Source organism: Candidatus Magnetaquicoccus inordinatus (genome assembly GCF_004217665.1).
GTDB lineage: Bacteria > Pseudomonadota > Magnetococcia > Magnetococcales > Magnetaquicoccaceae > Magnetaquicoccus > Magnetaquicoccus inordinatus.
In genome coordinates, this window is sequence record NZ_RXIU01000541.1 from 1 (window position 1) to 47,284 (window position 47,284).

Genomic DNA, 47,284 nt, shown 5'->3' on the forward strand with positions numbered 1-47,284 from the left:
CTGACCCAACTGGCAGAATCACCGCGAAAACGTAAGCGACAAATGGCTGTATCGGGGAAAACATGTTAGCGCATATGGGCGGTTGTCCCAGAGCCGCTGGCATAGTTGACTGTGCGGTCGGTGCTGCCGGTTTCCAGGGTGATGGTGGGGGTTCCGCTGACGGTCACCGCTTCCGAAAAATTGACCGTCACATTGATCGACTGCCCGGCATAATAGGTGCCGTTGGCGGTGGTAGAGGTGACCGAGGAGACGCTGGGGGCGGTGGTATCGATAACGATGGCTTTGCTGTGGCCCAGAGAGTTGGCAGCAGCAACGGCAGCCAGGGTCAAGGTGGCATTGTTACCGGCGCTATCCTTGATGGTGCCGCCATTGAGGGCCAGGGAGTTGGTGGCGGTATAGTCGAGGTCGCTGCTGCTGTCGCCTGCCTGCACCGTATAGTTAAAGGTGAGGGTGTTGCTGCCAGAGCCGCTGGCATAGGTGGCGTTGCGATCGGTGCTGCCGGTTTCCAGTGTCAGATAGGGAGTACCTCCCGTGGTCACCACGGTAACCGCCTCGGCAAAGGTGACGGTGACGGCAATGACATCGCCTGCTTTATAGGAGCCATCAGCGCTGCTGGCGCTTACCGCAGAGACGCTGGGGGCGGTGGTATCGATGACGATGGCTTTGTTGTCGCCCAAAGAGTTGGCAGCAGCAACGGCAGCCAGGGTCAAGGTTGCATCGTTGCCAGCGGTATCCTTGATGGTTCCACCATTGAGGGCCAGGGAGGTGGTGGCGGTATAATCGAGATCACTGCTGCTATCCCCGGCCTGGACGGTATAGGTAAAAACCAAGGTGTTGCTGCCGGAGCCGCTGGCATAGGTGGCGTTGCGATCGGTACTGCCGGTCTCGAGAGTGATATAGGGGGTGCCTCCCGTGGTCACTACAGTGACCGCCTCCGAGAAGGTGACGGTCACATTGACCGTATCACCTGCCTTGTAGGAGCCGTTGCTGGTGGAGGCGCTGACTGTGGAGACAGTGGGGGCGGTGGTGTCGATGACGATGGCTTTGTTGCTGCCGAGTGAGTTGGCGGCACCGGGGGAGGCCAAGGTCAGGGTGGCATCGTTGCCGGCGCCATCCTTGATGGTGCCGCTGTTCAAGGCCAGGGCAGAGGTGGATGTATAGTCGAGATCACTGCTGCTATCGCCCGTCTGCACGGTATAGCTGAAAACCAGAGTAGTGCTGCCGGAGCCGCTGGCATAGGTGGCGTTGCGGTCGGTACTGCCGGTCTCCAGAGTGATGTAGGGGGTGCCGCCACTGCTGTCAACAGTGACCGCCTCGGAAAAGGTGACGGTAACATTGACCGTATCGCCTGCCTTGTAGGAGCCGTTGGCGCTGCTGGCACTGACCGAGGAGAGGGTGGGGGCAGTGGTGTCGATGATGATGGCTTTGTTGTGGCCCAGCGAGCTGGCAGCTCCGGGCGTGGGGAGTGTGAGCACGGCAGCGACGGCGGAGCCATTTTGCAGTGTGCCGCCATTGGCATTCAAAGAGGAGGTAGACACATAATCCAGGTCGCTGGTGTTGTCTCCGGCCTGCACGGTATAGGCAAAGGTGAGAGTGGTGGTGCCGGAACCGCTGGCATAGGTAGCGTTGCGGTCGGTGGTTCCGGTCTCCAGGGTAAGATAGGGAGTACCGGTTACGGTAATGGCTTCCGAGAAGGTAACAGTCGCATTGACCGTATCCCCGGCATTATAGGATCCGTCAGCAGTAGAGGCGCTGACCGCACTGACTGCAGGGGCCTGCAGGATGATAAAATTTATGTTGGCACCCAGAGAGTTGGCCTGTCCGGGCGTGGCCAGGGTCAGTGTGGCATTGTTACCGACGGCGTCTTTGATTGTCCCTCCGTTCAGAGCCAGAGCGGTCGTGCTGGAATAGTCCAGATCACTGCTGCTGTCTCCGCTCTGCACGGTATAGTTAAAAACCAGGGCTGTTGTCCCGGAACCACTGACATAGTTGATGCTGCGATCGGTGCTTCCCGTCTCCAGGGTGAGTTGTGGTGTGCCGGTGACGGTGACCGCTTCAGAAAAGTTGACCGTGATATTAATCGATTGCCCAGTATAATAGGTGCCATTGCTGCTTGTGGAGGTGACCGAAGAGACGGTCGGAGCACTGTGATCAAGGGTGATGCTCAAGGGGGTGCTGGGGGAGCTGGTCAGGCTGCCGGTGGCCGAACTGATTTGTGCATAGACATTATAGGTGCCGTCATTGACGCCATTGGTACTCAAGCCGCTGACACTCCAGGTGCCATTGCTGACCGTGGCGGTGGCGGTCGGATCGGTGCCGCTGTCAAAACTGCCATTGCCATTTTTATCGAGAAAAACCCGCACTGTGCTGCTGCTGTCACCGATGGTGGAGGTGCCGGTAAAGTTGAGTGAGGTTGCGTTGGTGCTGTTGTCGCCACTGTTTGCAGGTGTCGTCATGTCAGGAGCAGTACTGGGTGCTACTGGTGTAACCGATACCGTAATAGTCCGGGTGGTGGTGTCTGTGCCATCACTGACCTGTACCGTAAAGCTGTCACTTCCGGCATAGCCCGCTGTCGGGGTGTAGGTGATGGTGCCGCCTGGAGTAATATCGGTGCTGCCAGAGGAGGCTGTGGCATTGGCAAAGCTGAGGGTGCCATGGCTGGGAGCCGTGCTCTGGCTCCAGGTTTCAGTCTGGTTATTACTACTGTCTGAAACATGGAGCAAAGAGGTAATATCGGTGGCCGCAGCATTTTGGTTGACAGTCAGCGTGGTTGTTGTCCCGACAAAGGTGGGTGCGGTATTGGAGGAGGGAGCTTTTAGATCCAGAAGAGTCATTGATACAAAATCAGGAGGCAGATCATAATCATTAAAGGTGACAATGTGCACAGTAAATGACGCAATATCATTAAACACTGTCTGGTCAATATCCAATACCATAGCCGATTGAGAGCTGTAATTAACCTGAAACGATTGTGAAACTGGTGTGCTGTTAGAAGTTGCTGTGAAAGTAAGCGTACAAGGATCATCATTGTAAAAATTTAATGCAGAGAAGCTGTCTAGATCAAAAGTTATCAGATCAATTCCGTCAGCCGTCCAGGTAAAGGTGCCTTTATCTGTTGTATCACTCGAGCCGCCATTGATTCCCGAGGGGCTGGAACCTATTGTGGTTGAAGCGGTCAAACTAAAACCATCGACAGTATTTCCCCCTGTATTGTTGTTTTTATATGTTGTGTTAAAGTTTTGACTGGCTGCAGGAAGTGCCAATAGCTGCCCATACTGGTCGGTGGTTGCGCAAGTGATTGGCAAGGTTGCGGAAACGGTGCCTTGGCTCAATTCCAGAGTCCAGTCGCCACCCAGAAGTGGGGAGCCAGTACGGTTGACTGATGCGGCCACATCGGCTCCGGTGCTCTTTGCCAACTCTGAGACAAACAGTTGTCCCGCATTACCCTGGGCCACATCGCAGCCATAAATCAATATATCCCCGTCAGGCTGCAGCGCTTTGCCAATGGCAGTCAGTGCTGTTTGTATTTCAGGGTTGGAGAGCGCCATTTGATCAATGACGCGGTTGCCAAGATGCAGGAGAGCTTCTGAACCGTGGCTAAAGAGATGAATGTCATCATAGCCAGAGTGTGTGGTTGCCCATTGGGCCATTTGCGCCAAGCCATCCTGATGACCATTAATCTCTTCAATTTCCACACCTGGGCGGATACCGGCCTCCAGGATGCTATGGTTTGCTAGAGAGGTATCGATAAAGACAACCTCTTTTTTGCCATTATTGAGCGCTGGATCGGCTGTGCGCACTGGGACTGGAGCTGTGCTGCTCGGCGCTGGTTTGTCACTATTTTCTGTGGCAGCCTGATTGCTTTGCTGGGCGCTATCAGTAGAGTGGTCACCGTTTGCAAGATGCTCTGTCGCTTGTGCAGCGACGGCGGCATCAAACATGAGTCGTGGTTCCAGAGCATACAAGGATGAGGAGAGGTGTTTATGAACAGCTTCCTGAATAGGTAAGGGGGCCAAAATATGGCGATAAAGAGAGTTTGTGAAGCCACGCCACATCCGCATCCACATTTTCAAGAGCCTCCATCTATAAAATGTTTATTATACCAATCGTTACCTCCGTCAATCCCTGACCAATGCGTTTATTCCAAATAAATTTTTAACCTCTCATTACACTGCTATTGTCTGAATGGGGCATTCTACAGATATTTTTACATCGGTAAAGAGATATTTACCGCGTAATTTTATAGTGCAGAGGATCCGATCAGGCAACTTACATTTGCTAACATGGCTGAATATGGAGTCAGAAGGCGATCTGTTTATAGTATAACAGTATTGAGTGGAGTGAGATAAGTTGATGGTGGTTATAATGTCGATGAAGAGATATAGGTCATGTGGATAATCATCATTGCTTGCACAACATTGTTGAGTATTGAACAGTAAAGTGAAGGTGATAATTATATATTTGCCGATGATAATTTTATTCACAGGACAATATAGTGTGAATATAATAATTATATGTAATAAATTATTATCGCTATTATAAATATTGTTTGTTCTGGTTGTGGCTTGATTTGTTGCAGTATGTCTAGTATTAGACCAGCATTATTTATTGTAATAATATATGCGATATTGTCTTTATTTTTATCCGTTTTTTTGTATTATTTATTATTATGTTGCTAACAAAAGATTTTTAGTATATATTTTGGCGTATGGGAAAAATGATGGAAAGTAAGGAATGGCGATGGTGGAGCAACTTGCCGAACAGAGAAAAACCCGTTGGCATTGTCTGTTGGCTCAGTTGGTAGAGGAACCACTGACAACGGTTAATATCGCTGTGCAGACGGAAGTGGATGTCACCAGCGGATCCCCCAAGGCGGACATTATTTTGCTGCGCCGGGAGGGAAAAGACTGGACGGAGGAGCAGAAGGCATGGTTGGCGGATGGAATGCGCGATACCATTGCCAAGGATCTGCTGATTGAGTTTAAATTTACTGAGAGTCTGACAGACAGGATATGCCGACAGTTGCTGGTCTATGACCATCTTTACCGGGAGAAGCAGCAACTGCAGCGGGAGGAGTTGAGCAGCTTTCTTTTGCTCGCAAAAACACCGGAAAAGGATATACTGGAGCGGCATGGTTTTTCAGCGACCGACAAGGCTGGTGTCTATAGATCGCGGATTGCAATTTTCGATTCCATCTGTGTTATCCTGCTCAATGAGCTGTCGGTCGCAGCGCATAATGGCCTCTGGAAATGTTTTGCCAGCCGAAAACAGGAGTGGCAACAGGCGTTTGCATCTATCCAGCAACGAGGTTTGCCGACAACATCGGCTGAACACGAATATCTTTTCTTCGGCATCCAAAAGATGCGCATGGAGGGTATAATGGAAAATGTGGAACCCATCGGGTTGACTCCCGAATATGTCATGGATATGGGAAGGCGGGAATGGTTGGCCTCTATGATCAGAACCATGCCGCGAGAGGAGCTGCTCAAAATTCCAGAAGCGGCTGCCATTCGGCAAGAGGGATGGCAGAAAGGCGAAAAAAATGGCGAACGGAAAGGCGAACGGAAAGGCGAACAGAAAGGCGAACAGAAAGGTGAGGCCAAGCTTCTCATGCGTCTGTTGACGCGACGTTTTGGCGAGTTGTCAACTGCACTCCACGCTAAAATCACTGCGGCTGATATCAATGCTTTGGAAAAATGGGGGGAGCTGATTCTTGATGCCCGTACCCTTGAGGATGTATTCGGGCCTGATCTGCCGGATAACCATTGAATCGCCGCCAAGGTTTTGGCCAAGACCGGAGAAACAGCCCCGGCTTATGAATAGCGCATGGGTAGTGTTCCAGGCTCTTTCGCTTTTTGTCTCTCTGCTTGCCAGCTCTTGTCGTTCAATTGTAAGCGCCTTGCCCATGAGTTTGCTCGCGACGATTTAGGCACTGGCTCCACGAGCTGGCAGAGAATGGTGAGTCTGCCAGCTCGTGGAGCCTTCCCCTTTTTTGAATATACCAACCCTCTCAGCAATCACGAGGAGTGACGACGGGCCTGCAACCGTTCGGCGGCTGCCGTCAAGGCGATAGTGCGGGCCTGCCATCCTTGTCGGCCAGTCCAGGCCAGTTGCCGGGTCAAGCCACCTTTGCCTTCAGCCAATATTTTCCCCGTTTCGCCCTTGCCGGACAATAAGGGCTGCAGCATGGCCCAGAAGGCAGACTCTTCGCCACTGTCAGAACGGGGGCCATCCTTGGGGGTTGTACCCTCCTGTTTATCTTGGCTACCCGTATCTCCTTTTATATCTCCCTCTTTTTTGCCAATCTTGATGCGAAAGATGGAGACCGCCTCTTTGCCTTGGTTATCGTGTGCGACAACCTTGACCGAGATCTCAGCGTTGCTTCCGGGAGGAGGTGTTCCTTCAAATCGGCCACTGGCTGGATCAAAAGAGAGCCAGTTGGGCAGGCTGCCACCATCGGCCTGACTGGCGGAGAGGGAGACCTGGGCTTTGGCATCGCTATGCTTGAAGGCGTCGGCAGGTATAGAGATGCGAATGGAACCACTCTCGCCTACTGCCACATCCTGTATTCCGCGATTGAGAGACAATCCGCTATTTTCTCCAGCCGATGAGGAGACCACGACCGCAAACGCACCCGATGTAGAGGCGGTCAGATTGCTTGCATCACTGAAAACGGGAGCTGAAGCAGCTTTGCTGGAGAGCGCTGCCGGTGGGGGCGCTTGCGGGGGAGCAGGCGGTACCGGTGGCGGGGGAGCAACGGTACTGTTTTGATTGCTGCTCAACAACGATTTCTGCACGGATGAAGAGGGTGCACGGCTGGTTGAATTGTCCCCTTTGATCACGGTTGGTGTGGGATTGGGATTGGCAATGGTCACCAGCGGAGCAACCGAAGAGTCACCCATCGTGGGTAAAGCAGATGAGGGGTTGAAGGTTTGCACTGGCTGTTGGCCATTGCTGGATGAGGCTGGTGAGTTGCTCTTATCGCTGGGCGGTGGGGGTGGTGGTGGCGCCGGTTGTGGAGGAGGCAGGCGTTTGACCGTGAGCGTGAAGCTCTGTTCGCTGCTGTTGTCCACGCCGTTGCGTGCAGTTCCGCCGCTGTCTTGCAGTTTGACAGTGACTGTGGCGGTGCCATAATTGAGCTGTGATGGGGTATAGCGCAAGGTGCCATTGGCATCGATGGCTGGTTGTACGCTAAACATCTCATTATGGTTGTTGCTGACGATAAATTGCCAATTTTGCGCACTCTCATCCGAGGGACCGGCGTGGATGGCGGTAGCCCAGTTGGCAACAGTAATAGGATTCGGGGTCTGGATCACTACCTGATCGGCCCCTTTGACAAAGCTCGGTGCATCATTGACCGCATGCACGTTGATGGTAAAGGTTTGCGCCGTACTGGTATCGATGCCGCCGTGAGCTGTGCCGCCATCATCATGAATCTGTACTGTCACTGTGGCCACACCGTTGGCATTTGCTGCCGGAATATAGCTCAATTGGCCGCTGGCATCGATGCCAGGCTGCACGGAAAAGAGGCTGTTGTTGTCGTTGCTGACCAGAAAGCTCAAGTGTTGATTTGCCTCATCGGCAGCGCCTTTATCCAGAGCAGTGGCCCAGTTGGCGACTGTTTGTGTTCCTGCATCTTCGTTGACCTCCTGGTCGGCGCCCTTGCTGAAAGAGGGAAGATCATTGACCGGGAGCAACGTAACCGCACTATTGACCGCAACACTGCTCTGTGAACCAACGCCATCCGAGTTGGCATCCGTCACGCTCCATGCGACTGTTCTGGTGGTACTGAGCAGGCTTGGGCTGGCGCTGCTGTTGCCAAAGGTGACGCTGCGCAAGGCAGTTTGATAGTGTGCCAGGGTGGCTGTGCCGCTTAAGGTCAATACTCCTGTTGTGCTGTCAAAACTGCCAGAAATGCCATTTTGCGTGGCCACTGCCAAGCTGTCGCCACTGCTCAAACCGGCAGTAATGGTGACCGTTGCCGCGCTGATCTGGCTGTCATCGGCATCGCTGATGGTCAGGGTGCCATCAATTGCTGTGGCGCCATCCCCTTCAGTATAAGTCAACGTGCTCCCTGCAGTCATGACCGGTGCATCGGCTGTGGCGGTGAGATTCAGGGTTGAGGAGACCGTTGTACTGTTTTGGGGGCTGCTGTTGTCAGAGTTGGCATCGGTGACTTGCCAGTCGATGGTGCGACTGCTGCTGTTTGCCGTCGGATCATCGCTACTGCTGCTATAGGTGACGCTGCGCAAGGCAGTTTGATAGTTGGCTATGCTGGCCGTGCCACTCAGGGTCAACACGCCGCTGCTGCTGTTGAAACTGCCGGTGATGCCATTTTGGTTGTCAAAGCCCAATATGTCCCCGGTGCTCAATCCTGCGCTGATACAGACTGTCGCCCCCGCCAATTGGCTGTCATCGACATCGCTCAAGAGGATGGTGTTGTCGATGACCACTGCGGCACCATTTTCCGTATAACTTTGCGTACCACCAGCGCTTGCGACCGGTTGGTCGGCCAGAGCGGTCAGGGTGATGGTCGAGGTCACACCGGTACTGCTCTCTGCCCCGGCGCCATCGGAATTGCCATCAGTAACAATCCATGTGATGCTGCGGCTGCTGCTGGAGGCGGTGGGATCATCGCTGGAACTGCTGAAGAGGACGCTGCGCAAGGCTGTCTGATAATGGGCCAAAGAGGCTGTACCGCTCAGAGTCAAAATGCCAGTCGTGCTATCAAAGCTGCCGGAAATGCCATTCTGGCTGGTGAGTGCCAAGCTGTCTCCACTGCTCAAGCCAGAGGAGATGCGCACGCTTGCCCCGCTGATTTGGCTATCATCCACATCCGTTATGTTAATCGTATTGTCAATCGCTACCGCTACCCCATTTTCCGTATAGGCCAACGTTCCGCCTGCCGTCACTACCGGTTGGTCTGCAGCGGCGGTCAGGTTGAGGGTCGAGGTGACGCCAGTGCTGTTTTGGGCGCTGGTACTGTCGGAGTTGGCATCGGTAACCACCCAGGTTACCGTGCGACTGCTGGCACTTGCTGTCGGATCATCACTGCTGCTGGAGAAAGTCACACTGCGCAAGGCGGTTTGGTAGTGGGCCAATGAGGCCGTTCCGCTCAGAGTCAAGACGCCATTGCTGTTACTGGCAATGGAGATGCCGTTTTGCGCCGTAAAGCCCAGCGTATCGCCTGCGCTATAACCACTAGAGAGGGTCACTGTTGCTCCGCTCAATTGCGTATCATCGGCATCGCTGATGGTCAGTGTATTATCGATGACGGCGGCATTGCCATTTTCGGTATAACTCTGTGTGGCACCTGCGGTCATGATTGGCTGGTCGGCGCTGGCGGTGATAGTTACCGTAGAGGTGACTGCCGTGCTGCTGGCAGCGCTGGTGGCGCTGGCGTTGGCATCGGTTACCTCCCAACTGATGGTACGACTGCTGCTGCTGGCGGTCGGATCCTCGCTGGAGCTGCTGAAAGTGACGCTTCGGAGTGCTGTTTGATAGTTTGCCAAGGTGGCCGAGCCGCTCAGGGTCAGGATACCGGTGCTGCTGTTAAAACTGCCGGTGATCCCGTTTTGTGTGCTAAAGTCCAAGCTGTCTCCGCTGCTGAAACCAGAGCTGATGCGCACTGTAGCTCCGGCAATATGGGTATCATCGACATCGGAGAGGGTGATGCTGTTATCAATGACTGCTGGCGTGTCATTTTCGTTATAGCCAAGAGAGCCTCCAGCACTGAGCAGGGGATTGTCATTGACGGGATTGACAGTCAGGGTTTCCGTACCGTCACTGGCACTTTTTACGCCCCCTGCACCACTGTTACCACCATCATTAAAGGCGATGGTCACAGTGCGGGTGGGATTGGCGCCATAATTGGTTGGATTGTCATCGGTGGTCCAATAGACCACCTTTTGCGCAACCTCCTGCACAATGCTGGCTGTGGCATTGCTGTCAAAAGTAATCTGCAAATCGCCATTGCCGTTGCCGGTAATGTTGACCAGCGCGGCAAGGGCAACCTGGGTGCCGTTATAGGTGACAATGGAGCTGGTGGCATCATAGGCCACACTGCCCACGCTGGCGATTGACAGCCATTCACCGGAGAGATAGCTGTCCTGACTGACAGTCAGCACAGCGTTATTAAAATGGGTGGCATCCACATCGCTCACCGTAAAGCCGCCCAGCACAAAGCTGGAAAAGGATTGTTCGGTTGCTGCAAAATCGGCAAAGCCAGCGCTTACCGGGTTGTCGTTTTGGGCGGTGATGGTAATGGTCGAGGTGGCAGTATTGAGGAGGAGGGCGGCATCATTGGCTGCACTTGCTCCCTGCACGGTGAAGGAGGCGCTGGCGGTGCGGTCGCTGCTGGGCAGAAAATAGAGATTGGTGGTAGCCCCGGCAGCAGCAACAAAGCTGTTATTGGTGATAGAGGCGCTCATGGCTGCATCGCTGTAGAGGACTCCACCAGTAATGTTGCTGATTTTGAGATAGGTCAAGCTGCTGTCACCACGGGTGACGGTGATGGCAGCACTTAAGGTATCTTCATTGGTGGTGATGTCGGCAACGGCAGTGCCGACGGTGATACTGGCGTTGACTGTTGCACCGGCCAAACCGGCATCGGCATTGCTGCTGGAGGCTTGCAGGATAAAGGAGCCATTGCCGCCACCGGTGGGGGTAAACTTTAGTCCGGCATTGCCTTCGGCAAAGGTGATGAAGGTTCCGTCGGTAATGGCGGTGCTGCCATTATTTTTGAACAGGTTGCCGTTGCTGATACCGGTAATTTTCAAATAGCCGGTTTCGCTGCCATCGTTCAGGTTACGAGTGATGACCAGGCCGCTGCTGGTTTGCACACCAGGGGTAGTAAAGGCATCGGTGATGCTGGGTGTATCGGCAACTGGTGACAAGGTGATGGTGGAGGTGACAGTTGCGCCGCCCAGGTCGGCATTGCTGTTGCCTGTGGCGGCCTGCACGGTAAAGGCGCCATTACCGCCGGTGGTGCTGTTATGGTTGGCGGTGGGCCGAAAATAGAGATTGGTGGTTGCCCCTGCCGAGGCGATAAAGTCACCGTTGTTGATGGCGGTGCTATAGGAGGAGTCGCTGTAGAGGCTGCCTCCGCTAATGCTGGTAATTTTATAATAGCTGGTTTCGCTCCCATCCCCAGCGGCGCGGCTGATGGCGATGGCGCCGCTGTCTGTATCTTCATTGATGGTTGGACTGGCCACAGTGGGGGTATCGGCGATGGGCGTCAGGGTAATGGTCGAAGTGGCTGTTGAGCCCCCCAGATAAGAGCTGCCATTGCCGGTCGCCGCCTGCACAGTGAAGGAGCCATTGCCACCGGTAGTGCTGTTGCGGTTGCTGGTGGGACGAAAATAGAGATTGGTTGTCGCTCCGCCAGAGGCAATAAAATCGCCGTTGCTGATGGCACTGCTAAAGCTGGCATCGCTGTAGAGGGTACCACCACTGATGCCGCTGATTTGATAATAGGCCAGCTCATTGCCATCATTGCTGCTGCGAGTGATGGCGATGGCGCCACTGTCGCTATCCTCGTTGATGGTAGGAGTGGCGACAGAGGGGGTTTCCACGGTGGTATCGACCACAAGCGCTTTGCCATTGGCAAGAGAGCCGCTGCTGCCCGTGGCGGCCAAGGTCAAGGTGGCACTGTTGCCTGCCGCATCCTGGATGGTTCCCCCATTCAGAGCCAGGGCGCTGCTGCCGACATAATCAAGATCACTCGTGCTATCGCCGGCCTGCACCGTATACGTAAATACCAGTGCGCTTGTCCCGGAACCGCTGCTGTAGAGGGCGTTGCGGTCGCTGCTGCCGGTCTCCAGAGTGATATAAGGGGTACCACCGGTAGTGGCCACGGTGACAGCTTCGGAAAAATGGATGGTAACGTTGATTGTGTCGCCGCTTTTATAACGGCCATCGGCGCTTGTGGAGGTGACCGAGGAGACGGTGGGAGCGGTGGTATCGATGAGGATGGCTTTGTTGTTGCCCAAAGAGTTGGCCGTTCCAGGGGCAGCCAGAGTCAGGGTGGCATCGTTGCCGGCGCCATCCTTGATGGTGCCACCGTTCAAATTCAAAGCGCTGGTTGTGGTATAGTCCAAATCGCTCGAGCTATCCCCTGCCTGCACGGTATAGGTAAAGGTCAAAGTGGAGCTGCCGGAGCCACTGCCGTAGTTGACGGTGCGGTCGGTGCTACCGGTCTCCAGGGTGATCTGAGGTGTTCCGGTCACCGTTACCGCCTCGCTGAAGGTAACGGTAACATCGACAGTATCGCCCGCCTTATAGGAGCCGTTGGCGGTCGTGGCGCTGACCGCAGAGATGGTGGGGGCGCTGGTGTCGATAATGATGGCTTTGTTGTTGCTCAGAGAGTTGGCCGCCCCTGGTGTGGCCAGGGTCAGCACGGCATCGACTGCGGAGCCGTTTTGCAGAGTGCCACCATTGGCGTTCAAGGAGGTGGTGGCCACATAATCCAGGTCAGTTGTGCTATCCCCGGCCTGTACGCTATAGGCAAAGGTGAGAGTGGTGCTGCCGGAGCCGCTGCTGTAGGTGGCGTTACGATCGTTGGTGCCGGTTTCCAGGGTCAGATAAGGGGTGCCGGTAACGGTAATTGCTTCGGTAAAGGTGACGGTAACATTGATCGTATCACCCGCTTTATAGGAGCCGTCGGCGCTGCTGGCGCTGACTGAGCTGACAGAGGGGGCCAAAGCGACGATGATATTTTTGGCATTGCCCAAGGAGTTGGCGGCTCCAGGGGCGGCCAAAGTCAGGGTAGCATCATTGCCGGCGCTATCCTTGATGCTGCCGCTGTTCAAAGCCAGAGCGGTGCTGCTGCTATAATCGAGATCGCTGGTGATGTCGCCGCTCTGCACGGTATAGGTAAAGAGCAGGGCTGCGCTGCCGGAACCGCTGACATAGTTGACCGTGCGATCGGTGGAGCCGGTTTCCAGAGTAATTTGTGGTGTACCGGTCACAGTGACCGCTTCAGAAAAGTTGACCGTTACATTGATCGATTGCCCGGCATAATAGGTGCCGTTGGCGGTGCTGGAGGAGACCGAAGAGACTGTGGGAGCGGCGGTGTCGATGAGGATGGCTTTATTGTTGCCCAAGGAGTTGGCGGCTCCAGGGGTGGCCAAAGTCAGCGTGGCATTGTTGCCTGCCGCATCCTTGATTGTGCCACCGTTCAAAGCCAGGGCGGTGGTGGCGGTATAATCGAGGTCGCTCGTGCTATCCCCCGCCTGCACCGTATAGTGGAAGGTGAGGGTATCGCTGCCCGAGCCGCTGACAAAGCTGGCGTTGCGATCGGTGGTGCCGGTTTCCAGGGTGAGAGTGGGGGTGCCACCAGTTGTGACGACGCTCACCGCTTCAGAAAAGGTGACGGTAACGGCAATCACATCGCCAACTTTATAGGAGCCATCGGCGGTTGTAGCGCTGACCGAAGAGACGCTGGGGGCGGTGGTATCGATGACGATGGCTTTGTTGTCGCCCAAGGAGTTGGCGGCACCGGGGGAGGCCAAAGTCAGAGTGGCATCGTTGCCGACGGCATCCTTGATGGTGCCCCCGTTCACAGCCAGAGCGCTGGTTGTGGTATAGTCCAAATCGCTCGTGCTATCCCCCGCCTGCACAGTATAGGTAAAGGTCAGCGTGTTGCTACCCGTGCCGCTGGCATAGGTGGCGTTGCGATCGGTGGAGCCGGTCTCCAGAGTGATAGAGGGGGTACCTCCGGTTGTGCTGACGTTAACCGCCTCCGAGAAGGTGACGGTGACAGTGACGGTATCACCCGCTTTGTAGGAACCGTTGGCGCTGGATGCGCTGACCGAGGAGATGGTGGGAGCGGTGGTATCGATGAGGATGGCTTTGTTGTTGCCCAAAGAGTTGGCCGCTCCAGGGCTAGCCAGGGTCAGGGTGGCATCGTTACCGGCGCCATCCTTGATGGTACCGCTATTGAGGGCCAGGGCGGTGGTGGCGGTATAGTCCAAATCGCTCGTGTTATCGCCTGCCTGCACGGTATAGGTAAAGGTCAGAGTGGAGCTGCCGGAGCCACTGCTGTAGTTGACGGTGCGGTCGGTGCTTCCGGTCTCCAGGGTGATTTGAGGTGTTCCGGTTACTGTTACCGCCTCGCTGAAGGTGACGGTGACATCGACAGTATCGCCCGCCTTATAGGAACCATTGGCGGTTGTGGCGCTGACCGCAGAGATGGTGGGGGCGATGGTATCGATAATGATGGCTTTGTTGTTGCCCAGAGAGTTGGCTGCCCCTGGCGTGGCCAGGGTCAACGAGGCGTTGCTCCCAGAACCGTTTTGGATGGTGCCGCTGTTGGCACTCAGGGAGGTGGTGGCCACATAATCGAGGTCGGAGCTGTTATCACCGGCTTGCACGGTATAGCGAAAGGTCAGCGTTGTTCCGCCGCTACCGCTGACATAGTTGGCGTTGCGGTCGGTGCTGCCGGTCTCCAGGGTGATGTACGGTGTTCCGCTGCTGGTGTTGACGTTGACCGCTTCGCTGAAGGTGACGGTGACATCAATGGTATCACCGGCTTTGAAACTGCCATTGGCGGTCGAAGCAGTGACTGCAGTGACGGTTGGAACCTGGATAACGGCAATATTTTTATTGGCTGCCAACGAATTGGCGGCGCCAGGAGTGGCCAGGGTCAGGGTGGCGCTATTGCCGACCGCATCGCTGATGGTTCCTCCGTTCAAAGTCAGGGCGCTGGTGCTGGTATAATCGAGATCGGTCGTATTGTCTCCGCTTTGCACGGTGTAGGTAAAGAGCAGGGCTGTGCTGCCAGAACCGCTGACATAGTTGACTGTGCGATCGGTAGAGCCGGTCTCCAGGGTAATTTGAGGAGTGCCGGTTACGGTGACTGCTTCGGAAAAGTTGACCGTGATATTGATGCTCTCTCCGGTGCTATAACTGCCGTTGGCGGTGCTGGAGGAGACCGAAGAGACGGTAGGGGCAGTGGTATCGATGACGATGGCTTTGTTGTTACCCAAGGAGTTGGCTGCAGCGGGCGAGGCCAAAATCAGCGTGGCATCGTTGCCCGCGGCATCTTTGATGGTACCCCCATTGAGTGCCAAGGCGCTGGTGGCGGTATAATCCAGGTCGCTGCTGCTATCGCCAGCTTGCACGGTATAATTGAAGGTGAGGGTAGTGCTTCCTGAGCCGCTGGCATAGGTCGCGTTACGATCGGTGGTTCCGGTTTCCAGGGTCAGGTAAGGGGTGCCGCCGGTGGTAACCACAGTCACTGCTTCCGAGAAGGCGACGGTGACAGCAATCACATCGCCTGCCTTATAGGTGTTATTGTTGGTGGAAGAGGAGACAGAGGAGACGGTCGGTGCCACTCCATCAATTATGATAGCTTTATTCGCAGACAACGAGTTGGCAACTGACGGGGAAGCCAAAGTCAGTGTGGCGTTGTTACCGGCGGCATCTTTGATAGTACCATTATTGAGGTTCAGGGCGGTGGTGGCTGTATAATCCAGGTCGCTGCTGCTATCGCCAGCTTGGACGGTATAGTTGAAGGTGAGGGTATTGCTTCCTGAGCCGCTGGCATAGGTAGCGTTACGATCGGTGGTTCCGGTTTCCATGGTCAGGTAAGGGGTACCGCTGCTGGTATCCACAGTTACCGCTTCCGAGAAGGTGATGCTAACGGCGACAACATCTCCAGATTTGTAGCTGCCGTTGTTGCTGCTGGAAGAGACAGAGGAGACAGTGGGTGCTGTGCTATCCAAGGTGACACTGAGGGTGCTACTCAAGGCGCTGGTCAAGCTGCCAGTAGCCGAGGTGACCTGGGCATAGACATTATAAGTGCCATCGTTGACCCCGCTGGTGCTCAAGCCGCTGACGCTCCAGGAACCGTTGCTGACGGTGGCGGTGGCGGTGGGATCGGTGCCGCTGTCAAAGCTGCCATTGGCATTTTTATCGAGAAAGAGCAGCACCGTGCTACTGCTGTCGCTGCTGGCGGAGGTGCCGGTAAAGTTTAGCGAGGTGGCGTTGGTAGAATTATCGGTCGAGCTGCTGCCGTTGTCGGTTCCTGCCGTCAGGTCAGGCGTTCCAGGAGTGGTAGGGGTGATGGAGACGGTGATGGTGCGGGTGGCGCTGGCTGTACCATCGCTGACCTGCACGGTAAAGCTGTCGCTGCCGGCATAGCCCGCGGTCGGGGTATAGGTGATGGTGCCCCCGGGGGTGATGTCGGTACTGCCTGATGTGGCGGTGGCACTGGAAAAGCTGAGCGTGCCATGGCTGGGGGCAGCACTCTGGCTCCAGGTTTCGGTCTGGCTGCTGTCGCTGTCTGAGGCATGAAGTAACGATTTGATGTCGGTGGCAGTGGCGTTCTGGCTGATGCTCAGTGTCGTTGTCGCGCCAACAAAGGTGGGGGCGGTGTTGGTCGCAACATTGCGCGGATTGGTTACGGCAACGTCGTCTACCGCCAAGATTGTCCCAGCGTCAGTTGTTATTCTGAAGCCGTAGATGCCGTCAAAATCCGTGTTGCTGGCAACGGAGAGTTGATAAAAGGTAGCAGTTGCTGAAATAGTTTGCGTAACCGCTGTTCCGGTTGGTGTCCAACTGCTATTCAATGCTTGTACGGAATAAGTTCTGGGATATGTGGAAGAATCACCACTTCCCATCCACAGGCTGTCAAGGTCAAAAATTCCGCTATTCGCACGGAACTCCATATAAGCACCGCTTGCGGAGGTGAGTGCGACATTCCCATTGATACGGACGTAGCCCGTGGTTGCACTGGTTGAACCTGTTACACCTGATGGAGCCGATCCAATTCTGAAGCTGGTTCCAGTCGAATTTTTTGCATAAATATCGAACCCGGTTGATAAAATATTTGCAGATGAAATTATTTGTCCAGATGTCATTCCTGAAGTTGCTCCGGCGTGCCATGTAACAACCGAAGCATCAAATGTAACCGTACCTGTAGAGCCACCATTTACCAAGCCTAGCGTATTATCATAATTAATATTTTCATTATAAATAATATTATATATTTCTGTCGGTCCTGTGTTTGCTTCAAGTGTCCAGTTTCCGCCCCTGCTTTCTGATCCGGTTGTATCCACGGAGGCCGCAATATCCGCACCAGTTGCCATGGCCAAATGTTCGATAAATGTTTGTCCTTCTGTACCGGAGGCGACACCGCAGCCATAGACCAGAAGATCGCCGGATTCGATCAGAGCTTGACCGAGTATGGCCAACTTGGCCTGAACCTCAGTACTTTGCAGTGATGCGTTGGTCAGTACATCCTTTCCCAAGCGCAACATGGCCTTGGTTCCATGACTCAAAACATGAATCGCATCATATCCGCTATGTGTTTCCGCCCATTGCGCCAACTGTGCCAGACCGGAAGCACTACCATCAATCAGTATTACCTCCACTCCAGTCCGCACACCATTGACCAGGATTTGATAGTTATCCACCGAGGTATCAATAAAAATTACCTCTTTTTTGCCATTATTCAGTTTGGGATCAACATAGCGGGTTGCAACTGGAGTGAAGGTACGATCTGGGACCACCGTATCACTGGCCGTTGATTGGTTTGATAGCGTCTTGGCAGCTTCATGGGCAGGAGTGGCATCATGCGCAACCTCTGGTTGTGCATGTACTACCTTGATCACCGCATCTGCGGCAGCACCATCGAACATCATGCGGGGTTCGAGAGCCATCAACATCAATCTTGAGTGGTTGTTCCTGGCCATTGTGAAGATATCCTGACGGAATGGTTTGGTTTTGATCTTGCTCATGGCAATACTGACCTTCTAAAACATGGCGATTGATAAAGTTGACAAGAAACAGAAGTGTTCAACCGGGAGCTTCCAGAAAGTTTATGACAAGTAGAGCAACCGACCAACGCATCTGGATAATAGAATAAGTTAAGTATTCACAACCGTTTAGACACGATTTACTCCCAATTTGGATAGACAGAGAAGGAGGAAAAGATCTGATCTCTGCCTCCTTCTCTGTGCTAAAGAGTGGTTTGTTAGGGACGCTCAGGATAGGTGCCTGTCATGGCGATACAAAAATTCATGGCCAGATAGGGATTGAGCAGGGAAAAACGTTGGCCGCCTCCTGCCGCACCAATGGTGACAGTGCCACCGGTGATACCACCACCGCTCCCGCTGGTTTTTATACCACCCAGGGAAATGGGAGAGGTTGCACTTTTACTCCACATTTTCACTGGTTCCGTACCCTCTGTCGCGGCAGGCCCCAGAAAATTATGAGTACTGTCTGGCGTTGATAGGGCATCGTTGGCATCGTGTGACACATCGATAGTCACTTTCAGAGGGGTATCCGCCGAACCACCGGTTCCTTGAAATGTGGCGGGATGGTTGTGTGGTGGCAATTGATTGAGAGCCAGAGCAGTTGTTTCGGCTCCCCCCTTTTGAGCCACTTGATAAGGGGAAAGCCCTTGTTGTCCGATCCCGGCGCCGATGAGCATCCGACCGCGCAATTCGGGCAGATTGAATGCCGTCTTATCGTCGCCTCCGTACAGCGATCCAATCAGGGAATAAAGTACCTGATATTGGTTCAACGGCAGGGATTGGCCTGCGCAAAAGTTCCAACCCACTGGTGCAAATTTATAAGGAAAGGGCAAAATCATGCCAATGTACGGATCCATGGGGTTTCTCCTCTTCAGTAAAGTTAATTATAGTGTATGTTCTTTTGTTATTCAGTTCACATCTTGGCGCATTGCCTGTCTGTGTTCTGTCTGTGTGAGGTGTTCATCCAAGTGACGACCACCTGCTATCATGCGGGTTGCCACACCAGCAAATCGACCATGTTGTCGGACGCCGCCAGTTGAAACCCAAGCCGGGCATAAAACTGCTTGGCTATGCCATTGTGCTTGGCTACGCAAAGCGTCAACGGCACCTTGACCTGAGTAGCCGCCCGTTGCAAAGCCTGCATTATCCCCGTGCCCAAATTTTGGTGACGCACTTTCGGAATCAGGGAGATATCCATAATCCTAACCTCTTGTTCCCCAAAATGGACAATGACTCTGCCTATGCGATCCCCTAATTTTTCCACGATAAAAACAAAAGCATCGGGATTGTTTTCGCCATAGCTAACGGTTTGCCACTGCTGCTGCAGGCCGATCAAGTGTTCAATAAAGTCATCCTCGGCATCAATCAGACGCAGATCCTGGCGCGTTGAACGATACAGCACGGCCAAAAAGGGTTCATCATCTGGACGGGCCGGTCGCAAGCTCAAGCCATCCGGCAAGGAGTTGCTGTTCTGTAACATGCCTTCTCTCCTGCAGAAAATAACAACCTGATTAAGGCAGGGCCAGCAAAAGGTTGCTCTATTGACTTTGATCACTTATTAGTCTAAAGCAATCTTTGCTCCGCAGCAAGATTATTTTATGGTTGTTTACAAATAACTATCCATAATATTTCATGAAGAAAAGCAGATTGTTAAAAGTGACTATTACTCAATTCAAAACAATCTGATACCACTCGCGATCTTCTTCCTCGCTTTGCGGCACGATGTGCACGACATAAATATCAGCAACAGAAAACTCTCCCAATGAAAAAGTACACAGGCCATCCTGGAAAGGGGGAACATCCTTGCCGGATGAGAGCAGAATGGAAAAGGGAATACGTCGGTCCGGCTTGTGCCGACGCGGCATGGCACGCGGATTTTCCGCTACCTCTTCCACCACGATGGGAATCACCTGATCCGGTGTAGCATTGGGAATCAGGGTTCCACTCTGGTTGAGAAAAGGTGAAATATCTGCACTACATAATCTACTCAACATCGTTCTCTATCCTGTCTCATGGATGGATCAGTACGTAGACATCCTGCCAACCTTCTTGCGCAGCTTTGCTGCAAAACATGGCAAAGGTATCCCTTTTCTGACAGTGATCTCACAACTTTGCATCATTATTCAAGGAATAATGATGCGGATAACCGAACAGGGCAAAGTCAAGAATAGAATATCTGTTTGGATAACCATTTTACAGGCAAAACAACAGCCATCATGCAATATCACGCCACATCCTTGAGCAGGGTTATCTCTCCCTGTTCGTTGGCAGCAATCTTATAGGAGGGCAAATTTTCCTGCTCTTTTCCCTCCCCCTCTTGTACGAGCAAACAGCGACAGGCAGACACAAGCTCCTCTTTGACCTTCATGATTTCCATGATCTCTGTATCGCTCATCCCCTTGCGTATCATCCTGAGCACCTTCTCTGTATCAGCGCTTAATGCCGCTGCCCTTTGCTGACTGACCATGATTTCAGCCATCAGAGCCCGACTTAAAAAACTTTCATTGTTGATCAACCGCTCCACCAACTCAACAAGGGACTGCTTGTTGTTTTCATCTGACAATTGCTGACGCAAAGATTCCAGATCTTGAAAATACTCTTCAAGAAACAATGTTTTCTCCTCAGAAACAACCGGATGTTTTCCTTCAACCTCAACGACCATTGGCAGGAAGCGGTTGCGGAGCTGTTCGGTCAATTGCTCCAACAAACTGGCGAGTTCCGTGATTTTGCTTTTCAGAATGGCAATGTTGTTCTGGTATTCCTCTTTCTTGTGTCGCATTTCGGCAATTTCCACGCCGTTGAGAATTGTTTTCATAAAGCCAGCAACTATGGCCAAGGCGGCAGCGATCATACCCAAGATCTTGGCAATGTTCAGCAAAGTGGATGCGAAAGCAGCATAAGCTGGATTGGCGGTTGCCAAACTCAGCAGATAGGAACTACCCGCTGCCGCCAATATTAAACCACTTCCCATACCCACAATCTCGGCACTTCCCGAGGTGTAACGTTGAATGAGTGACAGAATTTTATGAAAACTGTTCCCTTCCCCCAAGTTGATCGCATAACTGATAGACAGTTTTTTGAGATGATCCTGTACGGCATCGATCACGCGATTTTGGTTGCTCTGCATACTGGTGCAAAAACTGATTGTCTGATTGATACCATCCAGGAGATGCTTTTGTTTGCTGTGCAACTTTTCCAGTTCATCTCTCCGGTTATGGGTAAACATCTCTTCCCAACTACAAAAATAGTCATCCAGGCCGGTAGCCACTGCCGAGGCAGCGGAACCGAGTGCGCTGCCCACTGCCTTGCCAACCTTTGTTACCCCTTCCACTGTATCAGAGGCGGCCGACTCCAGAGCGTCACCAACCGCATGGCCGACCTTGCCCGCTTCCTCGACCGTATCAACAGCAACTGAGCCAACCGCTTTGCCAAAATCACCTACTGCCTCTGCAATACCACTGAGAATCATCACCATACTCCCTGTCTGTATCTGCTATTGATCAAACCGAGACATGCAGCAGCTTGGTCAGCCCTGTTGCCGATAACTGCAGCACAGGGGTGTGAGCCACTTGCCCTGGATGCTCTTTGACATGTGTGGCCAACTGTGCAACCAGAGTGGCATCCAGTTCAAAAATCTCCATGACAGTTTGCTGGTCGCTACCCTTCTGCAAAGCCCTGGCGGCTTGCAGCAAAGCTGTCTGAAAACGGCGTAAAAGGCTGATTTGTTCGTAGGAAGAGCGGATAAGAATATCTCTTAAGTCAACCAGTGCACGGACAATGCGTGCACGGCGTTCTGCTTCTTGTGTTTGTACTGCTTCCTCAGTGCGCAACAAATTCTGAAACATATCCAATACATCCTCTTTGAGCAGTTGCAAGTCTACTTGTTTTTCACTCGCAGTAGGATCGTGAATGATGGGGAGCGGTTCTGTCTGTTCGTGCAACGGCACACAAAGATAGGAAACAGACTCAATCAGTAGTTGGGCATGTCCCTTAAGCTCTTCGATGGCCTGTTTGATATTTTCCCTCTCATCCTTGATTTTCTGTTGCAGATTACGAATTTGCGCTACTTCAATAGCATTCAAAATGGATTGCATCACCGACACCACGAGCGTGATAGCCATAGAGATTTTACTGAGCGTATTGGTTATGGAGGAGAGTGACAAATAGAGTGAGGGACGAAGCGAATTATGGGCTGTGCTGGCTATGTGCATGGCCATTTGATATTCCACAATGGCTGCATGGATTATACCGCGGATACCGCTGGCACCGCGAATTGCCGCCGTCGAAAGCATCGACAAGCGGACAGCAAAGGCCGATACAGTGATAACTTTATTGCCAATCGAAATCATTTTTTTGATTACCGACAGCACGTTTTTGACCTTTTTCAGATCAGAAGTCAAATGAATATCAGGAAGATTGTGCTCAAAGTGGAACACTTTTTTTAATTCCTGCTGGTTTTCTGCCTCCAGATTGCTGATTGTCTGCATAATATCGGCAAATTGCAGCACAACCTGCTGGACTGCAGCGAGTTCATCATGGCTGCGACGCATTGCGCTGTGCGCTTTTTCCAACGCCTCTTTTCTTCGACCGGTAACATACTCTTCCCAACCAGCGAATAAATCATCGATACCAGTAATCACATCCTCAACTGCCCCACCCATAGTCTGCTCCCTTGCAAAAATTGAGATTTTCAGCCATGCCAATGAAGAGGTTTTTGTTCTGTTCTTCCGAATCTTGACAATCGAAACTATTCACCACCCAAACAACTGCTGGTCCAGGGAGGGAACCTCCCTGGCGGAGCCTCTGGGGTTTTGCTTTTTGCTTTTGGCGCGCTTTTCACACTAAGCCGACGCGCCTTTTGCGCCAATTCGCACAGCATCCCCATGCGGGTAGAGCTGGCGAGTCATTGCAAACCGGGTAGACCTGGCAAGCCAGCGCGAACCTGACTGGTTACGACAATCAAAACTATGCAGCTTGCTCTCAGGTGGGTGTGGCAATAATTGTCATTTTCTTGTTCTGATCAATGGCAATTTTGTAGGCAATTGTTTCCAGTTTGCCGGGATGTGCTTGGTGAAAACGACGACATTCGTTAATCTCTTCCTGGCTGACCTCCGGGATAATGTCGCGAATATCAGTATCGTCCATGCCGCGATAGACCATTTTCAACACGCGGGTGACATTGTCGCTGGCTGAAACAATCTTATAGTTTTCATGAAAAATTCCAGCCATCAATGCTGCGTTGACAATATTATCGAGGTGCATCGCTGCCTCGACCATCTTCTGCATATCTTCTGTACTCTCCAGATTGGTCAAGCGCGTATTCAGATTACGAATCTTGTCGTAATAATCTTCGAGGGAATATTGCTGATTGTTGTAGGTGAAGGTATGTTTACCATTGGTTACCGGCACCAAATGATCATATTTTTCCTGCAGCTCTTTCAGCAAGCTTGCAAACAAAGTGCTCAGTTTTCCTGATTCCTGTTTTAGTTCGCTTATATTTTTCTCATATTCTTCTTTCTTATGGCGCATGTTGGCAATATCCACACCGTTGAGAATGGAAGTCACCAGAGCACCTACTGCTGCCAAAACAGTGGCATATTTGCCAAGAGTTTTACACAGTTCAAATGCTTTGGAAGCAAAATTGGCCCAAGATGCACTGGAAGCAACCCAACTGACCAGTTTGCTGACAGCACTCACAGTAAGCGCTATCGCTCCCAATGTTCCGACTACGCTGGAGGCGCCCAAAGTGATTTTACCAGACCAGGAGAGAATATCTTCCAAAGTGTTATGCTCAATATTAACAACATACCTTCCTTTTATGTTGTTAACGTAAGCTTGAACTGCTGCGCCAACTTTGTCATAATTGCCCTTCATGCTGGTAAAAAAGGGAATGACATGATTGATGTCGTCAATAATTTTTTTCTGCTTAACCAGAAGCTCCTCCAATTTTTCTCTTCTTTTATGGGTAAACAGCTCCTCCCAACCACAAAAATAGTCATCCATTCCGGTCAAAAAACCAGACCAGCCATCCTCTATGATGCCAACACCGCCATCGATTATACTAGTTGAAGACATATTCTGTTTCCTTTTGATGATGGAGCAAACAAAAATACAACGGTGAGTTGGTTCTTGCTACCTTCCAAGATGGGTTTTTGTTTGTAAAAGTGAACACAATCAAAAGATATTATATGAGAGTCTAAAAATAAACTTACATTTGATTACATGTGTAAATCAGTCGAACTGGCAAGTCAAGTTATTCTACGTAGGGGCAATGAGCTTCCTCTGTGTATCAATAGACAAACTTGATTTTTGTTACATATAGTATGCAAAAGTGCGTATAAGGGGCGGGTTTTCGGTATCCCATTACACACAGTTCGCCAGTTTTGTCTCCGTGGGGATGCTGTGCGGGTTGGCGCAAAAACACACGCCAATCCGCACAGCTTGCATCCATTAGGCGCTTAAGCCGACGCAAAAAGCGCGTCGGCTTAGTGTGAAAAGCGCGCCAAAAGCAAAAAACAAAACCCCAGAGGCTCCGTCTCTTGACCCGCAGTTGTTTTGGGTGGTGAATAGTTACGAATTTTGCACCTTTTTGCGCAAGCGACCCAGCAGCACATTGAGGCGCTTGCACTCCACAACCGACGCGCGCTCATTCAGCAGGCCGACCAGCTTGGTTCTGGCGATGGGCGTATCTCCCGTTTCCGCCAAATGGCGGAGCAGCGAAAATTCCCGACCAGTCACTGTAATATGGATCTTCTCCAAGCTCTTGTGACTGGGTTTGTGTCCATGCCTAAGATATGAGTCCATGTCGGCAGCCAATGGAACGGATTCGTAACGGGATCTCCCTTGTTTTCATTCATCTCAGTTTTTTGGAGCCCAATAGTTGCGTCGATGATCATACCAGTAATAACGCAGATATTTACCGGCCTCCACTACCACAGCAACCAACCGATCTTCTCCGACCGTGTTTGTTTTGTGTATAAGGATCGGGTCGCAGGTCACATCCTGGCCAAAATCAGGCAACTCTTCAAATACACGCTTCTGTCGTAAATCGGTAACAACAGCGCGAAAGCTTTTAATCTTCTGTCCAACCCGGGCAACCACATGGACTTCATCCTGGAAGCTGTGGATTTTTGGATTGTGACAGATTAATGGCTCTTTCTCATTGCGCGACGTGATGACTGTTTTTTCACCCCAGGAATCTTCCTCCCAGTCTCCATGAAAGTAGTGTTCAAATCCCTCTTCTGTCGGCACAATGATTTCCAGCGTACCACCTTTCCATAATTGATCGAAAATATGGTGAACCATGGCAATTTGTCCCCGCAAACGTCCGATCCGTGGAAATTTTTTGTCATCCGAGAAGTTGTTGAGATTGTGTGGATAGGTGTCACTGTAATCATTTGTTACGAATTCCGGACGTCCACCCACTGGGTTTTGGTTAAACCAACCCAGGATGAGTCTGGAAACTCCATTTTCAAACACCGGTACAGCAAAATGGCGCAATTTGCTCTTTGGGTGATAATTGGCAACAGCCACTTTGCCAATGATCCATGACCCCTCAGTTAAACTATTGTAAGTGAATTGCCGAACTGTGCAGGATGGGTTTTCTTTCCCGTCATCAATGGCAGCATGTGAACGGAAGATCTTTTTTTCCGTAGAAACCAGCACATCAAACCAATTCTCGAATCCGGGAAATCCATCTGACTGCTTATAATAGTTAAAAGCATGAACAGCAACTATATTAGTTTTTTCAGGCATCGTCTCCTCTAGAAAAACAGTGTATATATTGCCAGTTTTGCCATTCATATCTTTTGTTAAGTGTGTATAGCCTTTCCCGCCATCTGTGCTCAAAAAAAGCAATATATCTCTATCCGAGCCTTTGCGAAAATTGGCGGCTGCCATTTCTGCCAAGGGGGCAAAGGATTGATCAGTGACAATTCGTCTGCAGGCTTTTTCATCGCGCACTGTCACAGTAAAAACATGCTTTCCCTGCTGGATAAGAAACAGATCTTCTTGACTGTCAATACGCAACGGCAAGATCTGATGGACATAATCCTCTGCAGAGCAGGTCATTTTCCGTATCGGAGCAATCGACCAATCTGTCATGACAAACAACTCCTCCTCAATTTTTGTAAACTTGCCAAACCGGCATAAGGATCACGAATTTGTAATCTCAATGCGTCCCAAGTGCTGCAATGGCAGAATAAATTCATGAAAATCGATCATCAGCGGATTGTCTTTCCAGAGCTCACGCCACTGCATCATGATCCGATAGATGTTTTCTTGTTGTGTTTCCGATGCCAGTTGATAAATCGGAATAATCCGATTGACTTTACAGCAGCGCCAACTCGTAGCCGGTGCCAGAGAAGCAGTCCACTCGGCAACAGAATTGACACATCCGGGATCTCCACCAACAGCATTGAGTTGCGCACTCTTGCTTTGTGAGCCGCTACTCTCTTCACTGCCTTTTTTGACGGATCCGGAGAGTGCCATATCCCATGAAACCGATTTGAGTTTCAGTTGAAATTCCAACTGCATCTCTTCGCGCTTTTCATGCGATGTAATGGTAGTGCGATCCTCCAGAAACAGTTTGCCGCCAATCAAAAACTCTACCGGCAAATAGGCTCCCCATTTTTCAAAAAAGGCTCGCATACGGAAAAAAGCGTCATAAGATTGCGGAATACACCCTGTGACAGGCAGTTGCAGTGCTTGCTGTTGCTTCTGGCACGAGCTGATTTGCTTGTTGAGTTGTAGCAGATCGTTTGCACATTCCGCGTCAGAAGTGAGCTGAGATTTTTCCAGAGACTGTATTTTTTTGAGAGATTCGTTGATTTTGTCATGCAAGATACTGATCTTCTCTGCAGCTTCCTTTTTGACCTCATCACGTAGCCGTTGTATTTGCTCTCTTAAAACAGTCAACTCCTCTGCAGCCTGTTTGTTGCGTAATTGCTGATCAGCTTTGCGTTTGTTTATCTCATTTGTCAGACGCTGCAGCTCCTCAGCAAGCTCAGCCATCTTTTTGGCGTTGATGGTCTCAAGCTCTTCCTTGCTGGAAAAATAGTGCAGATCTTCCAAAAATTCGCCATCAAGTTGTGCACGGGCCTTGCTGAGCAGGCTGAGCTCCATTTTGGGTACAATTGTTTCTGATCGGCCATAGTAGTTTTTCATGCTGTCTGATTCACTGGTGGCATAGGCGGCGCTTATTTTCCCCCTTGCACCCCAAGCGAGGCCGTTGTAACCACCACTGAGCGAGCAGGCGATGCTCAGATCCTTGGCAAAAATGGCATAGTCATAGGTAAAAGTTTCGCTATTGATATAGCTTTTTTGTGCATCAAGCACGCTGACCAGATTTTCAGGTTGACCGCCGGGTTTGATCGGTTGACGAAAACTCCATTCGATTTGGCTGTTTTTCATCAATACTCCGTGAAAAACATTACAACTCTTGAGCAAGCTGCGTTTGCCGGCATCATCAAGCACACCATAAGAGTCCATTTTGGCGGATGCCTTGACACCCTTGCCGCGTATCGATTGGTTGCTGACCCAATCCTCTTCTGCTTTAGGGCGTTTTACCTCCAATCCTTTCGGTATGGCAGGCAGCTCATCTTCAGAAACGGTAATGCGATTTTTGCCAACCGCACGGATGATGGTAAGAGCAGCTCCTTCTTTTGGAGCATGTTCTTTACCATCTGGCAAAAGCTGTTTTACCGTTAAATCACTCTCATCTTCAGGAAATATGCGTTGATTGCCAGAGTCGAGAAAACGATCAGCACTATCCATAATGCCACGAGCGCTGAGGGTTTTACGCAGATCGGCAAGCAACATGCCAGGCTTGGCCTTCAAACGATGCGTTTCATTCGCCTTATCGGATTCACCTTTTTGCGCTTCGGAAACGATTTTAATCTGCAATGCCCAATCTTCTGTGCTTTCTGTGCTGGTTGCCTTTGTTTCCGCACTGTGCAGCGCTGCTGAATCGCTCAGTGCGGGATTGCTGGCAGGAAGCGCACCTGTATCATCCGTTTGTTGCAATACGGCGGCAAGGTTGTTCTGAGCGTTGGCTGCTGTTTGGGGATGGCCCGTCGGTAAAATATCTCCATCATGCAGTTGTGCCAATGAATGCTGATTGTCCAGCATTTGTTTTGCAGGAAGAATAAAAGGTGTGCTATCCTCAGCCATGGTCAACCCATTAATATTATAATTATTTATTGTTACGCTCCTGGCATAAAAACAGGAACGATGGGAGATGTTCTAACTACATTTCATCATGTGTTGCGCCTGTCCCCCAATCTTCTGTGCGCATGAAACCTTTCCATTGCCACAAGCAGTTCCATCAGACAGAGAGAGGGAACAAATTTCCACCAGCAACGACTTCCTCGACCAAAAATTCAGCCGTTCACGATGTTTTTCCGAATTCTTCAACATAATAAACCCTGCACATTGAGAAGACAACTTACATTTGCTTACATTGACTGGTGTAGTCAGTTATAATCAAAGATGACGGTTTGTGAGGGGAAGAGATGTTATTTGTTGCGAGGGCATGATGTGGTTCAGGTGATAATGCACTTGACTGTCATCAGGTAGCCGAGGGGATGGATGCTTTTTACGGGAAGTTCACAATGTAACGAATTTTGCACCTTTTTGCGCAAGCGACTCAGCAACACATTGAGGCGATTGCACTCCACAACCGACTCGCGCCCATCCAGCAGGCCGGCCAGCTTGGTTCTGGCGATGGGCGTATCTCCCGCTTCCACCAAATGGCGGAGCAACGAAAATTCCCGACCAGTCAACTGTAAATGGCTGCCGTCGGGGGCAACCAACAGGCAGCGCTCTCGCTCCAGTCGCCAGTTTCGGCTCTCTGCTCCATGCTCTGCGACTTTTTCCGGGAGGGGCAAGCGTCTGGCAACAGCATCGATATTGGCCGCCAACTCGCGCAGATCGATTGGTTTAAGCAGATAGGAGTCGGCACCACTCGACAAGCCATGCAGGCGGTCTGAAAGAGCGCTGCGGGCGGTCAGCATGATAATGCCCAGGTTGGGTCGGATTCTGCGCAGCTCTTCGGCTATCTGAAAACCATTGTAGCCAGGCAACTGCACATCCAGCACCACCACATCCACACTTTCACTGGTCAGACGGCTCAGCAACCGTTCACCACTCTCAACGCCAAAAACCGGATAGTTCATGGCAGAGAGAAATTCCACCATGCTGCAGCACAGATCCGCATCATCCTCGACAATGGCCACTTTTGGTACGGCAGGCACTGTTGTTACTCCCGATGGGGGGTGCGAGCAGGAAAGTGCACCGTGGCACAGGTGCCCTGGCCGGGTTGACTCGCAATAGCAAACTCTCCCTGATACAAATGGACTATCTGTTTGACCAGATAGAGACCGAGACCTGCACCGCTGGCATGTTGGGCATTGTGGCCACGAAAATAGCGGTTGGTCACCTGAGGCAGGTCGGCACTGGTGATGCCCATCCCTTGATCTTGTACCGACAAGGTCAACCACCCGTTCTGGTCGCGATGGGCCTTCAGGGTGATCTCTGTTCCTGGCGGAGAATATTTGCGGGCGTTATCCAACAGGTTGCTCAGGACCACCCGCAGCAGATGGGCATCCATCCACAGATTGCCCAGAGCTGCAGGTTTTTCCAAGAGGAGTCGATGACTCTGGAAACTGCTTGACTCGCCCGCCCAAAACATGTGCATAAAATCATCCAGCATCACCCCTTCATCCATCCGCAAGCCACTGACATGAAGATGTTCCAGACGGCTATCAGAGAGGCAGTTGTCCATAAAGGCAGTAACTCTCTGAACGCCCCTGTGGATTCGTTCCAGCAATTCATTGGCCTCGCAGAGGGTCGCGCAGCGCACTCCTAACAACTGTGTGGCAGAAGCCACGCTGGCCAACGGCGAGCGGATCTCGTGGGAAACCATGGACAAAAACTGTTTTTGGTCGGCAAGAAGCTGTTCTGCAAGCTCTTTGGCCTGTTTGTTGCGTTCCTGGGCCAGCACTCTTGCACTCACATCCACTCCGATCGAAATGGCTCCAATCGTTGGTTTTTCAACGGGATGGTGCAGGGTGTTATACCACTCACAGGTGATGATTGCCCCGGATTTGGTGCGGTTTTTGTTCAGGGAGTAGGTGATGGTCATCTCCCGCAGGGTGCGATCCATGACCTGGTGCACTGCATCCTGATCGGTCTCCGGCACCAGTAATGCGACCATCGGTTGTCCCAATGCCTCTTCCAGGCTCCATCCAAACAAACGGCTTGCGGCAGTATTCCAGCCGATGATCCGGTCGGAAGGATCGGTGACGATCAAGGCCATCGGTACGGCATCAAACAGATATTGCCAGCTTTTTTCACCCGCTTTCAATCTTTTGTTCAAGCGGATCAGGTGATAGGCAATGCCTGCCGCCAGCGCCAGGATGCTTCCCATGACAGCCAGGACCGAAAATATCCAGGTCAGGTCTACCGCTTTGGGCTCGGCGTTATAGAGAAAGCCTTCAAAATGGACCGGGAGCTTGAGCATGCCCAGTTCGCTATAGACCTCGGCGATATGCCGCCACCGCCCTTCATACATATGGCCGGGAGCCACCAGATCCACTCGCATCAGGGGGACCATCTGTTGCGCCTCATAGAGCAGATGATTCAGGTCATGTTGTTGGGGATAGCGTTTGTGGATCAGTTTGGCTACCTCTTCCAGATGGGTCATGGCATACTGCCAACCACGCAGGCTGGCCTCGCGAAAGGCACGCACCTGTTCCGGGTGATCACGAATCTGTTTTTCGGTGGTGAAGAGGTTGTCACCATAAAAGTCAATGCCGCCGTTGCGCGGGGAGTAGAGTACAAAGGGCAGACCGGCATCAGCCAAAGCAAAGGGTTCATCGGTGACATAGACGGTCATGGCATCCACTTCCCCACGAACCAGAGCGTCAACAGAAAAACCGTGTGCGACAGGATGATAAGAGTGATCTTTCAACCCTTCGCGACGAAGATAGGCAATCAGTTCGGCTGAACCAGGCTCAACCATGACCCGTTTTCCAGCCAGACCGTGCAGGCTCTGCACGCCGGAGTTGTGCAGGGTCAGCAGTGCCAGCGGTGAATGCTGGAAAATGGTGGCCAACACCACCACTGGTATCCCTTTTTGCCGCAACAACAGCAGATCGGTGGTGCCAACGCCAAACTCTGCTTGGCCATTGACGACCTTGCCGACACAATCATCTCCCGGTTCACAAGGCAGAATCTCTACTGCCAAGCCCTTTTCCTGGTAATATCCTTTCTCCTGGGCGACATAGTAGCCAGCAAACTGAAACTGGTGTGACCATTTGAGTTGTAGGCGGATTTTTTTGTCTTCGGCCCAGGCAGCGTTGTTGCCTGTCTGCAGCAGCAAAAGCAGAATGAGCGCAATGCCTAGGCAGTGGAAAAGAGAGCCACAGAGTGGTTTTGTTAACGTCGCGCACCAGGCAGGCTTTTTTGCCGATTGCCAAGGGGCCAATGGATGGTTCAAAAAGAGTGAACAGCTTTCCGGTTGTGTCGTTTTTGGAGTCTGTACCAGCTTATGCGGAGAAAGCTCTGTGCTTGTGTCAGTTGCATGAGGCAAGTCACTCAGAGCTGTTATAAGCCCAGTCCCTTTTGTGATCATTGTGTTCATGCGAGAGTTGCCTGCTTGACAATAACTAATAATGTCCGCTGCAAGCTGTGATGAGGTGTATCGATAAACAATATAATGTACGGATAGTTCATCAATTCACTATGTCTCCTACACCACCATCCTTGGTGTTGTTGACATAACTGAGCGGGGCGCTCCATCTCTGGCGATGCAAAACATGCTAAGTCTATGCGATAAGAGCCATTTGGTGAAAGTTTTTTTTCCTGATTTTCAAAAATTGTCCTGTTTTTTTCTGCACTACCTTATTAAATTTGCAAGAAAATTTTATATTGCAAGTTGATAAGAGTATCATGGCGGTTGATTTGGTACAGTACATACCACGAAATAATTTATTATTTATTTATATTTTGTGTTTGCTTGAATATGAAATACACAATATAATAATTTTTATCTTATCTTTTGACTGTTGATTTTTGAAAATATCTTTTAAGTAATAGCAATGACTTTCGAGTCGTTTATTGAAAAGGTGCATTTTAGACAATGCTATGATCCTAGATTCTCATAATGGATTGTTTCTCTCTCGTGGCTGCACCGGTTGTGGTGATGGGGCAGAAAAATCGGTGATGTGGGTGGGCAGGTATTGCATCTGTCTTGCCCCTTTTGGAGTGCGTGGCAACATTTTCCGCTTGCATCTTCTTCAAGTCACGCCATGATTATCAGTATCAGAAACAACTAAAATATGCAGCTCTCGCACAAGAGAGTCTCCCCATGGTTCATGGACGAGGCACACTTCCTTTGGTAGACTTTTTTGCATTAGCAAATCAACCATTTCGCTGGGACAGGTTATGAATCAACAAGCTCTTTCCGCTCTCGTCTGGTCCGTGGCTGACCTGTTGCGTGGGGATTACAAGCAGGCAGAGTATGGCCGGGTCATTCTGCCCATGACGGTGCTGCGTCGTTTGGATTGTGTTTTGGCATCCACCAAGGCTGCGGTATTGGCAGAATATGCCCAGAAGTTACAGATGGGTCTCAACCCGGAACCCTTCGTGCTGCGCAAGGCGGGTCAGAGTTTTTACAATATTTCGCCGATGGATATGACCCGCTTGAAGGGGGATGCGGACCATATCCGGGAGAATCTGTTCAGCTATCTCAATGGTTTTTCATCTGCGGTGCGGGATGTGTTCGAGCGATTTGAGTTTCATACCCAGGTGGAGCGTTTGGCCAAGGCTGGGTTGCTTTATCAGGTGGTGGAAAAGTTTTCCGGGTTTGCTTTGCACCCGGAATCGGTGAGCAACTATCAGATGGGATTGGTTTTCGAGGAGTTGATTCGCCGTTTTGCTGAGCTGTCCAACGAAACCGCCGGGGAGCATTTTACCCCGCGTGAGGTGATTCGCTTGATGGTCAATCTGCTCTTTATTGAGGATGACCCGGTGTTGGCCACTCCTGGGGTGGTACGGACCCTTTACGACCCCACGGCAGGTACAGGAGGGATGCTCTCCATTGCCGGTGAATATCTGGAGGAGCACAACCCCCAAGCCCGGTTGACGGTATTCGGGCAGGAGTTGAACCCGGAGTCCTATGCCATCTGCAAGGCGGATATGCTGATCAAAGGTCAGGATGTCTCCAATGTTGTTTTCGGCAATACTCTCTCCGAGGATGGCCACCCGCACAAGAGGTTTGATTATATGCTTTCCAATCCCCCGTTCGGGGTGGAGTGGAAAAAGGTGGAAAAAGAGGTCCGCAAGGAGCATGAGAGCCTGGGTTATAATGGTCGGTTTGGTCCCGGTTTGCCGCGTGTGTCGGATGGTTCCATGTTGTTTCTGCTGCATCTACTTTCCAAAATGCGTGCGGTGGCCGATGGCGGGAGCCGGTTTGCCATCGTGTTGAATGGTTCGCCGCTGTTTACCGGCGGGGCGGGTAGTGGCGAGAGTGAAATCCGCCGTTATGTACTGGAAAACGACTTGCTGGAAGCCATCATCGGTCTGCCCACCGACATGTTCTACAACACCGGGATTTCGACTTATCTCTGGATTGTCAGCAACCGCAAGCCCGCCCAGCGCAAGGGCAAGGTGCAGTTGATTGATGCCAGCGGCATGTGGCAGAAGATGCGCAAGAGCTTAGGGAGCAAGCGCAAAGAGCTGTCGGACGAACAGATTGAGGCCATCACCCGGCTGTTCGGTTCCTTCACCGAGGCCGAACAGGATGGCAAACCCATCAGCCGCATCTTTGCCAATAGCGATTTCGGCTATCGCACCATCACCGTAGAGCGACCGGAACGGGATGCGGCGGGTCAGATTGTACTGGGTCAGAAAGGCAAGCAAAAAGGCAAGCCGCAACCGGATGCCAAGTTGCGGGATACCGAGAACGTGCCTCTTTCCGAAGCGGTGGAGGTCTATTTCAAGCGGGAGGTGCTGCCCCACGCGCCCGATGCCTGGATTGATCATGAAAAAACCAAAATCGGCTATGAAATCTCTTTCAACCGCTATTTTTATGTGTTCCAGTCGCCCAGGTCTTTGGCAGAGATTGATGCTGATCTGAAAGAGGTGGTGGGAAGGATTCAGGGTATGCTGGAGGAGATTTTGTGATGTGTGGTTCAAAGAACGACATGGGGTCTGGTGAGAGTTTACTGTATCAAGATAAGAGGAATAGAATGAAAAATCAACCTGATGCTGGTTGTGTACACACTCTATGTAACTACTGGAATCTGCTTGTCAGTCTGATGATTGCATGCTATATTTTGGATAACAACACCCGCCAAGGCTATGCTCATCTGAGTACCCTCAAACCGGCGGGTTGCTTTTTTGGGGAATCCGGTTCTGGATTTCTTTCCCATGCGCTATGACAAACCTCACGCATCGTTTGCCCAGCAGATTGCACTGTTGCAATCCAGGGGTATGCTCATTGATGATCCATCCCATGCCGCCCATTCCCTTGCGCACTTGAACTATTACCGTCTGGTTGCCTATTGGTTGCCGTTTGAAGAGGATCATGCCACGCATCGATTTCGCCCTGGTACGCGATTTTCTGCAGTTTTGAACCTGTATGAGTTTGACCGCAAGCTGCGTTTGTTGGTACTGGATGCCATTGAGCGGGTGGAAGTGTCGTTACGGACACAATGGGCCTACTACCTGTCCAGGGAGCATGGTTCACATGCCTATATGCACCCGTCATTGTTTGTCAACAGTGAGGTATTCCAAGAGAATCTAAATCATCTGAGGAAGAGCGTCGGGGAGTCGCACGCCGCTTTTGTCAAACACTACCGGGACAAATACACCGATCCGGATTTGCCGCCCATCTGGGATGTTTGTGAATTGTTGACGTTTGGAGCTCTTTCAAAGTGGTATGCCAATCTGCGACCGATGCCGATTCGTCGTGCCATTGCCTTCCCCTACCATCTGGATGACGATGTTTTGCAGTCCTTTCTGCGTCACCTGAACTTCATCCGCAACGATTGCGCCCACCATCACCGTCTTTGGAACCGCAGTTTCACCTTCACCATGAAAATTCCCCAAACCAAGCCCAAAAAGCTGGTAGACAATTTCTGTCGGGAAGGGAGTCGGAAGATTTACAATGCGCTCGTTATGTTGGCATGGATGATGGATTTGATACAGCCGCACAACGATTGGAAAGAACGTCTGTTGGAGATGATCGAGCAGCACGCCATTGAACCCTCGTCCATGGGTTTTCCCGCCGATTATCGCCAAAGGCTAATCTGGCAGCCAGGGTGGAGTTCCTTAATATGAATATTCCGCGATATACTGAATACAAGGATTCTGGGGTGGAGTGGCTGGGGGAGGTGCCGGGGCATTGGGGGGTGGTGCCATTGAAGCATCTTGCAGAATTCATCAACGGGAATGCTTTTAAACCAGCCGAATGGGTTGAATTTGGTATTCCAATCATACGAATACAAAATCTTAACGGTAGTGGAGAATTCAATTATTTCGATGGAGAGGTAGAAGAGAGATACTTGGTACATGATGGCGAGTTGCTTTTTGGCTGGTCCGGCAATCGTGGCACATCATTTGGTCCTTTTCTCTGGCAGTGGAACGAGGTGTGTGCCCTTAATCAGCATATTTTCCGTGTTGTTCCATTTGACTCAGATAAAAAATCATTATACTGGACCCTGAAGGCAGTGACCACCCATGTGGAAGACCAAGCACACGGCATAATTGGTATGGTTCACATAACAAAAGGCGACCTTGGTACAATCAATGTTCCTGTCCCTCTTCAAGAAGAACAATCCGCCATCGCCGCCTTCCTCGACCGCGAGACGGGTAAAATCGATGCCCTGGTGGCCGAGCAGGAAAAGCTGATTTCACTGTTGAAAGAGAAACGCCAAGAGGTCATCTCCCACGCCGTGACCAAGGGACTGAACCCCGATGCACCGATGAAGGACAGCGGGATTGAATGGCTTGGGGCGCTACCGGAGCATTGGAAGGCAGGGTATGTTCGTTATTTTGCCAGATTGGAATCTGGACACACCCCTAGTCGCCAACATCCAGAATACTGGGAAAACTGTACCATACCATGGTTCTCATTGGCAGATGTTGGACAAATTCGGAATGACGAAGTGATTTATGTTTATGATACCAAAGAGTTGGTCAGTGAACTTGGTTTGGCGAACTCTTCTGCAAGGTTGCTGCCGAAAGGGACTGTCATGCTTTCTCGTACTGCATCTGTAGGCTATTCAGCTATAATGGGATGCGATATGGCAACAACTCAGGATTTTGCAAACTGGGTTTGTGGACCTGAATTAATTTCAGAATTCTTGCTCTTCGTAATGCGTGGGTTGAGAAACGAGTTCAACCGTTTAATGATGGGTTCTACTCATCAGACCATCTATATGCCAGATATCGCCAAACTTGCTCTTGGAGTGCCACCCCTCCCTGAACAATCCGCCATTGTCGCCTACCTCGACCAACAAACCGCCAAACTCGACACCCTCACCGCAGAGGCCCAACGCGCCATCGAGCTGTTGAAAGAACGCCGCTCTGCTCTCATATCCGCTGCCGTGACTGGCAAAATCGATGTGCGGGGGATGGCAACATGAAAAAGAGTGTTATTGACCCGCTGACCTTGTTGAACAATCTCGAATGGGGAGAGCGGGAAGATGTCGAGTTTAAATCCGCTCGTGGTGGCCTGCCCTCCAGTTTGTGGGAAACCTATAGTGCCATGGCCAATACCCATGGTGGTGTCATTCTGCTCGGCGTCGAAGATGACCTGACTGTCAGCGGGGTGGGTGATGCGGCCAAATTGACCAAGACATTCTGGGATACCATCAACAATCGGGGCAAGGTCAACCTTAACCTGCTGGAAAATGATGATCTGAAAACCATCGAGATCGATGCCAAAGTGGTCATGGCCATCCGCATTCCCCAGGCCAACCGTTATCAGAAACCTGTCTATCTCGGTCAGAATCCGTCGCTTGGCACCTATCGGCGCAACTATACAGGAGATTACCACTGCACCGAGCAGGAGGTGGCCCGCATGTTGATGGACAGATCCGAGGAACCACCCGATAGCCGGATTCTTGACCATTTTTCCATGCAAGAGATCGATGCACCCAGTTTGCAGCAATACAGACAGCGATTTTCCGCTTACAAGCCCAGCCATCCCTGGTTGGATCTGGATGAGAAAGAGTTATTGTTGAAACTGGGTGGATGGCGTAAGGATCGTGCCCAGCAAAAGGAAGGTCTGACAGTGGCTGGCTTGTTGATGTTTGGTCACGATGAGGCGATTCGTGAAGCTGTACCCGCCTTTCATATTGACTACCGCGAGAGACTGTCCCAGGATCCCGATGTTCGTTGGACCGACCGTTTGACTGCAGATGGCACCTGGACTGCCAATCTTTTTCAATTCTTTTCCAGGATCTTTCATCGGCTTTGTGCGGATCTCAAGACACCGTTTCAGTTGGATGTCAATCTGATTCGTAAAACAGATACCGGGGTCCATGAGGCGATACGCGAAGCCCTGGTCAACGCCCTGATTCATGCAGACTACCAAGGTCAGGGTGGTATCGTCGTTGAGAAATATCTGGATCGGTTTGAGTTTTCCAATCCGGGTACCTCTCTGGTCTCTTTCGATCAGATGCTGAGTGGCGGTGTCAGTGAATGTCGCAACAAATCGCTGCAAACCATGTTCATGATGATCGGCATTGCCGAAAAAGCAGGTTCCGGGATTGACAAGATCCTGCGTGGTTGGAACTCCCAGCATTGGCGTTCTCCTTTGTTTCGTGAACAGATGCAGCCGGATCGTATCCTGTGGCGTCTGCCCATGGTGAGCCTGCTTCCACAAGATTCCCTGGAAAGGTTGCAACGGCGATTTGGGTCAGCGTTCAAAAGATTTAACAAAACGGAGGTTCAGGCTCTGGTCACTGCCGATGTGGAAGAGAGCGTGGATAATGCGCGTATGCGCCAGTTTACCTCTTTGCATGCCTCCGATGTCACAAAACTATTGCAAAATCTTGTTTCTAAAGGAGTGCTTGTGCAGGAAAAACGCGGAAGATGGAGCCAATACCGTCTTCCGCCATGCAAAGACCCCGCTCATCATTCCAGGCACTCCGTACATATGGGGGTTGACTCCGTACATATGGGGGTTGACTCCGTACATATGGGGGTTGACTCCGTACATATGGAGGAACAGAGCCGTCAGGAGTGGCAGTTGTTGCTCCAGAAGGCTGCCCCTGCCAGGAATAACGCGAGACTGGATCCAAAGGAGATGGAAAAACTGATTTTAAGTCTTTGTCTTGATCGTTGGTTGTCACGAAAGCAGCTTGGAGAGTTGTTGAATCGCAATCATGATGGCTTGCGTGCCCGATTTTTGACCTCCATGGTGCAACATGGTTTGTTGAGGCTCAGATACCCCGATAAGCCAAACCGTGTGGACCAGGCCTATACAGCGACCAAGGGTGCATAAGTGTTTTAACATTTGAATCAATTTGATTGGAAAATGTCGCATGAGTCTGCATCGGGAAATCGAGTTTGAAAACGACATCTGCCGCCACCTGTCACAACATGGCTGGCTCTACGCCGCAGGGGATGCCAGTCACTACGACCGGAACCGCGCTCTGTTCCCCGTTGACCTTTTGGCCTGGGTACAACAGACCCAGCCCAAGGCGTGGGACGCTCTGCTGAAAAATCACGGTGCATCCGCCGAGACCACTTTGCTTGACCGCATCCGCAAACAGTTGGATGACCGGGGAACCTTGGAACTGCTGCGGCACGGGGTGGAGTTGCTGGGATTGCGGCAACCGTTGCTGCTGGCGCAGTTCAAACCGGCTTTGGCGATGAATCCCGAACTGCAAAGCCGCTATCAGGCCAATCGTTTGCGGGTGGTGCGACAGGTGCGCTACTCGACCCATAATGAAAATTGCCTGGATTTGCTGCTCTTTCTCAATGGTCTGCCGGTGGCAACCGCAGAGTTGAAGAGCGATTTCACCCAATCGGTGGAGGATGCGGTAGACCAGTACCGCTTCGACCGCAATCCCCGTCCGAAGGGACAAGGAAGCAGCGAACCTTTGCTGGATTTTCCCAGAGGAGCGTTGGTTCACTTCGCGGTCAGCAACTCGGAAGTGAGGATGACCACCAAGCTGCAAGGAGTACAAACCCGCTTCCTGCCCTTCAATCGGGGCGATGCTGGGGGCAAGGGCAATCCCGTCAATCCAAACGGTCATCGCACAGCCTATCTTTGGGAGGAGGTGTGGGCGGTGAACTCCTGGTTGGAAATTCTCGGTCGCTATATCGTGGCCCGGAAGGATAGCAAAAAGAAAATCTCCAACCTGATTTTTCCCCGCTACCATCAACTCGCTGTCACTCGGCAACTGGTGGCCGCGGTGTTGGCCGGGCCAGCGGGTGAGAAATATCTGATTCAGCATTCGGCAGGTTCGGGCAAGACCAACTCCATCGCTTGGACGGCTCACTTTTTGGCAGAACTGCACGACAAAAACCACAACAAGCTGTTTGATTCCGTGCTGGTGGTCAGTGACCGCACGGTGCTGGATGCCCAATTGCGGGAGGCCATCGACGACTTTGAGCGTACCTCCGGGGTGGTGGCCAGCATTACCGGAGAACATCAGAGCAAAAGCAGTGAACTGGCCAAGGTGCTCTCCAGTGGCAAAAAAATTGTGGTCTGTACCATCCAGACCTTTCCGTTTGCCCTGGCCATGGTTCAGGAGTTGGCCGCCACCAAGGGGAAACGCTTCGCGGTCATCGCTGATGAAGCCCACTCCTCACAAAGCGGAAGCTCTGCCGCCAAGCTCAAGCAGGTGCTCTCTGTCGAAGAGTTGCAAGAACTGGAAGATGGCGGAGAGATCGGCACAGAAGAGCTGTTGGCTGCCCAGATCTCTGCACGTGCCAACAATGCCAATATCACCTTTATCGCCTTTACCGCCACACCCAAAGCCAAGACTCTGGAAATTTTTGGACGCCGACCAGATCCCACACAACCGGCCTCGGCCAGCAATCTTCCCGCTCCATTTCACATCTATTCGATGCGTCAGGCTATCGAAGAGGGTTTCATCCTGGATGTCTTGAAAAACTATACCCCTTACAAACTGGCCTTCCGACTGGCACACGAGGGCAAGGAATGGGATGAAAAACAGGTGGAGCGCAGCGAGGCCATGAAGGGCATCATGCGTTGGGTGCGTCTGCATCCCTACAACATCAGCCAAAAGGTGCAGGTGGTGGTAGAGCATTTTCGGGAGAATATCGCCCCGTTGCTCGATAACAAGGCCAAAGCCATGGTGGTGGTCGGCAGTCGCCTGGAGGCAGTACGCTGGAAACTGGCTATTGACCAGTATATCAAAAACTCCGGCTATTTGTTAGGTGCCATGGTCGCCTTCTCCGGTGAGGTGCGTGACCAGGAGTCGGCAGACGACCCCTTCACCGAAACCAGCGTCGTGCTCAATCCGCATTTGCGTGGACGAGAGATCCGCGAAGCCTTCGCTACGCAGGAATACCAGATTCTCCTGGTGGCCAACAAATTCCAGACCGGCTTTGACCAACCATTGCTCTGCGGAATGTATGTGGATAAACGTCTGGCCGGAATTCAGGCAGTACAGACCCTCTCCCGACTCAATCGTGCCTATCCGGGCAAAGATACCACCTATATCTTGGATTTTGTTAATAATCCGGAAGAGATTCTGACCGCATTCAGAAGCTATTATGCAACCGCAGAGTTGGCCGCCGTAACGGATCCGAATCTGGTCTATGATTTGAAAGCGCAACTGGATGCCACCGGCTTCTACGATGAACATGAGGTGGAGCGGGTGGTGGCGGTCGAAATGAATCCCAACGCCTCACAAGCGCAATTGGCAGCAGCATTGGAGCCAGTGGCCGACCGACTATTGAAACGCTACAAGAGCGCCTTGAATGCCTGGCATGCAGCGCGCGAGGGGGGAGATTCTCAAGCCGAGCAAAAGGCCCAGGATGAAATGAATGTGCTGATTCTTTTCAAGCGCAACCTGGGCGTTTTCTTGAGGGTATATGTATTTCTCTCCCAGTTGTTCGACTATGGCAATAGCACCCTGGAGAAACGGGCTGTTTTTTTCAAACGTTTGCTTGTTTTATTGGAGTTTGGTCGGGAACGGGAAGGTGTGGATCTCTCCAGAGTGACTTTGACCCATCATAAACTGAAGGATCAGGGCAAGCGCAATCTGCCTCTGCAAGAAGGCGAAGCCAACAAACTCTCACCCATGACCGCCACTGGAAGCGGCGAGGTCCAGGAGAAGGAAAAGGCATTGTTGGCGGAAATTATCCACAAGGTCAACACGCTGTTTGAGGGTGAACTCTCCGACGATGACAAGCTGATTTACGTTAATAATGTATTGAAGGGCAAGTTGCTGGAATCGACGATTTTGGTTCAGCAGGCGGCCAACAACACCAAGGAGCAGTTTTCCAACTCCCCCGATCTGACCAATGAACTGATGAATGCCATCATGGATGCCTTTGCCGCTCACAGCACCATGAGCAAACAGGCGCTGGATTCCGAAAAGGTTCGCCACGGTTTGCGGGATATTCTGTTGGGACCGGCTAATCTCTACGAAGCGTTACGGTTGCGTGGTAATGACCAAAGATCTGTCTGATCAGCAGGAGGCAGAGCATGCTAAAAGTATATTGTTTTAACAATATGTTATGCTATTTATTGTGAGCCTGCAGTCGGGTAGAAATTGACGGCAAAAAGGGTCGTTTTTGCACACGCTTGCAGAGGGAGTAGCGAAAAGTGGTGGCTGCTCTTGGAAAGTGATGCGTCACTGCTGATAAGAATGGCGTTTCTGACTGGGGGATAACAGCGGCTGTGTTGAATCATTGACTCATCTTTGTGCTGGCTGATAGTCTGACAGATGAAATGTTTGATGCGGTGAGCATGTGGGAAACGTGTGTGGAAAACGTTGGTGGAAAGCGCTGGTGGAAAAGGTGTGTGGGAAATGGATAAAACGGGGAGGGGTAGGCTTGTAACGGATTGATCTGGCTGCGTTTTTAGCGTATTAAAAAAAATGGCGTCCCGTACGGGAATCGAACCCGTGTTTACGGCGTGAAAGGCCGCTGTCCTAGGCCACTAGACGAACAGGACGTACAAAGCGGAGCGAAGTGTAACGATGTTGCGTGAATTGTGCAAGGCGTTTTGTCGCAGGAGAGCTATTTTTTGCTAAACCGAGCAAAATGCTGAAAATATCTATAGAAAAAGGAGTATCATTGCCCCAATGAGACAACAGACACAGTTGCCAAAAATAGAAAGCACCTCTTCTTCGGCAGTCGTGGTGCTGCGTGCCGAAGAGGGACAGGCTTTGATTGGTCGGGCGGTGGCAAAGATGCCGCAGGTGCAAGCACGACTGCAGAATGGACGTATGGTCATTGTTGGTGGTACCACTACCCGCCATGTGGTCCGTGCCCTGCTGGGGCAAGATCCTGGCCGCGACTCTTTTGCCGTCGGCTGGATCCGCGATGCTCTTCTCGGTGAGACTCCGCCCCAGCAACGGGGTGCCGGGCCGTTTTTGTTTGAAGAGGGTGTGCAGTCACGAGGCTGGCCTGCACCACTCCTGGAACGCTTTGCCGCTGGCGATATCTATATCAAGGGTGCCAATGCCATCGATCCGCAAGGTAATGCGGCTGTCCTGGTGGCTTCACCAGTCGGTGGCACCATTGGGGCAGCGCTCGCCATCCTAATGGCGCGTGGCGGAGAGTTGATTGTACCAGTCTCCTTGCAAAAAATGATTCCTTCTGTCCCGGCCGCCTGCGGCTTGTTGGGGCAGGGGCGGGTGGAGCGCGTGATGGGTAGTCCAGTAGGCTATATGCCCCTCATGGCCGGGTCGGCTACTCTGGTAACCGAAGTGGTGGCGCTCCGTCAGTTGTGTGCCGTAGAGGCTACCCCGGTGGCCGCTGGTGGAGTGGATGATTGTCAGGCGGCACAGGTGCTGCATCTGCGCGGTAGTGCAGCCTCCATCGAACAGGCTTGGCAACTGGTGCTCTCCATTCGCACGGAAATCGCCGAGAGCCATCCTCCTGTTGCTGCTTCCCTCTCATCCGCACCTTGAGCCTCAACAATCGTCACCTCGCACCCTGGCAAAGGATTCTGCAACAGAAAAGAGCTTTTTTTTTCTCTCTTGTTGCGGTGCAATGCCTTGCAAAGAGAAGGGTGATTGTTTAAGATCAACAGGTTTTCTGTATTTTATTAAACACGCTGTACCGGTTGGCGGTCGGGTGCCTTGCTGCCAAGCAAGATAGACCGCAAAAGACAACCCCAGCGGACGAATAACCCAAACGAAACAGGAGTAGCAATGGCAAAGTTTTCCATCCGCGAATTGCTGGACGCGGGCTTTCACTTCGGTCATCAGACCAAACGTTGGAACCCCAAAATGGGTCGGTATATCTATTCCGCCCGCAATGGAACCCACATTCTCAATCTGCAAAAGACCGTCGTGATGTTGCGCGATGCCTACAGCTTTTTGCGCGAACGGGCAAAAAATCATGGTGTCGTGCTTTTTGTCGGCACCAAACGGCAAGTCGTCGATATGGTTGAAGAAGAAGCCAAACGTACCGGCCAGTTTTATGTCAGCCACCGCTGGTTGGGCGGTACCTTGACCAACTGGAAGACCATCCAGGGTTCGATCCGCCGCTTGAAAGAGATCGAAAAAATGAAGACCAACGGCATCTTTGAAGCCCGCACCAAAAAAGAGGTGCAAAAACTGGAGCGGGAACGGGAAAAAATGGAACGCTCCCTGGGGGGCATCAAGCATATGAGCCGTTTGCCGGATGTCCTGGTGGTGGTCGATACCAATCGGGAATCTCTGGCGGTCAAAGAGGCCAATAAATTGGGAATCCCTGTAGTGGCTCTGGTCGATTCCAACTGCGATCCGGATCCCATCGATTGGGTGGTGCCCGGTAATGATGATGCCATCCGCTCCTTGAAGCTCTTTTTGAGCAAAATGGGTGATGCGATTCTGGAAGGCAAAGCGATGGCGCGTCCCGATACCAATCCGGCCATGAAACCGGAAGCACCGGAAGGAGCCCCCATCGATAGTGATCTGGAAGAGATGGTTATCGAAAACGATTGATCTTCCACTCTCATTTTCTGCGGATGCCCGGTAACCACTCCGGGCAAGTATTGAATCCCATAGGTAAGGATAGAAGAAGATGTCGGTAAGTGCAAAATTGGTCAAGGATCTCCGCGAGCAGAGCGGAGCCGGCATGATGGATTGCAAAAAGGCTCTGGAAGAGAGCAATGGTGATATGGAAGCGGCCGTCGATTGGTTGCGTAAAAAAGGTCTCTCGTCGGCTTCCAAAAAGTCTGGACGGGTCGCTGCTGAAGGCAAAGTAGTGGCGGTGGTCGATGGCAATCAGGGTATTCTCCTGGAGGTGAATACCGAGACTGATTTTACCTCCAAAAATGAAAATTTTGTGGCTTTTGCGGAAACATCTGCCCGCGTGGCTCTGGCAGCCAAGGTGGAGGATGTGGAAGCTTTGAAATCCTTGGCCTATCCAGAAAGCGGTCGCAATGTGGCCGATGAGTTGACCCATAAAATTGCCACCATTGGCGAAAACATGAATCTGCGCCGTTTGGCCCGCGTCGCGGTGAGCGAAGGTGTGGTGGTCTCCTATATCCATATGGAAGGCAAAATCGGGGTGCTGGTGGGTGTGCAATCGCCAGGAACAGACAAAGCAGCCTTGGCCGATCTGGGTAAAAAATTGGCCATGCACGTGGCCGCTTCCGCTCCGCCATGGTTGGATCGCAGCGCCGTACCAGCAGAGGCGTTGGAACGGGAACGTGCCATTTTGGCCGAACAGGCTCGTGCCTCTGGCAAACCTGAAAATATCATCGAAAAGATGGTTCTGGGTCGCCTGGATAAATTTTATGGTGAGAGCTGTTTGTTGGAACAGCCGTTTGTCATGGATCCCGATCAAAAGGTGATCAGCGTGGTGGAGGCACGGGCCAAAGAGTTGGCAACCACCATTCAAATCACCGCCTTTGTGCGCTTTGTCCTGGGCGACGGTATCCAAAAAAAAGAGGAGGACTTTGCTGCCGAGGTCGCGAAAGCGGCTGGGTAGAAGATTTCTTGGCTATGGGATGTCGATGATGGAGCATAAAACACAAAGAGTTTTACTCAAACTCTCCGGTGAGGCCCTGATGGGTGATGGGGTCGCCATCGACTCCCGCTTTTTGCATTGGTTGGCGTTGGAGATCAAAGCTGTCCACGATTTGGGTGTTCAGTTGGCTCTGGTCGTGGGTGGCGGTAATATTTTTCGTGGCATGTCCAGTGGGGCAGTGGCCATGGAACGCTCCAGCGCCGACCATATGGGTATGTTGGCAACCGTAATCAATGCCTTGGCTTTACAAAATGCCCTGGAACGGATTGGTGTGCCGGTTCGGGTGCAGTCGGCGATAACCATGCCACAGGTTGCCGAATCCTATATCCATAGAAAAGCCATGCGCCATTTGGAAAAAGGGCGCGTGGTTGTTTTTGCTGCCGGTACCGGCAATCCCTACTTTACCACCGATACGGCGGCCAGTTTGCGTGCCGCCGAAATTCATGCCGATCTGCTTCTGAAAGCAACCAAAGTAGACGGGGTCTATAGCGCCGATCCGAAAAAAGATCCCAGCGCGCAACGCTTTACAGAGTTGACCTTTGCAGAGGTGCTGGCCAAGGATCTCAGAGTGATGGACTTGACAGCTATTACACTCTGCCAGGATAATCAGATTCCTGTAACAGTATTTTCCATTTATGAGGAAGGGGCCCTGGCGGCTATCGTGCGGGGTGAAAATCGAGGCACACGGATAGGAGTGAACTAATGTCTGATGCACTCTTTGCCACATTAGACGAACGTATGAAAAAATGTCTGGCGGCCTTTCGCGAGGAGTTGACAACTGTTCGCACCGGTCGGGCATCTGGTTCGTTGTTGGACCATGTCACAGTGGAGATGTATGGCTCGCATATGCCGCTCAATCAATTGGCAACCATTTCAGTGCCAGAAAGCCGGATGTTGACGGTGCAGCCATGGGACAAAAAAAGTCTGAAAGCCATTGAAAAGGCTATTCGTGAATCGGATCTCGGTTTGAATCCCCTCAATGATGGTACCTTGTTGCGGATTCCTTTGCCGGAACTGACAGAAGAACGACGCAAATCTTTGGTAAAACTGGTGCAAAAATATGGCGAACAGGCCAAAATTGCCTTGCGCAATGTCCGGCGTGACATTCTGGAACAGATGAAAAAGATGGAAAAAAACAAGGAAGTTTCCAAGGATGATCTGCATGCCTGGGAAAAAAAGGTACAGGAACAAACCGACCATTTCATCAAGGAAGTGGATGATATGCTGGCTCATAAAGAGTCAGAAATTATGCAGGTTTGAGCGGGATTTTCTTGACCTCCCATGATTGCTTTGCAGGTTGCAGCGGATAAGTTGCCTCGTCATATTGCCATAGTGATGGATGGCAACCGTCGTTGGGCTCGTTCACGCTTTTTGCCCGGTATCGAAGGACATCGGCAAGGGGTGAAAGCTGTTCGGCGGACTGTGGAAGCCTGTCTGCAGTTTCATATCCCGATTTTGACTTTGTATACCTTCTCTTCGGAAAATTGGAAACGCCCGGAGGATGAGGTTTCGGCACTGATGAATCTGTTGGCCTACCATTTGCGCCATGAAATGGATGAATTGGTGAAAGAGCAGGTGCGTTTTCGCGCCTTGGGTCGTTTGCACGAACTGCCGCAAGTCGTACAAAAGCAGGTTCGCGAATTGGAAGAGCGTACCGCTGATAATGGCCAACTGCAGTTCAATATCGCGGTCAATTATGGGGGACGCCAGGAGTTGGTGGATGCAGCGCGCCAGTTGATGCAGGCTGCCATGGCTGGGCAGTTGCTACCCGATGCTTTGACTGAGGAGCGCTTTGCCCAATATTTGACCACATCTGGAATGGATGATCCCGATCTGTTGATTCGTACAGGTGGGGAGCAACGGATCAGTAACTTTCTGCTTTGGCAAATGGCCTATACCGAATTGATCTTCTTGCCGACCTATTGGCCGGATTTTACTGCCGAGCATCTGCGTTTGGCCATAGAGGAGTTTGCTGGTCGTGAACGGCGCTTTGGAGCTGCGGTTTGAATAGCATCGTGATCTCTTCCCTTGGTAAACGGATTATTTCCGCTCTGTTGCTGGCTCCGCCGCTGCTCTATGTATTGCTGTTTGGTTCTCCCCTTCTTCTCTATTTTGTCATTCTTCCGGTCTCCCTGCTGATGGTTCTCGAATGGCACCAACTGCGCGAATCCTTTGCATGGCCCGCTGTGTTGCCTTTGCTGATTGCGGTTTTGTGGATTATGGGCGGCAGTTATCCGGGTTGGGATGCCGAGCTGGCGCAAGGGATGCAGCGCTGGCTGCGCCTGCCTTTTGCTCTGCTTGGTGCCATATTGTTGATTCTCTTCTTTATCGAAGGTCTGATTCGC

General features: G+C 51.7%; 25 protein-coding genes, 1 tRNA gene and 1 pseudogene. 13 read left to right on the top strand and 14 right to left on the bottom strand.

Translation table 11 applies throughout. From position 1 onward, the window contains the following. Positions 1–65: 65 nt before the first annotated feature. The gene (locus EJP87_RS17135; protein ID WP_130473023.1) at positions 66–4,067 is read right to left on the bottom strand and encodes a DUF4347 domain-containing protein; all 4,002 of its coding nucleotides are present in this window, start codon (positions 4,065–4,067) and stop codon (positions 66–68) included. Between the two features lie 667 nt (positions 4,068–4,734). Here EJP87_RS17135 and EJP87_RS17140 point away from each other — a divergent pair. Further along, complete coding sequence (locus EJP87_RS17140; RefSeq protein ID WP_130473024.1) at positions 4,735–5,769, top strand: DUF4351 domain-containing protein; 1,035 nt, start codon at positions 4,735–4,737, stop codon at positions 5,767–5,769. 248 nt (positions 5,770–6,017) lie between these two features. On the opposite strand, the gene EJP87_RS17145 is transcribed toward EJP87_RS17140, so the two are convergent. From EJP87_RS17145 to EJP87_RS17200, 12 genes are all read right to left on the bottom strand, one after another. Beyond that, a complete protein-coding gene (locus tag EJP87_RS17145; RefSeq protein WP_193771515.1) occupies positions 6,018–17,663 on the bottom strand; it encodes a DUF4347 domain-containing protein in 11,646 nt (3,881 codons plus the stop codon). A 314-nt stretch (positions 17,664–17,977) separates the two neighbouring features. Beyond that, positions 17,978–18,616, bottom strand: coding sequence for a phage tail protein (locus EJP87_RS17150; protein WP_130473026.1), 639 nt, complete (start codon positions 18,614–18,616; stop codon positions 17,978–17,980). A 128-nt stretch (positions 18,617–18,744) separates the two neighbouring features. Continuing rightward, positions 18,745–19,239 carry a GNAT family N-acetyltransferase gene (locus EJP87_RS17155; protein WP_130473027.1) on the bottom strand — a complete coding sequence of 165 codons (495 nt, stop codon included), beginning with the start codon at positions 19,237–19,239 and terminating at the stop codon, positions 18,745–18,747. Positions 19,240–19,426: 187 nt separating this feature from the next. Then, positions 19,427–19,753, bottom strand: a complete 327-nt coding sequence (locus EJP87_RS17160; protein ID WP_130473028.1) for a DUF6916 family protein — start codon at positions 19,751–19,753, stop codon at positions 19,427–19,429. 230 nt (positions 19,754–19,983) lie between these two features. After that, positions 19,984–21,228, bottom strand: coding sequence for a coiled-coil domain-containing protein (locus EJP87_RS17165; RefSeq protein WP_130473029.1), 1,245 nt, complete (start codon positions 21,226–21,228; stop codon positions 19,984–19,986). A gap of 31 nt (positions 21,229–21,259) precedes the next feature. After that, entirely contained in the window at positions 21,260–22,420 is a 1,161-nt protein-coding gene (locus EJP87_RS17170; protein WP_130473030.1) for a hypothetical protein, read from the bottom strand. Between the two features lie 319 nt (positions 22,421–22,739). After that, the gene (locus tag EJP87_RS17175; protein ID WP_130473031.1) at positions 22,740–23,762 is read right to left on the bottom strand and encodes a hypothetical protein; all 1,023 of its coding nucleotides are present in this window, start codon (positions 23,760–23,762) and stop codon (positions 22,740–22,742) included. Between the two features lie 567 nt (positions 23,763–24,329). Next, positions 24,330–24,497, bottom strand: coding sequence for a helix-turn-helix domain-containing protein (locus EJP87_RS17180; protein WP_193771516.1), 168 nt, complete (start codon positions 24,495–24,497; stop codon positions 24,330–24,332). Positions 24,498–24,617: 120 nt separating this feature from the next. Further along, positions 24,618–25,862 carry a hypothetical protein gene (locus tag EJP87_RS17185; RefSeq protein WP_130473033.1) on the bottom strand — a complete coding sequence of 415 codons (1,245 nt, stop codon included), beginning with the start codon at positions 25,860–25,862 and terminating at the stop codon, positions 24,618–24,620. A gap of 51 nt (positions 25,863–25,913) precedes the next feature. Next, a complete protein-coding gene (locus EJP87_RS17190; protein ID WP_130473034.1) occupies positions 25,914–27,929 on the bottom strand; it encodes an MAC/perforin domain-containing protein in 2,016 nt (671 codons plus the stop codon). 371 nt (positions 27,930–28,300) lie between these two features. After that, positions 28,301–29,011: a response regulator transcription factor gene (locus tag EJP87_RS17195; RefSeq protein WP_130473035.1), complete on the bottom strand. Its 711-nt coding sequence runs from the start codon at positions 29,009–29,011 to the stop codon at positions 28,301–28,303. Positions 29,012–29,016: 5 nt separating this feature from the next. Next, positions 29,017–31,401 (bottom strand): ABC transporter substrate-binding protein, encoded by a 2,385-nt coding sequence (locus tag EJP87_RS17200; protein WP_130473036.1) that lies wholly within the window; start codon positions 31,399–31,401, stop codon positions 29,017–29,019. 803 nt (positions 31,402–32,204) lie between these two features. Between EJP87_RS17200 and EJP87_RS17205 the strand changes: the two genes are divergently transcribed. From EJP87_RS17205 to EJP87_RS17225, 5 genes are all read left to right on the top strand, one after another. After that, the gene (locus EJP87_RS17205) at positions 32,205–33,944 is read left to right on the top strand and encodes a type I restriction-modification system subunit M (protein WP_130473037.1); all 1,740 of its coding nucleotides are present in this window, start codon (positions 32,205–32,207) and stop codon (positions 33,942–33,944) included. 246 nt (positions 33,945–34,190) lie between these two features. Continuing rightward, entirely contained in the window at positions 34,191–35,102 is a 912-nt protein-coding gene (locus EJP87_RS17210; RefSeq protein WP_130473038.1) for an Abi family protein, read from the top strand. Beyond that, on the top strand, positions 35,099–36,409 hold the full coding sequence (locus EJP87_RS17215; protein WP_130473039.1) for a restriction endonuclease subunit S: 1,311 nt from the start codon (positions 35,099–35,101) through the stop codon (positions 36,407–36,409). The genes EJP87_RS17210 and EJP87_RS17215 overlap by 4 nt, the downstream gene beginning before the upstream one ends. After that, positions 36,406–38,274 carry an ATP-binding protein gene (locus EJP87_RS17220; protein ID WP_130473040.1) on the top strand — a complete coding sequence of 623 codons (1,869 nt, stop codon included), beginning with the start codon at positions 36,406–36,408 and terminating at the stop codon, positions 38,272–38,274. Before EJP87_RS17215 ends, EJP87_RS17220 begins: the two co-directional genes overlap by 4 nt. A gap of 40 nt (positions 38,275–38,314) precedes the next feature. Next, positions 38,315–41,440: a type I restriction endonuclease subunit R gene (locus EJP87_RS17225; RefSeq protein WP_130473041.1), complete on the top strand. Its 3,126-nt coding sequence runs from the start codon at positions 38,315–38,317 to the stop codon at positions 41,438–41,440. Positions 41,441–41,852: 412 nt separating this feature from the next. Here EJP87_RS17225 and EJP87_RS17230 read toward each other — a convergent pair. Further along, positions 41,853–41,928 (bottom strand) — tRNA-Glu (locus EJP87_RS17230). A gap of 130 nt (positions 41,929–42,058) precedes the next feature. On the opposite strand from EJP87_RS17230, the gene EJP87_RS17235 reads away from it, so the two are divergent. The 7 genes and pseudogenes from EJP87_RS17235 to EJP87_RS17265 all read left to right on the top strand — a co-directional run. Continuing rightward, positions 42,059–42,889 carry a hypothetical protein gene (locus tag EJP87_RS17235; RefSeq protein WP_130473042.1) on the top strand — a complete coding sequence of 277 codons (831 nt, stop codon included), beginning with the start codon at positions 42,059–42,061 and terminating at the stop codon, positions 42,887–42,889. 243 nt (positions 42,890–43,132) lie between these two features. Then, a complete protein-coding gene (rpsB, locus tag EJP87_RS17240) occupies positions 43,133–43,909 on the top strand; it encodes a 30S ribosomal protein S2 (RefSeq protein WP_130473043.1) in 777 nt (258 codons plus the stop codon). A 79-nt stretch (positions 43,910–43,988) separates the two neighbouring features. After that, positions 43,989–44,900 carry a translation elongation factor Ts gene (gene tsf, locus EJP87_RS17245; RefSeq protein WP_130473044.1) on the top strand — a complete coding sequence of 304 codons (912 nt, stop codon included), beginning with the start codon at positions 43,989–43,991 and terminating at the stop codon, positions 44,898–44,900. A gap of 25 nt (positions 44,901–44,925) precedes the next feature. Further along, positions 44,926–45,642, top strand: a complete 717-nt coding sequence (gene pyrH / locus EJP87_RS17250; protein ID WP_130473045.1) for a UMP kinase — start codon at positions 44,926–44,928, stop codon at positions 45,640–45,642. Then, positions 45,642–46,199, top strand: coding sequence for a ribosome recycling factor (gene frr / locus EJP87_RS17255; RefSeq protein ID WP_130473046.1), 558 nt, complete (start codon positions 45,642–45,644; stop codon positions 46,197–46,199). The genes pyrH and frr overlap by 1 nt, the downstream gene beginning before the upstream one ends. A gap of 21 nt (positions 46,200–46,220) precedes the next feature. Beyond that, positions 46,221–46,946 carry an isoprenyl transferase gene (locus EJP87_RS17260; RefSeq protein WP_130473047.1) on the top strand — a complete coding sequence of 242 codons (726 nt, stop codon included), beginning with the start codon at positions 46,221–46,223 and terminating at the stop codon, positions 46,944–46,946. Further along, positions 46,943–47,284, top strand: a pseudogene (locus EJP87_RS17265) (hypothetical protein); the annotation flags it as partial. The gene EJP87_RS17260 and the pseudogene EJP87_RS17265, both read left to right, overlap by 4 nt.

Coding starts and splice junctions, on each gene's coding strand:
- EJP87_RS17135 (WP_130473023.1), bottom strand. CDS start 4,067: ATGTGGATGCGGATGTGGCGTGGCTTCACAAACTCTCTTTATCGCCAT.
- EJP87_RS17140 (WP_130473024.1), top strand. CDS start 4,735: ATGGCGATGGTGGAGCAACTTGCCGAACAGAGAAAAACCCGTTGGCAT.
- EJP87_RS17145 (WP_193771515.1), bottom strand. CDS start 17,663: ATGGCTCTCGAACCCCGCATGATGTTCGATGGTGCTGCCGCAGATGCG.
- EJP87_RS17150 (WP_130473026.1), bottom strand. CDS start 18,616: ATGGATCCGTACATTGGCATGATTTTGCCCTTTCCTTATAAATTTGCA.
- EJP87_RS17155 (WP_130473027.1), bottom strand. CDS start 19,239: ATGTTACAGAACAGCAACTCCTTGCCGGATGGCTTGAGCTTGCGACCG.
- EJP87_RS17160 (WP_130473028.1), bottom strand. CDS start 19,753: ATGTTGAGTAGATTATGTAGTGCAGATATTTCACCTTTTCTCAACCAG.
- EJP87_RS17165 (WP_130473029.1), bottom strand. CDS start 21,228: ATGATTCTCAGTGGTATTGCAGAGGCAGTAGGTGATTTTGGCAAAGCG.
- EJP87_RS17170 (WP_130473030.1), bottom strand. CDS start 22,420: ATGGGTGGGGCAGTTGAGGATGTGATTACTGGTATCGATGATTTATTC.
- EJP87_RS17175 (WP_130473031.1), bottom strand. CDS start 23,762: ATGGATGACTATTTTTGTGGTTGGGAGGAGCTGTTTACCCATAAAAGA.
- EJP87_RS17185 (WP_130473033.1), bottom strand. CDS start 25,862: ATGACAGATTGGTCGATTGCTCCGATACGGAAAATGACCTGCTCTGCA.
- EJP87_RS17190 (WP_130473034.1), bottom strand. CDS start 27,929: ATGGCTGAGGATAGCACACCTTTTATTCTTCCTGCAAAACAAATGCTG.
- EJP87_RS17200 (WP_130473036.1), bottom strand. CDS start 31,401: ATGAACACAATGATCACAAAAGGGACTGGGCTTATAACAGCTCTGAGT.
- EJP87_RS17205 (WP_130473037.1), top strand. CDS start 32,205: ATGAATCAACAAGCTCTTTCCGCTCTCGTCTGGTCCGTGGCTGACCTG.
- EJP87_RS17210 (WP_130473038.1), top strand. CDS start 34,191: ATGCGCTATGACAAACCTCACGCATCGTTTGCCCAGCAGATTGCACTG.
- EJP87_RS17215 (WP_130473039.1), top strand. CDS start 35,099: ATGAATATTCCGCGATATACTGAATACAAGGATTCTGGGGTGGAGTGG.
- EJP87_RS17220 (WP_130473040.1), top strand. CDS start 36,406: ATGAAAAAGAGTGTTATTGACCCGCTGACCTTGTTGAACAATCTCGAA.
- EJP87_RS17225 (WP_130473041.1), top strand. CDS start 38,315: ATGAGTCTGCATCGGGAAATCGAGTTTGAAAACGACATCTGCCGCCAC.
- EJP87_RS17235 (WP_130473042.1), top strand. CDS start 42,059: ATGAGACAACAGACACAGTTGCCAAAAATAGAAAGCACCTCTTCTTCG.
- rpsB (WP_130473043.1), top strand. CDS start 43,133: ATGGCAAAGTTTTCCATCCGCGAATTGCTGGACGCGGGCTTTCACTTC.
- tsf (WP_130473044.1), top strand. CDS start 43,989: ATGTCGGTAAGTGCAAAATTGGTCAAGGATCTCCGCGAGCAGAGCGGA.
- pyrH (WP_130473045.1), top strand. CDS start 44,926: ATGATGGAGCATAAAACACAAAGAGTTTTACTCAAACTCTCCGGTGAG.
- frr (WP_130473046.1), top strand. CDS start 45,642: ATGTCTGATGCACTCTTTGCCACATTAGACGAACGTATGAAAAAATGT.
- EJP87_RS17260 (WP_130473047.1), top strand. CDS start 46,221: ATGATTGCTTTGCAGGTTGCAGCGGATAAGTTGCCTCGTCATATTGCC.